Source organism: uncultured Roseobacter sp. (assembly GCF_947492555.1).
Taxonomy (GTDB): Bacteria; Pseudomonadota; Alphaproteobacteria; order Rhodobacterales; family Rhodobacteraceae; genus Roseobacter.
Genome location: NZ_CANLNE010000003.1, coordinates 840990 through 896281 on the forward strand (window position 1 = coordinate 840990; position 55292 = coordinate 896281).

General features: G+C 58.8%; 58 protein-coding genes, 1 tRNA gene and 1 pseudogene (2 of these 60 cut by a window edge). 23 read left to right on the forward strand and 37 right to left on the reverse strand.

The genetic code is table 11. The features are described from left to right. On the forward strand, positions 1-454 hold the 3' portion of the coding sequence (gene rpsB / locus Q1A07_RS17285) for a 30S ribosomal protein S2 (RefSeq protein ID WP_299783270.1). The gene continues 419 nt to the left of window position 1, outside the view; only the last 454 of its 873 coding nucleotides appear in the window; its start codon lies off the left edge, out of view; it ends in the stop codon at positions 452-454. A 126-nt stretch (positions 455-580) separates the two neighbouring features. Further along, on the forward strand, positions 581-1456 hold the full coding sequence (gene tsf / locus Q1A07_RS17290) for a translation elongation factor Ts (protein WP_299783271.1): 876 nt from the start codon (positions 581-583) through the stop codon (positions 1454-1456). A 77-nt stretch (positions 1457-1533) separates the two neighbouring features. Here tsf and aroQ read toward each other — a convergent pair whose 3' ends face one another. Next, positions 1534-1971, reverse strand: a complete 438-nt coding sequence (gene aroQ / locus Q1A07_RS17295; RefSeq protein ID WP_299783272.1) for a type II 3-dehydroquinate dehydratase — start codon at positions 1969-1971, stop codon at positions 1534-1536. Positions 1972-2318: 347 nt separating this feature from the next. Continuing rightward, positions 2319-2478 (reverse strand): annotated as a pseudogene (locus Q1A07_RS17300) (IS5/IS1182 family transposase); the annotation flags it as partial. Positions 2479-2961: 483 nt separating this feature from the next. Here Q1A07_RS17300 and pcaC point away from each other — a divergent pair. From pcaC to Q1A07_RS17320, 4 genes are read left to right on the forward strand one after another with little or no spacing between them, the layout of a single operon-like run. Next, positions 2962-3342, forward strand: a complete 381-nt coding sequence (pcaC, locus tag Q1A07_RS17305; protein WP_299783273.1) for a 4-carboxymuconolactone decarboxylase — start codon at positions 2962-2964, stop codon at positions 3340-3342. Beyond that, positions 3339-4070 (forward strand): protocatechuate 3,4-dioxygenase subunit beta, encoded by a 732-nt coding sequence (gene pcaH / locus Q1A07_RS17310; protein WP_299783274.1) that lies wholly within the window; start codon positions 3339-3341, stop codon positions 4068-4070. Before pcaC ends, pcaH begins: the two co-directional genes overlap by 4 nt. Further along, entirely contained in the window at positions 4070-4654 is a 585-nt protein-coding gene (gene pcaG, locus Q1A07_RS17315) for a protocatechuate 3,4-dioxygenase subunit alpha (RefSeq protein ID WP_299783275.1), read from the forward strand. Before pcaH ends, pcaG begins: the two co-directional genes overlap by 1 nt. Continuing rightward, a complete protein-coding gene (locus Q1A07_RS17320; protein WP_299783276.1) occupies positions 4647-5483 on the forward strand; it encodes a 3-keto-5-aminohexanoate cleavage protein in 837 nt (278 codons plus the stop codon). The genes pcaG and Q1A07_RS17320 overlap by 8 nt, the downstream gene beginning before the upstream one ends. 9 nt (positions 5484-5492) lie before the next feature. Here the strand turns inward: Q1A07_RS17320 and phoB are convergent, their stop codons facing one another. The 11 genes from phoB to Q1A07_RS17375 all read right to left on the reverse strand — a co-directional run bounded on the left by phoB (position 5493) and on the right by Q1A07_RS17375 (position 16233). Next, the gene (phoB, locus tag Q1A07_RS17325; protein WP_299783277.1) at positions 5493-6182 is read right to left on the reverse strand and encodes a phosphate regulon transcriptional regulator PhoB; all 690 of its coding nucleotides are present in this window, start codon (positions 6180-6182) and stop codon (positions 5493-5495) included. A 5-nt stretch (positions 6183-6187) separates the two neighbouring features. After that, positions 6188-6895, reverse strand: coding sequence for a phosphate signaling complex protein PhoU (phoU, locus tag Q1A07_RS17330; RefSeq protein WP_195820326.1), 708 nt, complete (start codon positions 6893-6895; stop codon positions 6188-6190). A gap of 4 nt (positions 6896-6899) precedes the next feature. Then, positions 6900-7697, reverse strand: a complete 798-nt coding sequence (gene pstB, locus Q1A07_RS17335) for a phosphate ABC transporter ATP-binding protein PstB (RefSeq protein ID WP_299783278.1) — start codon at positions 7695-7697, stop codon at positions 6900-6902. 14 nt (positions 7698-7711) lie between these two features. Continuing rightward, entirely contained in the window at positions 7712-9073 is a 1362-nt protein-coding gene (gene pstA / locus Q1A07_RS17340; protein WP_299783279.1) for a phosphate ABC transporter permease PstA, read from the reverse strand. Continuing rightward, complete coding sequence (gene pstC / locus Q1A07_RS17345) at positions 9070-10557, reverse strand: phosphate ABC transporter permease subunit PstC (protein WP_299783280.1); 1488 nt, start codon at positions 10555-10557, stop codon at positions 9070-9072. Before pstC ends, pstA begins: the two co-directional genes overlap by 4 nt. 88 nt (positions 10558-10645) lie before the next feature. Beyond that, on the reverse strand, positions 10646-11686 hold the full coding sequence (locus Q1A07_RS17350) for a substrate-binding domain-containing protein (RefSeq protein WP_195820330.1): 1041 nt from the start codon (positions 11684-11686) through the stop codon (positions 10646-10648). Positions 11687-11904: 218 nt separating this feature from the next. Further along, on the reverse strand, positions 11905-12966 hold the full coding sequence (locus Q1A07_RS17355; RefSeq protein ID WP_299783281.1) for an ATP-binding protein: 1062 nt from the start codon (positions 12964-12966) through the stop codon (positions 11905-11907). A gap of 15 nt (positions 12967-12981) precedes the next feature. Further along, a complete protein-coding gene (locus Q1A07_RS17360) occupies positions 12982-14169 on the reverse strand; it encodes an aminotransferase class I/II-fold pyridoxal phosphate-dependent enzyme (RefSeq protein WP_299783282.1) in 1188 nt (395 codons plus the stop codon). Between the two features lies 1 nt (position 14170). Beyond that, the gene (locus Q1A07_RS17365) at positions 14171-14698 is read right to left on the reverse strand and encodes a gamma carbonic anhydrase family protein (RefSeq protein WP_299783283.1); all 528 of its coding nucleotides are present in this window, start codon (positions 14696-14698) and stop codon (positions 14171-14173) included. After that, positions 14695-15339: a guanylate kinase gene (gmk, locus tag Q1A07_RS17370; RefSeq protein WP_299783284.1), complete on the reverse strand. Its 645-nt coding sequence runs from the start codon at positions 15337-15339 to the stop codon at positions 14695-14697. Before gmk ends, Q1A07_RS17365 begins: the two co-directional genes overlap by 4 nt. A gap of 3 nt (positions 15340-15342) precedes the next feature. After that, positions 15343-16233, reverse strand: a complete 891-nt coding sequence (locus Q1A07_RS17375; protein ID WP_299783285.1) for a YicC/YloC family endoribonuclease — start codon at positions 16231-16233, stop codon at positions 15343-15345. Between the two features lie 300 nt (positions 16234-16533). Here Q1A07_RS17375 and Q1A07_RS17380 point away from each other — a divergent pair, with 300 nt between their 5' ends. Beyond that, entirely contained in the window at positions 16534-17208 is a 675-nt protein-coding gene (locus Q1A07_RS17380; protein WP_299783286.1) for a PAS domain-containing protein, read from the forward strand. Between the two features lie 142 nt (positions 17209-17350). On the opposite strand, the gene Q1A07_RS17385 is transcribed toward Q1A07_RS17380, so the two are convergent. Further along, positions 17351-18721: a class II 3-deoxy-7-phosphoheptulonate synthase gene (locus Q1A07_RS17385; protein WP_299783287.1), complete on the reverse strand. Its 1371-nt coding sequence runs from the start codon at positions 18719-18721 to the stop codon at positions 17351-17353. Positions 18722-18911: 190 nt separating this feature from the next. On the opposite strand from Q1A07_RS17385, the gene Q1A07_RS17390 reads away from it, so the two are divergent. After that, the gene (locus tag Q1A07_RS17390) at positions 18912-19916 is read left to right on the forward strand and encodes a GlxA family transcriptional regulator (RefSeq protein WP_195820338.1); all 1005 of its coding nucleotides are present in this window, start codon (positions 18912-18914) and stop codon (positions 19914-19916) included. On the opposite strand, the gene Q1A07_RS17395 is transcribed toward Q1A07_RS17390, so the two are convergent. Further along, positions 19917-21026 (reverse strand): PQQ-dependent sugar dehydrogenase, encoded by a 1110-nt coding sequence (locus tag Q1A07_RS17395; RefSeq protein ID WP_299783288.1) that lies wholly within the window; start codon positions 21024-21026, stop codon positions 19917-19919. Between the two features lie 164 nt (positions 21027-21190). Here Q1A07_RS17395 and Q1A07_RS17400 point away from each other — a divergent pair, with 164 nt between their 5' ends. The 6 genes from Q1A07_RS17400 (at position 21191) to Q1A07_RS17425 (ending at position 26926) form a co-directional block, all read left to right on the forward strand. Further along, a complete protein-coding gene (locus Q1A07_RS17400; RefSeq protein WP_299783289.1) occupies positions 21191-22381 on the forward strand; it encodes an ABC transporter substrate-binding protein in 1191 nt (396 codons plus the stop codon). A 94-nt stretch (positions 22382-22475) separates the two neighbouring features. Next, positions 22476-23258, forward strand: a complete 783-nt coding sequence (locus Q1A07_RS17405; protein ID WP_299783290.1) for an ABC transporter ATP-binding protein — start codon at positions 22476-22478, stop codon at positions 23256-23258. 96 nt (positions 23259-23354) lie between these two features. After that, positions 23355-24179 carry an ABC transporter ATP-binding protein gene (locus tag Q1A07_RS17410; RefSeq protein WP_299783291.1) on the forward strand — a complete coding sequence of 275 codons (825 nt, stop codon included), beginning with the start codon at positions 23355-23357 and terminating at the stop codon, positions 24177-24179. Between the two features lie 145 nt (positions 24180-24324). Further along, positions 24325-24615 (forward strand): hypothetical protein, encoded by a 291-nt coding sequence (locus Q1A07_RS17415; protein ID WP_299783292.1) that lies wholly within the window; start codon positions 24325-24327, stop codon positions 24613-24615. Continuing rightward, the gene (locus Q1A07_RS17420; RefSeq protein WP_299783561.1) at positions 24615-25625 is read left to right on the forward strand and encodes a branched-chain amino acid ABC transporter permease; all 1011 of its coding nucleotides are present in this window, start codon (positions 24615-24617) and stop codon (positions 25623-25625) included. Before Q1A07_RS17415 ends, Q1A07_RS17420 begins: the two co-directional genes overlap by 1 nt. After that, a complete protein-coding gene (locus Q1A07_RS17425; RefSeq protein ID WP_299783293.1) occupies positions 25622-26926 on the forward strand; it encodes a branched-chain amino acid ABC transporter permease in 1305 nt (434 codons plus the stop codon). Before Q1A07_RS17420 ends, Q1A07_RS17425 begins: the two co-directional genes overlap by 4 nt. Positions 26927-27108: 182 nt before the next feature. On the opposite strand, the gene Q1A07_RS17430 is transcribed toward Q1A07_RS17425, so the two are convergent. Then, entirely contained in the window at positions 27109-27942 is an 834-nt protein-coding gene (locus tag Q1A07_RS17430) for an endonuclease/exonuclease/phosphatase family protein (protein WP_299783294.1), read from the reverse strand. A 232-nt stretch (positions 27943-28174) separates the two neighbouring features. Here Q1A07_RS17430 and Q1A07_RS17435 point away from each other — a divergent pair, with 232 nt between their 5' ends. From Q1A07_RS17435 to Q1A07_RS17450, 4 genes are all read left to right on the forward strand, one after another. Continuing rightward, a complete protein-coding gene (locus Q1A07_RS17435) occupies positions 28175-29083 on the forward strand; it encodes a LysR substrate-binding domain-containing protein (RefSeq protein ID WP_366944110.1) in 909 nt (302 codons plus the stop codon). A 133-nt stretch (positions 29084-29216) separates the two neighbouring features. Beyond that, complete coding sequence (locus Q1A07_RS17440) at positions 29217-29978, forward strand: SDR family oxidoreductase (RefSeq protein ID WP_299783296.1); 762 nt, start codon at positions 29217-29219, stop codon at positions 29976-29978. A gap of 35 nt (positions 29979-30013) precedes the next feature. Next, positions 30014-31093, forward strand: a complete 1080-nt coding sequence (locus Q1A07_RS17445; protein ID WP_299783297.1) for a nitronate monooxygenase — start codon at positions 30014-30016, stop codon at positions 31091-31093. A 37-nt stretch (positions 31094-31130) separates the two neighbouring features. Then, entirely contained in the window at positions 31131-31589 is a 459-nt protein-coding gene (locus tag Q1A07_RS17450) for an NUDIX domain-containing protein (protein ID WP_299783298.1), read from the forward strand. Between the two features lie 36 nt (positions 31590-31625). Here the strand turns inward: Q1A07_RS17450 and Q1A07_RS17455 are convergent, their stop codons facing one another. The 5 genes from Q1A07_RS17455 to Q1A07_RS17475 form a co-directional block, all read right to left on the reverse strand. Then, positions 31626-32207, reverse strand: coding sequence for a GNAT family N-acetyltransferase (locus Q1A07_RS17455; RefSeq protein ID WP_299783299.1), 582 nt, complete (start codon positions 32205-32207; stop codon positions 31626-31628). A 56-nt stretch (positions 32208-32263) separates the two neighbouring features. Continuing rightward, positions 32264-32758: a GNAT family N-acetyltransferase gene (locus Q1A07_RS17460; RefSeq protein ID WP_299783300.1), complete on the reverse strand. Its 495-nt coding sequence runs from the start codon at positions 32756-32758 to the stop codon at positions 32264-32266. Next, on the reverse strand, positions 32742-33383 hold the full coding sequence (locus Q1A07_RS17465) for an EamA family transporter (RefSeq protein ID WP_299783301.1): 642 nt from the start codon (positions 33381-33383) through the stop codon (positions 32742-32744). Before Q1A07_RS17465 ends, Q1A07_RS17460 begins: the two co-directional genes overlap by 17 nt. Before the next feature lie 181 nt (positions 33384-33564). Continuing rightward, entirely contained in the window at positions 33565-34143 is a 579-nt protein-coding gene (locus tag Q1A07_RS17470; protein ID WP_299783302.1) for a TIGR00730 family Rossman fold protein, read from the reverse strand. After that, positions 34143-34529, reverse strand: a complete 387-nt coding sequence (locus Q1A07_RS17475) for a RidA family protein (RefSeq protein WP_299783303.1) — start codon at positions 34527-34529, stop codon at positions 34143-34145. The genes Q1A07_RS17470 and Q1A07_RS17475 overlap by 1 nt, the downstream gene beginning before the upstream one ends. Positions 34530-34593: 64 nt before the next feature. Between Q1A07_RS17475 and Q1A07_RS17480 the strand changes: the two genes are divergently transcribed. Further along, positions 34594-35613, forward strand: a complete 1020-nt coding sequence (locus Q1A07_RS17480) for a helix-turn-helix domain-containing protein (protein WP_299783304.1) — start codon at positions 34594-34596, stop codon at positions 35611-35613. A gap of 296 nt (positions 35614-35909) precedes the next feature. On the opposite strand, the gene Q1A07_RS17485 is transcribed toward Q1A07_RS17480, so the two are convergent. Next, positions 35910-37457 (reverse strand): helicase HerA-like domain-containing protein, encoded by a 1548-nt coding sequence (locus Q1A07_RS17485; RefSeq protein WP_299783305.1) that lies wholly within the window; start codon positions 37455-37457, stop codon positions 35910-35912. Positions 37458-37876: 419 nt separating this feature from the next. On the opposite strand from Q1A07_RS17485, the gene Q1A07_RS17490 reads away from it, so the two are divergent. After that, complete coding sequence (locus Q1A07_RS17490) at positions 37877-38506, forward strand: invasion associated locus B family protein (protein WP_299783306.1); 630 nt, start codon at positions 37877-37879, stop codon at positions 38504-38506. 50 nt (positions 38507-38556) lie between these two features. Here Q1A07_RS17490 and Q1A07_RS17495 read toward each other — a convergent pair whose 3' ends face one another. Genes Q1A07_RS17495 through Q1A07_RS17510 form a run of 4 tightly spaced genes read right to left on the reverse strand, consistent with a single transcriptional unit; the run spans position 38557 to position 42811 of the window. Then, positions 38557-39765, reverse strand: coding sequence for a beta-ketoacyl synthase (locus Q1A07_RS17495; protein ID WP_299783307.1), 1209 nt, complete (start codon positions 39763-39765; stop codon positions 38557-38559). Between the two features lie 7 nt (positions 39766-39772). Beyond that, positions 39773-40030, reverse strand: a complete 258-nt coding sequence (locus Q1A07_RS17500; RefSeq protein ID WP_299783308.1) for an acyl carrier protein — start codon at positions 40028-40030, stop codon at positions 39773-39775. Between the two features lie 34 nt (positions 40031-40064). Then, on the reverse strand, positions 40065-41165 hold the full coding sequence (locus Q1A07_RS17505) for a UDP-3-O-(3-hydroxymyristoyl)glucosamine N-acyltransferase (RefSeq protein ID WP_299783309.1): 1101 nt from the start codon (positions 41163-41165) through the stop codon (positions 40065-40067). Between the two features lie 32 nt (positions 41166-41197). Beyond that, entirely contained in the window at positions 41198-42811 is a 1614-nt protein-coding gene (locus Q1A07_RS17510; protein WP_299783562.1) for a L,D-transpeptidase family protein, read from the reverse strand. Between the two features lie 302 nt (positions 42812-43113). Here Q1A07_RS17510 and Q1A07_RS17515 point away from each other — a divergent pair, with 302 nt between their 5' ends. Further along, positions 43114-43683, forward strand: coding sequence for a DUF882 domain-containing protein (locus Q1A07_RS17515; protein WP_299783310.1), 570 nt, complete (start codon positions 43114-43116; stop codon positions 43681-43683). A 466-nt stretch (positions 43684-44149) separates the two neighbouring features. Here Q1A07_RS17515 and Q1A07_RS17520 read toward each other — a convergent pair whose 3' ends face one another. The 5 genes from Q1A07_RS17520 to Q1A07_RS17540 form a co-directional block, all read right to left on the reverse strand. Then, positions 44150-44797: a response regulator gene (locus Q1A07_RS17520; protein ID WP_299783311.1), complete on the reverse strand. Its 648-nt coding sequence runs from the start codon at positions 44795-44797 to the stop codon at positions 44150-44152. Continuing rightward, the gene (locus Q1A07_RS17525; RefSeq protein ID WP_299783312.1) at positions 44781-47126 is read right to left on the reverse strand and encodes a cache domain-containing protein; all 2346 of its coding nucleotides are present in this window, start codon (positions 47124-47126) and stop codon (positions 44781-44783) included. The genes Q1A07_RS17520 and Q1A07_RS17525 overlap by 17 nt, the downstream gene beginning before the upstream one ends. A gap of 195 nt (positions 47127-47321) precedes the next feature. Further along, positions 47322-47843, reverse strand: a complete 522-nt coding sequence (locus Q1A07_RS17530) for a GAF domain-containing protein (RefSeq protein WP_299783313.1) — start codon at positions 47841-47843, stop codon at positions 47322-47324. Between the two features lie 318 nt (positions 47844-48161). Continuing rightward, positions 48162-48770 (reverse strand): hypothetical protein, encoded by a 609-nt coding sequence (locus Q1A07_RS17535; RefSeq protein ID WP_299783314.1) that lies wholly within the window; start codon positions 48768-48770, stop codon positions 48162-48164. A 104-nt stretch (positions 48771-48874) separates the two neighbouring features. Next, positions 48875-49732 (reverse strand): LysR substrate-binding domain-containing protein, encoded by an 858-nt coding sequence (locus tag Q1A07_RS17540; RefSeq protein WP_299783315.1) that lies wholly within the window; start codon positions 49730-49732, stop codon positions 48875-48877. Between the two features lie 83 nt (positions 49733-49815). Between Q1A07_RS17540 and Q1A07_RS17545 the strand changes: the two genes are divergently transcribed. Together Q1A07_RS17545 and Q1A07_RS17550 are read left to right on the forward strand one after the other, a co-directional pair. Further along, positions 49816-50838 carry a permease gene (locus tag Q1A07_RS17545; protein ID WP_299783316.1) on the forward strand — a complete coding sequence of 341 codons (1023 nt, stop codon included), beginning with the start codon at positions 49816-49818 and terminating at the stop codon, positions 50836-50838. 211 nt (positions 50839-51049) lie between these two features. Continuing rightward, on the forward strand, positions 51050-51367 hold the full coding sequence (locus Q1A07_RS17550) for a polymer-forming cytoskeletal protein (protein ID WP_299783317.1): 318 nt from the start codon (positions 51050-51052) through the stop codon (positions 51365-51367). Between the two features lie 396 nt (positions 51368-51763). Here the strand turns inward: Q1A07_RS17550 and Q1A07_RS17555 are convergent. The 6 genes from Q1A07_RS17555 to sufD all read right to left on the reverse strand — a co-directional run. After that, positions 51764-51840: transfer RNA gene (locus tag Q1A07_RS17555), tRNA-Arg, on the reverse strand. A gap of 57 nt (positions 51841-51897) precedes the next feature. Next, positions 51898-52374, reverse strand: coding sequence for a hypothetical protein (locus Q1A07_RS17560; protein WP_299783318.1), 477 nt, complete (start codon positions 52372-52374; stop codon positions 51898-51900). Between the two features lie 30 nt (positions 52375-52404). Then, the gene (locus Q1A07_RS17565) at positions 52405-53625 is read right to left on the reverse strand and encodes a cysteine desulfurase (RefSeq protein ID WP_299783319.1); all 1221 of its coding nucleotides are present in this window, start codon (positions 53623-53625) and stop codon (positions 52405-52407) included. Continuing rightward, the gene (locus Q1A07_RS17570) at positions 53618-54211 is read right to left on the reverse strand and encodes a YIP1 family protein (RefSeq protein WP_299783320.1); all 594 of its coding nucleotides are present in this window, start codon (positions 54209-54211) and stop codon (positions 53618-53620) included. Before Q1A07_RS17570 ends, Q1A07_RS17565 begins: the two co-directional genes overlap by 8 nt. Then, positions 54208-54693, reverse strand: a complete 486-nt coding sequence (locus tag Q1A07_RS17575) for a YIP1 family protein (protein ID WP_299783321.1) — start codon at positions 54691-54693, stop codon at positions 54208-54210. Before Q1A07_RS17575 ends, Q1A07_RS17570 begins: the two co-directional genes overlap by 4 nt. Further along, positions 54693-55292 carry the 3' portion of a Fe-S cluster assembly protein SufD gene (sufD, locus tag Q1A07_RS17580; protein ID WP_299783322.1) on the reverse strand. 681 nt of this gene lie beyond the right edge of the window, so only the last 600 of its 1281 coding nucleotides appear in the window; its start codon lies off the right edge, out of view — the gene reads right to left on this strand; it ends in the stop codon at positions 54693-54695. The genes Q1A07_RS17575 and sufD overlap by 1 nt, the downstream gene beginning before the upstream one ends.

Sequence of the window (55292 nt, forward strand, 5' to 3'; positions counted from 1 at the left end):
TGACCAGGGCAAGCTGCAGGCTTCCCTCGGCGGTATCCGCGAAATGGGCGGCCGTCCTGACCTGATCTTTGTCATCGACGTCAAGAAAGAGGCACTGGCCGTCGCCGAAGCCAACAAGCTGGGCATTCCGGTTGTGGCCGTGGTTGACACCAACTGCCCACCCGATGGCATTGATTACATCATCCCGGGCAACGATGACGCGGCCCGCGCGATTTCGCTATACTGCGATCTGGCGGCCCGTGCAGCCCTTGACGGCATGAGCGCGCAACTGGGCGCGGCAGGTGTCGATCTCGGCGCAATGGAAGAAGCACCGGTCGAAGAGGCCGTCGCCGAATCCACTGGTGTCGAGGTCGGTGACGCGTCTTCGGAAACCGTGTCTGACGATGCGATGGCGGCTGACGCACCTCTGGATATCGAATCCAAAGAAGAGACCGTGGAAAAAGCCGCGAGCTGATCCGCGTCATACGCATGACATATGGGGCAGGGATGACCTGCCCCGAGACACCTCGATGAACAGCGGGCCATGGGCCCGTTAAATGGCGGGCCTCGTGGTCCGACAATTCCCAAAGGAGAACCTCAGATGGCGATCACTGCATCTATGGTCAAAGAGCTGCGCGACACCACCGGCGCAGGCATGATGGACGCAAAAAAAGCGCTGACCGAAACCGACGGCGACATGGAAGCGGCGCAGGACTGGCTGCGCACCAAGGGTCTGGCCAAGGCAGCCAAGAAATCCGGCCGTACGGCGGCGGAAGGTCTGGTTGCTGTCAAGGTTGACGGCGGGCACGGTGTTGCGGTTGAGGTGAACTCCGAAACCGACTTCGTCGGCAAAAACGCCGAGTTCCAGGAAATGGTTGCGGGCATTGCCTCCGTTGCCCTGTCCGTATCCGACGTGGATGCGCTGAACAACGCGGATATGGGCGGCAAATCCGTGGCAACCGTGGTCACCGACAAGATCGCCACCATCGGCGAGAACATGTCCGTGCGCCGGATGTCCGCCATTGATGGCGACATCGTGGTTTCTTACGTGCACAACGCGGCAGCGCCTGGCATGGGCAAAATCGGTGTGCTGGTGGCGATGACCGGCGGTGATGAGGCGTTTGGCAAGCAGGTCGCGATGCACATCGCGGCGGTGAACCCTGCGTCCCTGTCCGAAGCAGATCTGGACCCGGCGGTTGTCGAGAAGGAAAAGCAAGTTCAGATGGACATCGCGCGCGAAAGCGGCAAGCCGGAAGCGGTGATCGAGAAGATGATCATCGGGCGCATGAAAAAATACATGTCCGAGGTTACGCTGCTGAACCAGTCCTTCGTGGTGAACCCCGATCTGACCGTGGGCGACGCAGCCAAGGAAGCCGGTGCAACCATCACCGGGTTCGTGCGCCTTGAAGTTGGCGAAGGCATCGAAGTGGTGAAAGAGGATTTCGCCGCTGAGGTTGCCAAGGCTGCCAAAGGCTGAAGATCGAAACAGCAACAATGAAAAGAGGCGGCACTCGGGTGTCGCCTTTTTTATTTACAATCACTTACGTGTAGAAGTTAATCTTCGATATGTTTTTTCATGGCGTCGAGTGCCAAGAGGTAACCATGTGCCCCAAACCCGCAGATCAGGCCGACCGCAACCTTCGCAATGAAGGATGTGTGCCGGAAATCTTCCCGCGCGTGCACATTGCTGAGATGAAGTTCGATAGCCGGGATCTCCACCGATGCCAGTGCGTCCATCAGCGCGATCGAAGTGTGCGTGTAAGCGCCAGCGTTCAGGACGATGCCATCATGCACACCGCGGGCGGCGTGAATGGCATCGACAAGTGCACCTTCGTGGTTGGACTGCATGAAGCTGACCGCGCAACCGGCATCCTTGGCCCAGCGGGAACAACTGGCCTCGATATCGGCTAATGTGGTTGCGCCGTAGACATCGGGTTGACGTGTGCCCAACAGATTGAGGTTTGGTCCGTTCAGGACGAGGATAGAGGTCATAAGCTGCTCACAAACAATGGTTTGCATGCATAGACCTTTGCGGTGCGCGCTGTCCAGCGAAGACAGGGAGCTTTTGCCAACGGGATTTGTCGGGCAACAAGGGGCGTAACTGCTGACCTGTAGGGTGCCTATTCTCTCATCCTGCACCGATGTCGGAGTTCCTAATTGGTGAGCTTCCGTTTCCAACGAAATCAGAGAGTTACCGTTTTCCATCGCAGAGTCTCTGAAAGTCTCTGATTTGGACTTGCGGCGACGTGGGCGCCGGGCGTTGGATAAACATGCGGCGAAGGTCCGGGAAGAGCCGATTCTGTTGAAAAACAATGTGTTGAGAGCGCAGAGAGTGGTGTTCTGAGATGGGTGAAGAGCACTCAACCTTCTTCCTGGGCTTCATTGAGATGTCGTCTTGGCAATGTCGCGGGCGACCTGTCGGGCGTCTTCGTGCTCCTCACGGACGATCTTGCGTGCGTCAGCGTTTGGGCCGCACTTAGCTGTGGGTGCAGAATGGCAACCTCTCGCAGGATGTCTCCTTTGGGTCGATAGAGCATAGCCTGGCGCATAGTTCGAGGAGTGGGGTAGGTGCCAATAACTACTTAGGCTGGCGGCGACAGGATGCCACGGTGGTTGTTGGTTTTGACAAGCCGACTTGCAGCGCTGAGCACACCAGCCCCAATGCTCACGAAACTCCGGCTGGCCATTCTGCGTTGCCTCTGAGACGCTAGACTTGCCAACAGGCGCTGTAGAGTACGGAAATTCCTAGGTGGTTGATACTAAAGGGGAAGGAGTTCCATTAACTCCGTTCCATTATTTAAGGCTTCCGACAATTGGGAATGACGCTTACCATAGTTTTTATAATCAGTATTATGTAACTAAAATGATGACATCGGTTTGGACGGCTTTGCCTAAGATCTGCGTTGCAAATATCGGCTTTCCTCAAGGTGCGCGCATCCCCTATGGTGCATCTACCGGTTAAACTGGCCCTTGAGGACAACAATGTCAGATCGCTACGCTACAGGCATGCAGAAACGCCGTGAGGTCTTGGGTGACGCATATGTGGATCAGGCGCAGGCCGCAAAATCGGATATTGATGCCGACTTTCAGAACCTGATTACCGAAGGCGCCTGGGGCACTGTTTGGGCGTCAGATGCCATCAGCCTGCGGGAACGCTCGATGCTGACCTTGGCGCTCCTGGCAGCCCTTGGAAATTTTGATGAAATCCCGATGCACATTCGTGCCACCGTAAACACCGGTGCCAGCAAGAGTGACGTGATCGAAACATTCCAGCATGTTGCGATCTACGCCGGGGTGCCACGTGCCAATCACGCGCTGAAACTGGCCAAGCAGACCTTTGCCGAGATGGAAGACAAACCATGACGGATACCAAAGGCGGTTACATGGCGCGGGACTGGACGCGTCAGCCGCCCGCGCTCACGCCCAGCTATAAAACCAGCCTTACGCGATCGCCGCAGCTGGCCAAGATTTCCATGCCCAGCACGCTGAGCGAAGAGACAGGCCCTATTTTTGATCACAGCATCCTGGGGCCGCTTGACGACGACCTGATCCTGAATTTCGCCACACCGGGTGAGATGGCGCTGGGGCCGCGGATCATCGTGCACGGACGTCTGCAGGACGAAAACGGGCGCGGCGTACCGCATGCTCTGATCGAGGTCTGGCAGGCCAATGCGGGCGGGCGGTATCGCCACAAGAAAGAAGGTTACCTCGCCCCGCTTGATCCGAATTTCGGCGGTTGTGGTCGCGTGCTGACGGACGAGAAGGGATTTTACAGGTTTCGAACTGTGAAGCCGGGCCCCTACCCCTGGCCCAATGGCGTGAACGACTGGCGGCCTGCACATATCCATTTTTCCGTTTTTGGCCAAAGCTTTGCACAGCGTTTGATCACGCAGATGTACTTCGAGGGTGACCCGTTGATCTGGCGTTGTCCTATCGTTGCCGCGATCCCGGATCGGGACGCCATAGAGCGGCTGATCGCGCCCTTGGACATGCAGCACACAATCCCCATGGATGCGCGTGCGTATCGCTTTGACATCGTGCTTCGAGGTCGTCGGGCGAGCTACTTCGAAAACCGACCGGAGGGGACGTGATGTCGAAACTGTTTGAGAGCGCGTCACAAACTGCGGGACCGTATGTTCACATTGGCTGTGTGCCAAATTTCTGCGGAATTCCAGACGTTTATCCAAATGATTTGGGGGAACGGATGGTGACAGACGCCACGCCGGGCGAGCGGATCAGCATCACGGGCGCGGTGTATGATGGCACCGGCGCGCCGCTTAAGGACGTGCTAGTCGAGATATGGCAGGCGAATTCGGACGGCCACTATGGGAGTGACGCGTCGGGTTTTAACGGCTGGGGGCGCCAGGCCGGTCACGGTGAGACCGGAGTCTGGCAGTTCGACACAATCAAACCAGGGCCTGTGACCCATGCAAGCGGACATCTGATGGCGCCGCACATCACCTTCTGGATTGTGGCGCGGGGCATCAACATCGGCCTGCACACGCGGATGTATTTCCCCGAAGATGCCGCCGCACATGCCGGTGATCCTGTGCTGGCCCGGATCGAACATAAACCCCGCATTGCGACCTTGCTCGCCAGTCGACAGGCTGCCGGGATGTATCACTTTAATATTTACCTCCAAGGCCCTCAAGAAACGGTATTTTTCGATGTCTGACCCCTGTATTCTCTGTGTCGCGATCACCGGCAGCGTGCCGACAAAAGCTGCAAACCCGGCGGTGCCGATTTCTGTTTCAGAGCAAATTGAAAGCACGCAGGAGGCCTTTGAGGCGGGGGCGTCGATCTGCCATGCCCATGTGCGCAATGCTGACGAAACCCCCTCCTCCGACCCGGAGAAGTTCGCACGGCTCAAGGAAGGTGTTGAGAAGCATTGCCCCGGCATGATCATCCAGTTCTCGACCGGTGGGCGGTCCGGCGCCGGGCAGGAACGCGGCGGCATGTTACCCTTGCGGCCCGACATGGCGTCCCTCTCCGTCGGGTCCAATAACTTCCCAACCCGTGTCTATGAGAACCCGCCCGACCTGGTGGACTGGCTGTCGTCGGAAATGCGCACCCATGAGGTGACGCCCGAGATCGAAGCCTTTGATTTATCTCACGTTCTGCACGCGATCCGGATGCATGAGGCCGGCAAACTGCACGGGCGGCTGTATGTGCAATTCGTCATGGGGGTCAAAAACGCGATGCCTGCGGACAAGCAAGTCTTTGATTTCTATGTGGAAACCGTGAAATCGCGCGCGCCGGATGCCGCGTGGTGTGCAGCAGGTATCGGTCCGGCGCAGATCGAGGTGAACGAGTGGGCCATTGCCGCGGGCGGCCACACGCGTGCGGGTCTTGAAGACAACGTGCGGCTGGACCGCGAACGGCTCGCGCCGTCAAACGCGGCGTTGATCAAACGCGCCGCTGATCTTTGCGAAAAATACGAACGGCCCGTCGCCACCTGGCAGCAGGCGCGCGACATCCTGCGCCTGCGCCCGTTTGCCGCTTAAGTAAGGCCCCTACCCCAGCGCGTAGCCCGCACCACGCACCGTGCGCAGCGGATCCGACCCGCCGAACTGTGTCAATGCCTTGCGCAAACGTCCGATATGCACATCGACCGTGCGGGTGTCGACGTAGATGTCGCGGCCCCAGACCCGGTCCAGCAGCTGTTCGCGGGAAAACACCCGTCCGGGCTTTTCCATGAAGGTGGAGAGCAGGCGGAATTCCGTCGGCCCCAGCTTCAGCTCGCTGGTGCCACGGTTGACCCGGTGGCTGGTGGAATCGAGCACGATGTCTTCGTATTCCAGCCGTTCCCCGGCCGCTGCGGGCCGCACACGGCGCAACTGGCTGCGCACCCGCGCCATGAGCTCAATCACCGAATAGGGTTTGATCACATAGTCATCGGCACCTGTTTCCAGCCCGCGCACGCGGTCCACCTCTTCGGAACGCGCGGAGAGCATGATGATCGGAATCGCCCGTGTCTCGGACTTGATCTTGAGACGCCGGCACACTTCGATCCCGCTCAGGTTCGGCATCATCCAGTCGAGCACGATCACATCCGGCGCCGTCTCATCGACCAGCATCAGCGCTTCTTCACCGTTTTCGGCACGGCTGACGGCAAATCCTTCCGCCTCCAGATTATAGGCCAGCACTTCGCGTTGTGCGGGCTCATCTTCGACCACCAGAACGCGGGGTTGATCGGCGGACATGGGGCTTATCCTTCTGCTACCACTGATGTTTTATCGGCTTTGGGGCGCGCATCTTCAGGGTGCTCGCCGGTCACCAGATAGACGACCTGCTCGGCGATTGAGGTCACGTGATCGCCCATGCGTTCCACGTTCTTGGCGATGAAATGCAGGTGCATGCAGGCGGTGATGTTGCGCGGGTCTTCCATCATGAAAGTCAGGAATTCGCGGAAAAGCGCATTGTACATCTGGTCGACGTCGTGGTCGCGGTTGATGACCTCGCTGGCCAGTTCCGGGTCCCGCTGGATGTAGGCGTCCAGTGCGTCTTTCAGCATCCGCTCCACCTCGCGCGACATCCGCCGCAGCGCGCCCGTGCTGTCATCCACCGGGGCCATCTGTGACAGAACACCGGTGCGCTTGGCCATGTTTTTTGCGTAATCGCCAATGCGTTCCAGATTGGCGCTGATCTTGATGACGCTGAGGATCAGGCGCAAATCCCGGGCCGTCGGCGCGCGCAGGGCAATGACACGCGCGGCCTCTTCGTTGATCATCTCTTCGAGCTCATCGATGGTACGGTCGTTCTTGCGCACCTGCTCGGCCAATTCCTCGTCACGGGTATCCAGCGATTGCGCGCCGTCGCGGATCGCGGCCTCGACCAGCCCGCCCATTTTCATGATCTGTGCCTGGATAGCCTCCAGGTCACGGTCGAAAGCAGAGGCAATGTGTTGATCTTGCATGTGATTATCCAATCCGACCTGTGATGTAGCTTTCCGTCCGGGGATCTTCGGGGTTGGTAAAGATGTTCCCGGTCTCACCATACTCCACAAGGTTACCCAGGTGAAAGAAGGCGGTTTTCTGGCTGACGCGCGCCGCTTGCTGCATGGAGTGGGTCACGATCACCACCGAATAATTCTGGCGCAGCTCGTCAATCAGTTCCTCAACCTGGGCCGTGGCAATCGGGTCGAGCGCCGAGCACGGCTCGTCCATCAGCAGCACTTCGGGCTCGGTTGCGACAGCCCGCGCGATGCACAGGCGCTGTTGTTGACCACCGGAAAGACCGGTGCCCGGCGCGTTCAGGCGATCCTTGACCTCGTTCCAGATCGCCGCCCGGCGCAGGGCGTTTTCGACGATCTCGTCCAGCTCGGCCTTGTTCTTGGCCAGTCCGTGAATGCGCGGTCCGTAGGCCACATTGTCATAGATCGACTTGGGGAAGGGGTTCGGTTTCTGAAACACCATGCCAACCTTGGCACGCAGCTGCACCGGATCGACGCGCTTGTCGTAGATGTCTTCACCGTCGATGTGGATGTCCCCCTCGACACGGCAGATATCGATGGTGTCGTTCATCCGGTTGAGGCACCGCAGAAAGGTGGATTTGCCACAGCCAGAGGGGCCAATGAAGGCGGTGACCGTCTTGTCCTGGATGTCGACATCCACGTCTTTGATCGCGTGGTTATCGCCATAGTAGACCTGAACGCCACGTGCAGCGATCTTGATGGTATTGGTGTCCACGTCTCTCTCCAGTATTCTCATATCGTTCATTTTCGTGTCTCCCCTTACCAGCGCCGCTCAAAGCGACGACGTAAGATCACGGCGATGGTGTTCATCGTGACCAGGAACAAGAGCAGGATGATGATGCCACCCCAGGCGCGTTCATAAAAGGCGGGGTCGGCGCGTTTCGCCCATTCGTAGATCTGCGCAGGCATGGCCGAGTTCGGATCCAGCAGACCGCTGGCAATGCTGTCGGGCGGGTTCGAGGCGATAAAGCCGACCATGCCGATGAGCAGGAGGGGTGCGGTTTCCCCCAGCGCCTGTGCCAGCCCGATGATCGTGCCTGTCAGGATGCCCGGTGCGGCCAGCGGCAGTACGTGATGGAAGACCGATTGCATTTTCGAGGCCCCTACCCCAAGCGCCGCATCCCGGATCGATGGTGGCACCGCCTTGAGCGACGCCCGCGTCGAGATGATGATGGTCGGCAGGGTCATCAGCGTCAGCACAAGGCCGCCCACCAGCGGGGCCGACGTAGGCAGGTGCATGTAGTTGATGAAGACCGCAAGACCCAGGATACCAAACACGATCGACGGCACCGCTGCCAGGTTCGAGATGTTCACCTCGATGACATCGGTCAGCCAGTTCTTGGGCGCAAATTCTTCGAGATAGATGCTGGCCGCCACGCCGATGGGCAGGGCAAGAACAAGCACCACAAGCATCATGAAGAACGAGCCCATCATCGACACGCCCATACCAGCCGCTTCGGGCCGGGCGTCGGAACTGTCCGCGCCGGTGATGAACGCAAGGTTGAAGCGTTTCTCCACATCGCCGGAGGCGATCAGTTGATCCACGAAGTCGAGTTGCTCCGCGCTGATGTTCTTGTCGTTGGCAATGCTGTCGCGGCTGACGCGGCTCTTGAGATAGCCGTCCACCCGGCTTGAGGCGAGGAATTCAAAGGCGACCGTCGATCCGATCACCGTTGGATCTGCCAGCACAAAGTCCCGTAGCTGCGCCGCGGCACCGGCGGACAGGATACCGGCCATCTCCTTGCCCGACAGCTCGGTCTCGATGTTCTTTTCGGCGATCTTCGCTTCAAAGGCATCGCGCAAGAGCGGCGCGTAACCAAAGGTCGACACCTTCTTGATGTCGTCGAGATTGCGCGTGCCGTTTTTATCCAGCTTCTCGGCGGGCAGTGCGACTTCAAGCGTCACGAAGGTCTGCTGAAACGCCCCGGTGCCGCGCGAGACGATGTTGTAGACCAGCACCAGCAGCATCAGCATCCCGATGGTGATCGCAGTAATCCCATAGGCTTTGAACCGCGTCTCGGCGGCGTTGCGTTTGCGCGTACGCGAGTCCTGCTGCATCAGAGAGCCCTTGCCGGACACCGGTGTCGCGGACGGCAGGGAGGAGGTGGTCGCGTCGGTCATTCGTATTGCTCCCGATACTTGCGCACGATGTAGAGGGCGAGGACGTTGAGCCCGAGGGTCAGGACAAAGAGGGTAAGGCCGAGCGCAAAGGCCACGAGGGTCTCGGGGCTGGCGAAATCAGTGTCTCCGGTCAGCTGGCTCACGATCCGCGTGGTGATGGTGGTCATCGCCTCCAGCGGGTTCAGGGAAAACTTCGCAATGGCCCCTGCCCCCAGCACCACGATCATCGTCTCGCCAATCGCACGGCTGGCGGCAAGCAGCACGGCGCCGACAATCCCTGGCAGAGCTGCGGGCAGCACGACCTGCCGGATGGTTTCGGAATGGGTGGCGCCCAGCCCAAAGGATCCGTCCCGCATTGACTGCGGCACCGCATTGATGATGTCATCGCTAAGCGAAGAGACAAAAGGGATCAGCATGATGCCCATGACCAGCCCGGCGGTCAGCACCGCCGTCGCACCGCTCATCCAGTCCACCCCCAGCAGGCCATTGTCACCCCGTCCGAAGATGCTGACCAATGCCGGGCCCACCGTGAGCAGCGCAAAAAGACCGTAGACGATTGTCGGGATACCGGCGAGGATTTCGAGCAAGGGTTTCGCCGTCGAGCGAGTCTTGGGGCCCGCGTACTCGCTGAGGTAAATCGCGGCAAACAACCCGATGGGGACGGCGACCAGGAGGGCAATCACCGAGATATAGAGCGTGCCCCAGAGCAGCGGCAGAATGGACAGATCGCTGTCGCCCCGGAAATTCGGTGCCCAACTGCCGCCAAAGAAAAAGTCGGTCCAGGGATGCAGGCGGAAGAAATTGATGCTCTCGAAGAGCATCGACAGAACAATGCCGACCGTGGTCAGGATCGCCAGCGAGGCCGCGAGGATCAAGAGCGTCAGCGCGCCGCGTTCCACCGTGTTGCGTGCCCTGAAATCCGCGTTTGTCACAAAAATCGCAAGCGCGGCCCCCAGAAGCGCCAGCGTCACAACCGTGGTCGACATCCAAAACGTGCCCGTTTCGGATTTAGAGCGATATTGCTGGGCCGCCTGCAACACTTCAGGTTCGACGTCCGAGCCGAGGGCGACACCCACGCCCCCCAGAATGCTGCGAACGTCATCGGCATCGGCACGCATGGAGCCGGCCTCGTCGTCGGTCAGCGCGCCCCGCGCCACGGCGATGTCCAGCCCTTCGGCAACGCGGCGCACGTCGCTCATCACCAGCCCGCGTGACGAGCCTTCGCTGACAATCCGCTCCGGGATCAGTTTGAATACGGAATTTTCGATGATCATCGGCTGCGCCAGCAGCCAGATCATCAGAACGCCAAAGGCAGGCACGGCTGCAAACATCGCGGCGTTGTAGCCGTAGTAGTTTGGCAGCGAGTGCAAAAGCCGGATGTCGCCCCCTGCGGTGGATTTCGCCCGGCTGCGCGCCATGAAAAACGCAGCGACTGTCAGAAGAATGATGGCGAGGACAACATATCCCGTCAAACCAAGTGCCATGCGGTCCACCCCAGAAATTGCATGATGCGTCTTTCGTCAGTTTCGGGGGCGAAGAGATCCGCCCCCGAAAAAACCTTGTTCAGGCAGATCAGGAGTTGCCGCCCAGAACCGCTTCGTCGGCCACTGCGGACTGGGTGTCTTCCAGCTTGGGATCCGCCACCAGACCGTATTCGGACAGCGGGCCGTCGGGGCCTGCGATCTCGTCCGCCACGAAGAATTCAGCAAATTCTTTCAGGCCCGGGATCACGCCGATGTGGGCTTTCTTCACGTAGAAGAAGAGCGGGCGGGACACAGGGTATTCACCTGTTGCGATGCTTTCCGTGGACGGTGTGATACCGGACATGGTCGCAACCTGCAGCTTGTTGGTGTTGTTCTCGTAGAACGCCAGACCAAAGACGCCGATGCCGTCCTTGTTGCTTTCGATACGCGCCAGGGTCTCGGTGTAGTCGCCGTCGATGTCGACCGATTTGCCGTCTGTGCGCAGACCGATGCAGGCTTTCTCGGCGGCTTTCTTGTCGTCGCCATTGGCTGCTTTGAAGGCCTCGAAATCGCCGGTTGCCTCACAGCCTGCGAGGATCACCTTGTCTTCGAAGACTTCACGGGTGCCGTGCTTGGTGCCCGGAACAAAAGCCTGGATCGGCTGGGCGGGGAATTCCGGGTTGACCTGATCCCAGGTTGTATAGGGGTTCGCGACGATTTCGCCGTCGACCACAACCTCGGCGGACAGGGCTTTGTACCAATCCGTCGGCGTGAACTCGAAGGAGTTGCCGGCGATGTCGGAGGCAAAGACGATGCCGTCATACCCGATGCGCACTTCGATGATGTCCGTCACACCGTTCTCGGCGCAGACGGAAACTTCGCTGTCCTTGATGGCGCGCGATGCGTTTGCGATGTCGATGGTGTTCTCGCCCACCCCTTCGCAGAACCGCTTGAGACCCGCGGAGGAGCCACCGGATTCGACAACGGGTGTCGGGAAATCAAAATTTTCACCAAATGCTTCGGCCACGATCGACGCGTAGGGCAGCACGGTCGACGATCCGGCAACTTGCACCTGATCACGCGCGGCAGCGGTGGTTGCGGACACGGCCGCAATGGCCAGCGCGGAAGTGGTGAGTTTTACGAACGACATGATATCTCCTGTCATTTTCAATTTCGAATCTGATCACCCCCATGGCGATCTTGGGGCCGGTGGTACGGGCCTGTGACAATGCTTTTGTGACAGTTACGTAACAGTTTTATGACGTATGGCGCCTGGCATCCCTTTGTTTTTCAAGTAACTGATTCAAAATGATTTTATCACGATCCGACTGAACGAGCGGATTTAATTCACGGTGGAGAATGGGCGACTCAGATGTCAGATTCGCCTGCCGACACCGTTGCTTGCGTCGGCAAAACCACGGTGAACCGCGCGCCCTTGCCCAATTCACTTTCCATTCTCAAACGCCCGCGATGCCGGTTGATGATGTGTTTCACAATGGCCAGCCCCAGACCGGTGCCACCCAGGGCCCGGCTGCGGTGGCTGTCGGCGCGGAAAAACCGCTCGGTCAGGCGCGGCAGGTGAATAGCGTCGATGCCCGGACCATAGTCGATCACATGCGCGCGCACGCCGGGCGCACGCAAGGCCGGGTCCCGATCCACCAGGTCGATCTGGACGGTGACACGCTTGCCCGATGCCCCATATTTGATTGCGTTTTCAACAAGATTGGTGAACACCTGCATCAGCTGGTCGGGGTCGCCGATCAACTCAACCGGCGCGTCGCCAAAGTCCGCCTCCAGCGTGACGTCCGCCTCCTCCGCCAGGTGTTTCAGGGTGCGCAGGACGGACGACAGGATATCGGTCAGGTTGACCCGATCCCGGGGCCGGACACGCTCATCCCCCTCCACACGGCTCAGCGAAAGCAGATCGGCCACAAGCCGGTTCATCCGGCCCGCCTCACCTTCCATGATGTCGAGAAATCTGTCGCGCGCGGCTGCATCCTCGCGGGCCGGGCCGCGCAGGGTTTCGATGAACCCCATCAGGGCCGTCAGCGGGGTGCGCAATTCATGACTGACATTGGCGACAAAATCCCGACGCATCTGGCCTGCCTGCTCCAGATGCGTCACATCCATGAAACACAACAGCAGGGCTTTCTGCTCTGCCAAGGCCCGCGCGGTGACCTGAAAGGTCGTATCCTGCACCCCGTCATTCGCCAGGTATTGCGCCACGCGCGGGCGGCTGTCCCGCAGAACCGCCTCGACCGTGTCGATCAGACCGGGCTGACGCAGCATGGTCACGAAGTTGCGCCCTTCGATCCCCTGCCCGATCAGGTTGCGTGCCTCTGCGTTGGCGCTCACAATCCGCTCGCTGCCGTCGATGATGAGGGCTGGCAAGGGCAGCGCGGCCAGAATGTCGGTCAGGGCCTGGCTCATCGCACCCGTGTCCCGTCAGTTGCCCGTCGCGGTGGCAACGGCGTCGGTGAAAATCCGGCACAGCGCGTCAGGGTCTTCCAACCCGACGGATACGCGGAAAAACCCCTCGGACATGCCAAGCTCCGCACGTTTTTCTGCTGTCAGCGCCCGGTGCGAGGAGGAGGCGGGATGTGACAGCGTGGTGCCGATATCCCCCAGCGTTGGCGCAAAATTCAGGCCATCTGCGGCGCGCGTGAAGGCGTTGGCGGCCTCCCGGTCACCATCCAGCTCGAAACTGACCATGTTGCAGAACTGTCCGTCCAGCAGCTCCGTGGCGCGGGCATGGTCGGGATGATCGTCGCGGCCCGGATAGATCACGCGTTTCACCCCGTTGAGGGTGCTGAGATGATCGGCCAGCCGAGCGGCCGTGGCCTGGGTCCGGTCAAAGCGCAGATCGAAGGACAGCATGCCGCGTTCCGCAAGCCAGCAGTCAAAGGGGCTGGGGTTCATGCCCGCGGTCACCGTAAAGATCCGCAACTGGTCGTTCAGCGCCGCATCGCGCGCCGCCACATAGCCCAGCATCACATCGGAATGCCCCGCCAACAACTTGGTAATCGAGTGGATCACGACATCCGCCCCCCAGTCAAAGGGCCGGATCGCGCGTGGTGTGGTGAAGGTATTGTCCAGCACCAGCAGGACACCCTGTTCCTTGCAGAGCGCCGCGAGCCCTTTCAGGTCCGCCACGCGCAGCGTCGGATTGGACACAACTTCGATCAGCACCATGCGGGTTTCGGGGCGTAGAGCCGCGCGTATCGCCTCGATGTCACCAGGATCGACCATGGAGGTGGCAATGCCCAGACGGGGCAGATCGTCACTCATCATCCGCAGCGACCGGCCGTAAAGCTGGTTGCCGCCGATCACGTGATCCCCCGCTTTTGTCAGCCCCAGCAGCACCGCAGACACCGCCGCCATGCCCGAGGCCGTCACGACACCCGAATGCGGCGCGGCCTCAAGACGGTCCATGCGTTTGGCGACCACATCGGCGTTGGGATGACCTTCACGCGCGTAGGTGTAGCCCTGCAGCCCACCCTCGTATTGCCGGTCCAGCATATCCGGCGTGTCCGATGCATAGACAACCGAAGGGCTCAGCGGGGTCACCACCGGGCGGCTGGCACTGTCAGGCAGTGCGTCGGGGCGCACCAGCGATCCTTTTTCGTTTTTCATATCAGCTTTCTATCGAGCGCAGTTCATCTCGAAACTTGCGCATGTTTTCCTGGTAATGCAGCGCGCTCAGCGTCAGGCTATGGATCGCCTGGGCATCCAGCTCACGGACGACCTTGCCAGGCACTCCCATCACCAGAGAACCATCCGGGATGACCTTGTTCTCCGTGATCAATGCCCCCGCGCCGATCAGGCAGTTCTTGCCGATTTTAGCCCCGTTCAGCACCGTCGCGCCCATGCCGATCAGGGAATTGTCGCCAATGGTGCAGCCGTGCAGCATCACTTTATGCCCGATGGTGCAATTCTCGCCGATGGTCAGCGGATAGCCTGCGTCGATGTGAAAGACGCAGTTCTCCTGCACGTTCGACCCTTTGCCCACGCGGATTTCCTCGTGATCGGCGCGGATCGTGGTGCCGAACCAGACCGACGCGCCCTCTTCCAGCACCACCTGCCCCACCAGATTGGCATCCGGCGCCACCCAAGTATCCGCATGCACCTGCGGGCTGTGATCTCCCAAAGCGTAGAGTGTCATGACAGTTCCTCGAATTCCGATTGCAGACGGCGCACGTGTTCGGTCAGCCCCGGTTGCTGGCTGCGCCGCAGGCGCGTGGCCGAGATGATGGTTTTCAGCTTCTCTTCGGTCTCGTCCAGATCGTCATTCACGATCACGAAATCATAGGCGCCCCAATGGCTGATCTCGTCCCAGCTCTTTTCCATACGCCGCGCGATGGTCTCTGCATCGTCCTGACCGCGTTTCTCCAGCCGGTTGCGCAATTCGCGAATGGACGGCGGCAGCAGGAAGATCGACAGCGTATGCGCGCCGAGAGCTGAATTGGTGATCTGCTGCGCCCCCTGCCAGTCGATGTCAAAGAGCACATCCCGGCCCTGATCAATTGCCGCCTGCACCGGCGCCCGGGGGGAGCCGTAGAAATTGCCAAAGACATGGGCGTGTTCCAGCATGCCACCGTCGCTCACCTGCGCCTTGAACACGGCCTCATCCACGAAATGGTATTCGCGTCCGTCTTCTTCGCCGGGGCGCGCCGCACGGGTTGTCGCAGAAATCGAGAACTCGACATCCGCGTCCCACGTCCGCAATCGCCGCGCCAGCGTCGATTTCCCCGCCCCCGACGGCGAGCTGAGAATAATCAAAAGGCCCCGGCGTGTCGCGGTCATCGTCTACTCCACATTCTGGACTTGTTCGCGCATCTGGTCGATCACTGCCTTCAGCGCCAGACCGCAGCGGGTCAGATCGGTGTTCTGCGCCTTGGCGCAGAGCGTATTGGCCTCACGGTTGAATTCCTGCATCAGGAAATCGAGCTTGCGCCCCACCGGCCCGCCCTGCCCGATCAGGTCGCGCGCCGCCTCGACATGGGCGGCAAGCCGGTCGATCTCTTCGGTCACGTCGGATTTCACGGCAATCAGCGCGAGTTCTTGTGCCACGCGGTCCGCATCAGCCCCATCGGTATTGTCCATGACCTTGGCCAGATTGCGCCTCAGGGTCTCCGCCAGTGCGCCGCTGCGGGCCTCCGCCAAGCGCGCCGCTTCTGCCGTCAGGGTCGCAACTTCCTCCAGCTGGCCCCGCAATACCTTCTGCAAGGCGGCACCCTCGCTATCCCGCATGGTGTTGAAATCGGCAATCAGCGCCTCTGCCTCCGCCAGCAGGACCTTCGAGAGCGGTGCAGCGTCATCTTCGCTTGCGCTCTGTTCCAACACGCCGCGCAGCGCGACAATATCAGAGGAGGTCGCCGGAGCCAGAGAGACGCCCGCCGCCATCGCGCGGGCCTCGATCACCGCCATTGCATCCAGAACGGACGTCAGTTGCGCCTCATTGATCTGGAGAGCCCCTGCCTGTTCATCCCGTGCCAGCCGCAGCGACAGGGTGACATTGCCGCGGGTCACATGGGCCCCCAGCAGCTTGCGCAGCCCCGCTTCGAGCCCGTCGATCCAGTCCGGCACACGCAGCCGCAGGTCGAGCCCTTTGCCGTTCACTGCCCGCAGTTCCCAAGCCCAGGAATGGGGCGGCAGACTGCCCGTGGCCGAGGAAAAACCAGTCATGGAGCGGATCATCAGTTTTTGCCCTTTCGGCCGTCGTTCCCGCCAGCCTTATGGCGATTCAAGCGGTCAGGGCAACCCCTGCGCGATGCTTCGCCGACGCCAGGCCTCTGCACGTATCGGTTAACCAAATCTAAACATATCCCACCATTTGTAGAAAATTGTTGATATTAAAGTTCCAGTAACCAGTTTGGCACCGTGCTAATAAACGCTATGGGTGCCTTCGTAACGATTTCAGACTGTGCGCAAGCACCGATATAGGCAAAGGGTTGGGCGATGGACAACGGCGGGCAAAAAACGCACAATGTATTTAGTATGACGCAACGTGTTTCACATACAGGATTTGCACCAATCGCGCAGCTGGAGGCCTATTGGGAAGCCCTGCGTGGCAACCGTCTGATGCCGAACCGCGCGGAGATTGACCCGCGCGGGATCGAGCAGGCGTTGGAATATTCCTTCATCGTCGAGAGAATTGCGCCCGGCATTGCACGGTTGCGTATTGCTGGCAGCCATCTGAGTGATCTGATGGGGATGGAAGTGCGTGGCATGCCGCTGACCTCCTTCATCACGCCCGCCTCGCGACGTCAGCTGAGCGATACTCTCGAAGAAGTCTTTGAAACGCCGGCGACCTGTTCCCTGGAGTTGCGTTCCGAGGCCGGTGCAGGCCTGCCGCCACTGGAGGCACGCATGGTGCTGATGCCGCTGAAAAGTGATCTGGGCGATGTGAGCCGCATTCTCGGCGCGCTGGTTTCAGTGGGCGAAATGGGCCGCAGTCCGCGCCGGTTCGACGTGACCCGCAGTGCGTTGCGCCCGATTGTGGCTGACGCCGCGCTGCCGCCCGCGATCCACAAGGACAAACCTGCGCCCGCAGCCACAAAGAAGCCCGCGACAACGCCTGAGCAGGCCTTTCGCGAGCCCAGCGTGCCGTTTCGCAGCGAGACGCCGCGCCAGCACGCGCCCTATCTGCGGCTGGTGAAGTCGGACGACTGACCGGATTTTAGTACCAAATTCCTTTGATCAGGAAGGCCACCCGCACAGAATGTGCGGGTGGTTTTGTTTTGGCCCCCGCCAATGAAAAAGCCCGCCCGCGGATACCTCCGGGGCGGGCTTCAATCCAGTCAAGGTGCCGACGTTAGCCAGCGGCCTGATCTCGGTGCGCGTCGCGACGGTTCGAAAGCTCATCGGCCACCAGGAACGCCAGTTCCAGCGATTGGCTCGCGTTCAGGCGCGGATCACAGGCGGTATGGTAGCGATCTGACAGGTCTTCATCGCTGACGGCGCGGACACCTCCGGTGCACTCGGTCACGTCTTGCCCGGTCATCTCGAAATGCACCCCCCCCGGCACGGTGCCCTCAGCCGCATGCACGGCAAAGAATTCGCGCACTTCGCGCAACACGGAATCGAAAGGCCGGGTCTTGTAACCGGTCGAGGATTTGATCGTGTTGCCGTGCATCGCGTCGCAGACCCAGGTGACATTGGCGCCCTCTTCGCGCACGGTCTTGATCAGCCTTGGCAGGTGCTCACCGACGGACCCGGCCCCGAAACGTGCGATCAGGGTCAGGCGCCCTTCTTCGTTTTCGGGGTTCAGCTTGGCCATCAGCACCTTGAGGTCCTCCGACGTCATCGACGGACCTGCCTTCAGGCCGATCGGGTTCTGAACACCGCTGGCAAACTCCACATGCGCGCCGTCCGGCTGCCGCGTGCGGTCGCCGATCCAGATCATGTGACCCGAGCCCGCGAGCCACTTGCCGGTGGTGCTGTCGATGCGCGTCAGCGCCTCTTCATACTCCAGCAGCAAAGACTCGTGGCTGGTGTAGAATTCCACCGACTGCAACGTATGCGCCGTCTCCGGCGTGACCCCGGCGGCGGACATGAAATCCAGCGTGTCCGAAATCCGATTGGCGATATCGCGGTAGCGCTCGACCTTTTCATTCTCCGTAAAGCCCAGCGTCCAGGCGTGCACCTGGTGGATATCCGCGTAACCCCCGGTCGAGAAGGCGCGAATGAGGTTCAGCGTGGCGGCCGCTTGCGTATAGGCGCGCAGCATCTTTTCCGGGTCCGGAATACGGGCTTTCGAGGTGAAATCCAGCTCGTTGATGATGTCGCCGCGGTAGCTCGGCAATTCCACCCCATCCACTGTCTCGGTCGGCGCCGAGCGCGGCTTGGCGAACTGCCCGGCCATGCGACCCACCTTGATCACCGGCACCTTGGCACCGTAGGTCAGCACCGTGGCCATCTGCAGCATCACCTTGAAGGTGTCGCGGATCGCGTCCGAGCTGAACTGGTCAAAGCTCTCGGCGCAATCGCCGCCCTGCAGCAGGAACGCCTCGCCGCGACCTGCTGCCGCGAGGTGCATTCTGAGACGGCGGGCCTCACCGGCAAAAACAAGCAATGGGAACCGGGCAAGCTGGGCCTCGACAGCCTCCAGGGCGGCCTGATCCGGATAGTCCGGCATCTGGATCCGCGGTTTGGCGCGCCAGCTTGATTTTGTCCATTCGGTCATGTTTTCTACTCCGGGTTGAGCCCGCATTCCTGCGAGCGCTCACATCTCAGCGCTCTCTATACAAAAGCCTTTGAGCAGTGACCATATCACAAATTCGACCTCTTGACGTGACGTTTCGGTCGTGACCATGTGAGCCAACAGACAGCGGAGAACGCCCCCTGTCCCGGGAAGATAAGATCAAGAGACGGCAATGTCCCAGATGCAACCAGCCCTGCGGAAAGATCCGCCCGCCGACAAACCGAAGCGGTTCGTGTTTGTTTTGCTCGACGATTTCACATTGCTCTGTTTTTCCGCTGCCGTCGAAAGTCTTCGCATTGCAAACCGGATGGCAGGTCGACAGCTCTATGAATGGCGGATCATCGGCGAGGGCGGTGATATCGTCTATGCCTCCTCGGGTAGCGGCTTCAAGCTGGACGGGGATCTGGAAGATCTGAACCGCGACGACACGGTGATGGTCTGTGGCGGCATCGACGTGCAGGCAGCGACCACAAAACGCGTGCTGGGCTGGCTGCGCCGCGAGGCCCGCAAGGGGCTTTTGGTCGGCGGGCTCTGCACTGCTGCCTACACACTCGCCAAGGCGGGGCTGCTGGACGGCAAACGCGCCACGATCCACTGGGAAAATCAGGACAGTTTTTCCGAGGAGTTCCAGGAGGTCGACCTGACGAAATCGGTCTTCGTGGTCGATGGCAACCGTATCACGACCGCCGGGGGCACCTCTTCCATTGATCTGATGCTCAAGCTGATTGCCGATCATCAGGGCGAAGAACTTGCCAATATGGTGGCAGACCAGTTGATCTATGCGTCGATCCGCACCGATCAGGACACGCAGCGCCTGTCGGTGCCCACGCGCATCGGCGTGCGCCATCCGAAGCTCAGCAAAGTCATCCAGATGATGGAGGGCAATATCGAGGAACCGATCAGCCCCTCGATCCTCGCCAAGAACGTCGGCATGAGCACGCGGCAGCTGGAGCGGCTGTTCCGGCGCTATCTCAACCGCTCGCCCAAGCGCTACTACATGGAATTGCGGCTGCAGAAGGCGCGCAACCTACTGATGCAGACCGATATGAGCGTGATCAATGTGGCCCTCGCCTGCGGCTTTGCCTCACCCTCGCATTTTTCCAAATGCTACCGGTCGCACTATGATACCACGCCCTACCGCGAGCGCGGCAGCCACGCCGCGCGCCTGTCGATCTGATCAGGCGCCCGCGCGCGCCATGCGGTAGACAACCCCGTCGCCTACAGAGACGAACCAGATGCTGCCATCAGGCGCTTCGATCAGGTCACGTACGCGGCTGGTCTGATCAGACTTGATCTGACCGGCTTCACGTGCCGCGTTTCCCGACACCTCCAGCCGCGAGATGTAATCGAACTTCAGCGATCCCACAAAGATGTCGCCCCGCCACTCCGGGAACATCTCGCCCTGATAGACCAACAATCCCGAGGGTGCGATGGATGGGTCCCAGTAGTGCCGCGGCTGCTCCATCCCTGACCGCGTGGTACCTTCGCCGATCTTGGCCCCGGAATAGTGCCGCCCGTAGGAAATCACCGGCCAGCCAAAGTTCGCCCCTTTCTTCACCCGGTTCAACTCATCGCCCCCCCGCGCGCCATGCTCCGCCGTCCAAAGCCACCCGGAAGCGTCAAAACCTGCGCCCTGTGGATTGCGGTGCCCAAAGGACCAGATCTCCGGCAACACATCTGCCTGCCCCACGAATGGATTGTCGCGCGGCACCGACCCGTCCCGATTGATCCGGACAATTGCGCCATTGTGGTTGCCGCGATCCTGCGCGGACGGCCGGTCACCCCGGTCGCCGATGGTGACAAAGAGCGTGCCATCGGCCGCCTCCACCACGCGGCTGCCGAAATGCCGTCCCCCCGAACTACCCGGAGCCATTTCAAAGAGCACGCGCAGGTTTTCCAGCCGTGTCGAATCCTGCGACAGGCGAGCCACCGCCAAAGCCGTTCCGGCGCCGCCGCGTTGAGGTTTGGAATAGGTCAGAAACAGCTCGCGCGTCTGGGCAAAATCCCGGGCCAGCGTGATATCCAGCAGTCCGCCCTGCCCCCGCGCGGCGACATCCGGTACACCCGCCACCTCGCGGCGCACCCCATCGCGGAAATGCAGCAACTCGCCCTCCCGCTCCGTGACCAGCAGGCCGCCGTCCGGCAGAATAGCGATGCCCCAAGGCGTATCCAGTCCGTCTGCCATCGGCGACATCGTGATCTGCGTGTCGGCCTGCGCCATCATCGTCGTGAAGGTGGTGAATAAGACAGAAAGGGCGAGGGCTGTCACTGGAAATCGGCGGGTCATCTGTTGGGTCTCCCTGATTGCGCTTACATTCTGGAAGTAGGAGAAAAGCCCTGTTTCTCAAGGCGCGCTGAGCTGATTGTGAGGGGGGCGAAAAGCGCTTTTCTTTTGAGCACGGCGCGCATAACCTGTCGCCCGAACGTGATGTTCCAATATGGGAGAAAACAATGAAAAAGATGCTTTTGGCCTCAACGGCCGCAGCTCTTGTGGCGACTTCTGCACTGGCAGGTGGTCACGCAAAGGAAGTAAAACTGGGCATTCTCATCGGCTTCACCGGCCCGATTGAATCACTGACCGGCCCGATGGCCGCCGGTGCGGAACTGGCGATGAGCGAAGTCACCGAGAGTGGCAAACTGCTGGATGCGGCCAAGGTAACGCCGATGCGGGCGGACACCGGGTGCATCGACAACGGTCTGTCCACCTCCAACGGCGAACGCCTGATCGCGGATGGTGCGCATGGCATCATTGGCGGCGACTGCTCCGGTGTGACCGGCGCGATCCTGCAGAACGTAGCGATCCCGAACGGCATGGTGATGATTTCGCCCTCCGCCACCTCGCCGGGCCTGTCCACGGTTGAAGACAATGATCTCTTCTTCCGCACCGCCCCGTCGGATGCGCGCGAAGGCCAGGTCATGGCCGAGATTCTGCAGGAACGCGGCGTGAAATCCATCGCCCTGACCTACACCAACAACGACTACGGCAAAGGTCTTGCTGATGCGATTGAAAGCAATTTCAAGGAAATCGGCGGCGAAGTGACCATCGTTGCCGCCCATGAAGACGGCAAGGCGGATTACTCTGCCGAGATGGGCGCATTGGCCTCTGCCGGAGGTGACCTGCTGGTCGTTGCCGGTTATCTGGACCAGGGCGGTCTGGGCATCATCAACGCGGCTCTGGACACTGGCGCCTTTGACACCTTTGGTCTGCCCGGCGGCATGATCGGCGACAGCCTTCCGACAAATGTCGGCGATGCGCTGAACGGCTCTTACGGTCAGATTGCCGGTTCCGGCGGTGAAGGCATCGAAAAGCTGACCGCGATGGCGGGCGACGCCTTTGACGCCACCTCGCCCTACACGCCCGAAAGCTATGACGCAGCGGCGCTCTTTATGCTGGCCATGCAAGCGGCAGACAGCACCGATCCCGCGGAATACGGCAAGCACATCCTTGATGTTGCCAATGCGCCTGGCGAAAAGATCTACCCCGGTGAGTTGGGCAAGGCACTCGATATCATCCGCGGCGGCGGCGATGTGGACTATGTCGGGGCCTCGGCGGTTGAGCTGATCGGGCCCGGTGAATCCGCCGGTACCTACCGCATGATCGAAGTGCAGGATGGCAAGAACGCCACCATCGGCTTCAAGTAATCTGTCGGCCAAGGAAAATGAACAGCCCGGAGCGTTGCGCGCCGGGCTGTTCCAATTATACAAGGCGCCAACACAGCGCTGACGGGGAAAACACATGATCGTCGTGGACGATATTCACAAACACTTCGGCGGTTTTCATGCCGTGGACGGGGCGTCGCTGGAAATCGAAAAAGGCATGATCACCGGGTTGATCGGGCCAAATGGTGCAGGAAAAACAACCCTTTTCAACGTGATCGCCGGTGTTCTTCAACCAACATCAGGGCGCGTGACCATGCAGGGCGAGGATATTACCGGCCTGCCGCCGCACACGCTTTTTCATAAGGGCCTGCTGCGCACCTTCCAGATCGCGCATGAGTTCTCTTCCATGACCTGTCGCGAGAATCTGATGATGGTGCCCGGCGCACAATCAGGAGAGACGCTCTGGAACACATGGTTTGGACGCAAGCGCATCGCCGATGAGGAACGCGCATTGCGGGCAAAGGCCGACGAGGTGCTGGAATTCCTGACGGTAGAGCATCTGGCAGACCACAAGGCGGGCCAGATTTCCGGCGGACAGAAAAAGCTGCTGGAACTGGGCCGCACCATGATGGTGGATGCCAAGATCGTCTTTCTGGATGAGGTCGGCGCGGGTGTGAACCGTACGCTGCTGAACACCATTGGTGATGCGATTATTCGGCTCAACCAGGATCGGGGTTATACTTTCGTGGTCATCGAACATGACATGGATTTCATCGGGCGCCTGTGTGATCCGGTGATCTGTATGGCCGAGGGCAAGGTGCTGGCGCAGGGCACGCTGGACGAGATCAAGGCGAATGAGCAGGTGATCGAGGCCTATCTCGGTACCGGCCTGAAAAATAAGGACAAGGTGGGCGCATGAGATCTTTCGGGTGTCGGCGCACAATGCAGAGCTGCGCAAAAGTTTTTATGCCTCCGGCGGGGATATTTCCGGCCAGAAGAAACGGGAGCGGTTTGGATGAGCACTGACCCCTATTCTGATCGCGGCAACAAGGATCTGTCATTGGGCAACCCCAAGGGCATGGGGACCGCGACACCTGTTAGACCGGGTGGCAAGGCCTATGCTTCTGCCGGTGGGCCGTTTCTGATTGGTGAAGCGATGACAGGCGGTTACGGCAGTGGCCCTGATATTCTGCATGAGTGCACCATTGCGGTGGATCGGGGCGAAATTGCGGTGATCGTCGGACCCAATGGTGCGGGCAAATCCACCGGTATGAAGGCGGTGTTCGGCATGCTGAACCTGCGCGAGGGTCATGTGAAGCTGGACGGTGAGGACATCACTGCGCTTAGCCCACAGGACCGGGTGGCCAAGGGCATGGGGTTCGTGCCGCAGACCTCGAATATTTTCACCTCCATGACCGTCGAGGAGAACCTTGAGATGGGGGCCTTCATTCGCACCGATGATATCCGCCCGACGATGGAGCAAATCTATGATCTCTTCCCGATCCTGCGCGACAAGCGGCGGCAGCCTGCGGGGGAGCTGTCGGGCGGGCAGCGGCAACAGGTGGCGGTGGGGCGTGCGCTGATGACCCAGCCCAAGGTGCTGATGCTGGATGAGCCGACGGCGGGGGTGTCGCCCATCGTGATGGATGAGCTGTTTGACCGGATCATCGAAGTGGCGCGTACGGGCATCCCGATCCTGATGGTGGAGCAAAACGCGCGGCAAGCGCTGGAGATCGCCGACAAGGGCTATGTGCTGGTGCAGGGGCGGAATGCGTATACGGGGACGGGCAAGGAACTGCTGGCCGACCCCGAGGTGCGCAAGTCGTTTTTGGGGGGTTAATATGCGAGTTCTGTGCACCGCTTGGTTGATTGTCACTTGGTCCTCGGCCGCCGCGTTGGCGGAGGTAACACTCGATTGGAGCCGGGCGGAAGAGTGGAAGATTAACTGCCTAATGGAAACTTGGTGCAAGCAGGGGGAGCCCTGCGTGTATCGCGACATTGAAATCAAAATGACTTATTTGCCTCACGATGGAGTGGCGTTTCGCGACCTTGCCGGCAAAAAAAGAGAAGCCATTGTCCTGAACGACAAAGGTCGTCCTGGAAGTCGCGCCCGCAGTTTTATTTTTCAATTGGAACAGGGGGCGACCGGTCTCTTGACCCTCTTCCACTCCGGTGGTGCAGTTCATTCGATCCAATACGAAGGATCACCGGCGGGCGGGCAAATGAGCTTCGGAAATTGTTCTGTCAGTCCTGTAGGTGAGGAAGTGGATTTATGATGGACCTCCTCAACGCTATCGTAGCGCTTTCAAATTTCGTGATCATCCCGGCCATGGCTTACGGTTCACAGCTCGCACTCGGGGCGCTGGGGGTCACGCTGATCTACGGCATCCTGCGGTTTTCCAACTTCGCCCATGGCGACACCATGGCCTTTGGCGCGATGGTGACCGTGCTGGTCACCTGGCTGTTTCAAAGCTGGGGCGTCTCACTGGGACCGCTGCCCACCGCGCTGCTCGCCCTGCCCTTTGGCATTCTGGGCTGCATGGCGCTGGTGCTGACCACCGACCGGGTGGTCTACCGCTTTTACCGCGCCCAGAAGGCCAAGCCGGTGATCTTCGTGATTGTCAGCCTCGGCGTCACCTTCGTGCTCAACGGGCTGGTTCGCTTTATCATCGGGCCGGATGACCAGCGGTTTCTGGATGGCGAACGCTTCATCATCTCGGCCCGCACGTTCCGGGAAATGACGGGCCTGCGCGAGGGGCTGGCGTTCAAGACGACGCAGGGCATCACCATCCTGACGGCGGTGATTGTCGTCGCCCTGCTCTTTTGGTTTCTCAACCGCACCCGCACGGGCAAGTCGATGCGCGCCTATTCCGATAACGAAGATCTCGCCCTGCTGTCCGGTATCAACCCCGAGCGCGTGGTGATGATCACCTGGCTGATCGTGGCCGGACTGGCGACCATTGCAGGCGTTCTTTACGGGCTCGACAAGAGCTTCAAACCCTTCACCTACTTTCAGCTGCTGCTGCCGATCTTCGCAAGCGCCATCGTGGGCGGTTTGGGCAACCCGCTGGGAGCGATTGCCGGCGGGTTTGTCATCGCCTTTTCAGAGGTGACGGTAACCTATGCGTGGAAGAAGGTGGTGACCTATGTGGTGCCGGAAAGCATGGCACCGGACACCCTGGTGCAGCTGCTCTCCACCGACTACAAGCTGGCGGTGAGCTTTGTCATCCTGCTGATCGTACTGCTGGTCAAACCAACAGGCCTGTTCTCGGGGAAAGCGGTATGAGTGTCTCTGTGAAAAACCTGATCCTCTTTGCCGTCGTCTTTGCGATGATCCCGCTGATCGCGCAGTTTCAGGGCTGGAACGCGGCGCTTTTCGTGCTCAACATGGGGTTGATTTCCGCGATCATGGCACTGGGTGTGAACCTGCAGTGGGGCTTTGCCGGGCTCTTCAACGTCGGCATCATGGGGTTTGTGGCCCTGGGCGGTCTGGCCGCGGTGCTGGTGGGCATGCCGGTGACGCCGGGTGCGTGGCAGGCAGGCGGATTTGGTATCGTCGCCAGCCTGTTTCTCGGTGCGCTGACCATCGGGATTGCCATTATCGTCGCGGGGCGCATGGCCAAAGGCTGGACCCGCTCGCTGGCGGTGTTCGGCATTCTGGTGGTGGGATTCCTGGTCTACCGGGGGCTCTTTGATCCCTCGGTCGAGGCGGTGGAGTCGATCGAGCCCGCACTGACCGGCTATCTGGGCGGTCTCGGGCTGCCGGTGATCCTGGCCTGGCCAGTGGGCGGTCTGCTGGCGGCAGGGGCCGCGTGGATCATTGGCAAGACGGCGCTCGGGCTGCGGTCGGATTACCTGGCCATCGCGACGCTGGGCATTGCCGAGATCATCATCGCCATTCTCAAGAACGAGGACTGGCTGTCGCGCGGGGTCAAGAACGTGGTCGGGGTGCCCCGACCCGTGCCTTATGAGATCAACCTGCAGAACGATCCAGTCTTTGTGGAGCGGGCCGCAGGGTTTGGCGTCGATGCGGTGACGGCCTCGACCATCTACGTCAAACTGCTCTACTGCGGGCTGTTCGCCTTTGTGCTGGTGCTGCTGTTATGGCTGGCGCAGCAGGCGCTCAACAGCCCCTGGGGCCGGATGATGCGCGCTATTCGCGACAATGAGGTCGCCGCCGAAGCCATGGGCAAGGATGTGACCGCACGGCATTTGCAGGTGTTCATTCTGGGTTCGGCCATCTGCGGGATTGCGGGGGCGATGATGACGACGCTCGACGGGCAGCTGACGCCGGGCACCTACCAGCCGCTGCGGTTCACCTTCCTCGTCTGGGTGATGGTGATCGTCGGTGGCTCGGGCAACAACTTGGGCGCGGTGCTGGGCGGTTTGCTGATCTACCTGATGTGGGATCAGGGCGAGACGATTGGTCTGCAGGTGATGGAATGGATCACTGCCGGAATGCCCGATGGCAGCGGGGTCAAAGCACATCTGATCGAGAGTGCCGCGCATATGCGGCTGCTGACCATCGGGGTGCTCTTGCTGCTGGTGCTAAGGTTCAGTCCGCGGGGGCTGATCCCGGAGCGGTAGGCAAGCAGGTTGATTGCGGGACAACGCAGTCATTCGTTTTTCGCGCTTTGCTGACGCAGCATTAGTGCGCAGTTGCGGCACATTCTTTGTTGCGGCGCCGCGTGTGTCGTCAACCCGGCCATTCATAGGCGTTGTTCCTAGCTGGCTGTGGCAGGATCACCAACCATATTTAAATGGCCTGGCTAAACGTTGAGTATCAGCGGGCAATGATCCGATACCTCTGGATCATAGACCACATCAAAGCCTTTGACTGTCTCCGGTTCGCTGACCAGCATGTAATCTGCAAACCGTCCGGGCTTTTTATACTGCGAGTTCCGCGTGCTGGTGAACCCGCGCCCAGTTACGAGCTCACTTAACCCGGCATCCGCCAGTATTTGCAGCGTTTCGCTATCCGGTTCGACATTGAAGTCACCACATACAACCATCAAGTCGTCTGGGCCCGACACCTGTTGCGCCATGCCCAACAGCCGTTTTGCTTGTGCGCTACGCTCTGGCGTGTCCATCTTTCCGTTCAAATCGCGCAGGCCGTGCATGTGGGTAATGCTGACGTGCCGATCAGACTGATAATCAAAGATCCGGACACTATGGGCGCTGCGCGATCTGGGGTGGTCACCGTATCCAAAGGGCGAAAAATTCTTGTGAACGAAACCCTGAACCTGACCAATAATCGGAACCGATTTGTGTACAAAAGTTGCAAGACCCCACTGTGAAGGAATGGAGTGTTCGCCATCCCAAAGGACGCCCTGTGCTGCCGGACAAAAGACCGCCGTGTGGTCGGGCAAAGCTCTGGAGACATCTCGGAAGAAATTGGCCCGCTGGGGGAGGATATGGTCGCCATCCCTGTACGTCAGCCAGTCTTTGTCAGATACAGGGCTGTGCACGACCTCCTGCAGGCAAAGGACGTCTGGCGCGGTTGTTTCGATGTATGGCAACAGCTGTTGATGCAGTTTTCCACCCCATCCGTTTAAACACATTATTTCCACGCGTCTTCCCCCAGCATCCATCACAAAGTTCACGGTTGCAGCATTTCAGAGGGGTCGCAATGGCGATATCAATTAAAGCACCGAACTTTGGAAACAGGGACAGTCGGTCCTTTAGCCGGTTGCCTTACGGCTGTGATTTCGCCTGAAGAACCCTGGCCGCCCAGTATACGATACACGGCGGCAAAGGCCGTTTCAAAAAAGCGGTGCAGTTGCGAAACTGCTGTGTAAGGTATTGAACAGAAAAGCATCAACTCAAAGGAACCGGATGAAACACCGACACCTCAGGTATTTTATCGCGGTTGCTGAAGAACTGCATTTCACGCGGGCTGCTGAACGATTGAATATGGCGCAACCCCCCCTCAGTCTGCAAATCAAACAGCTGGAAGATGATCTGGATACGGTCCTGATCGAACGTGGCAGCAGGCCGATGCGGCTGACCTGGGCAGGTGAGGCACTTTTGGGTCATGCCAAACGCTTGTTGGAGTTGAACACGGCCGCCCGGGCGGATGTTATACGCATTGGCAAAGGCCAAACGGGTCAGTTGAATATAGGGTTTGTTGGATCGGCCCTGTACTCGGTTTTGCCCGGCATTCTCTCCGAGTTTCGAGAACAGTTCCCAAAGGTGGATTTGTCTTTGAATGAGATGCTTGCCGGACAGATTGCCATCGGACTTCAGCAGCAAACAATTGATGTCGGTATCGTGCGCCCGGCGTTGTCGGACCTCGATGGGATTGAGCAGAAACCCCTGTTGGAAGAACCGCTTGTTCTTGCTGTTCATAAAGCACATCCACTTGCTGGCAGGGCGCAGGTTCCTCTGTCGTCCGTGCGGCATGAGCGGCTCATTTTGTACCCACGTCACCCAAAACCTAGTCTCACCGACAGTATCCTTGAGGCGTTACGTGACACCGGGGTTGAGCCTGACATTGTACAGGACGTCCTGCATCTTCAAACAGCGTTGATCCTTGTTGCGCAGGGTATCGGGCTGACATTTGTCGCCCAGTCCGTCGCGCGGCAAACGCGCAGCGGAGTTGCATTTGTCGAGATCGGTGAAACATGCCCGAAGACAGTCCTGTCTGCGGCTTGGCGAAAGGATGTCTCGTCGCCTTCATTGGAGAATTTTCTGGATGTATGCGCCCGGCAAAGCCAGGTCTATCTGCACAACGACACCTCCTGACGTCAGCGTTATTTCCGATCGGTATGAAAGGGAACGCAAACAGTATTGGACCACGCTCATTTGACGTGTGATCCGTCTCCCAATCACGACGCTCCGAAACCCTCGGAAATCGCAGTTGGTGCGGGGACAACCTATGGAGACGGCAAACAAAACGAAAACCATGTTGGTCACAGGTGGATCACGCGGCATTGGCGCCGAAATCGCGCGCCTTGCCGTTCGATCCGGCTATCGTGTTGTGATCAACTACGCTAATAGTGCGGAAGCTGCGCACGCCTTGGTGGATGAATTGAATATCACCCGCATCGTCACTCATGCCATTCGATGCGACATCTCCGAAGAGGCGTCCGTGGTGGATATGTTTGCCGAAACCAACGCGGTCTTTGGCCCTGTCGACGTTCTGGTGAACAATGCCGGGGTTACCGGCGGCTTTGCCAAAGTATGCGATGTGACTGCCCAGACACTGTCTGATGTCATGAGCACCAACGTCATTGGCGCGTTCCTGTGCAGTCGAGAGGCCGTTTGCCAGATGTCCAAACGAACGGGCGGCGCTGGCGGAGCCATTGTCAATGTATCGTCTCGCGCGTCTCAGTATGGAGGTGCTGGCGAATGGGTCCACTACGCCGCGTCCAAGGGGGCAATGGACACGCTCACGCTTGGCCTGGCGCGAGAAGTTGCGTCTGAAGGTATTCGCGTCAATGCCGTGGCCCCCGGCTTCGTGGATACGGATTTGCATGCGAACGCTGGCGATGCAGACCGGGCCACCCGATTGGCAGCGCAAACCCCGATGGGACGCCCGGGAACTTCTCTGGAAATCGCAAATACCGTTCTTTGGCTCGCGGATGACGCTGCATCTTATGTCACCGGTGCTATCGTGGCAGCAGCCGGTGGGCGGTAGCGTGATGCACTTTTTATCTAAAGAGGAACCACCCAATGTGGCCCGGCAATAACCTTACGGAACTTTTGGGAATAGACGTTCCGATCATTCAAGCACCGATGATTTTGCAAGCCCCTTTGGTGCCACTTGCTGCTGCTGTCAGCAATGCTGGTGGCATGGGATCGTTAGGCTGTGCTGAGATGTCTGTTTCGGAACTGGAGCAGCGTATATCAGAGATGCGCACGGCGACCCAAAGCCCCTTTAACCTGAACTTCTTTTTACATCAGACCCCGCAATATGATCCGCAATTGGACGCTGTCGCCAGAGAACTGGTCAGGCCGATCTATGACGCGCACAACCTCAGTCTGCCGCCTGATGCATCATCGACAGATCTGGAAACCTTCGGCGATGAGACACTCGCCGTGCTGATGAGGGAACGACCGGGCATGGTAAGTTTCCATTTCGGCTGCCCGACCGCACATGTGCTTGATGCGTTGCATTCGGTGGGTATCATGACTGCCGCAACAGCAACGACTGTCCGCGAAGCCATAGCGCTGGAGAAGGCTGGCGTGATGATCGTCGTCGCCCAGGGTTGGGAAGCAGGCGGGCATCGCGGATCGTTCGAGACCAATTTTGAAGACACAGGTGTCGGCACATTGGCATTGGTGCCCCAGATTGTTGACGCGGTGAATGTCCCCGTGATCGCAGCAGGTGGAATTGGCGACGGACGCGCCATCGCCGCAACGCGCGCCCTGGGGGCCAGCGGCGTGTGGATGGGAACCGCATTTCTGTCCTGTCAGGAGGCACCCATTACAGCGCTTCACCGCACCGCAATACTGTCCGCTACCGACGAAGATACCCATCTCTCACGCGCATTCTCGGGACGTCCGTGCCGTGCAAGACAGACACCCTACTCACAGCATATGGCCGGCGGCCGGTCAGACCTGCCGGACTTTCCCCTGATGTATAATTATAGCGGGCCACTCAAGAAATTGGGAATAGACAGTGGCAATCTGGATTTGCAATTCCTGCTATATGGTCAGGCCGCGGGGTTGAACCGCGAATTGACGGCTGCGCAGCTGATTGCGGAACTGGCGGTGGAAACCGCCCGCGTTTTTGCGGACATCGCGAGTTAGCGGCGCGCGGCGCACCCGCCAAACTCAGGAGAAGGGTATGAAGCACTTCATTTCGGCAGGCGCACTTGTTGTCAAAGAGGGGCACCTCCTGCTTGTCCGGCATTACGAACCGGGCCGGTTTGACTACTGGGCACCCCCTGGGGGCGGGGCAGAAGGTGACGAGGAATTGGCCAAAACAGCGACACGTGAAACGTTCGAAGAGACGGGCATCATCTGCGAGGCAAAGGCCCTTGCCTATATTGACGAGCTGATTGATCCATTTGGCCGGATGGTGAAATTTTGGTTCTTCGCAGAATTTGTTTCAGGCGACATCAACGTTGGTAACAACCCTGCCGCCAATGAAAGAACCGTAGAAGCGGGTTGGTTCGCACGCGATCACTTGCCCGATGGGCACGTTTTTCCCCGGATACTGCGTGGCAGGTTTTGGGACGATCTGGCAAATGGCTTCCCGGCTCCCATAAAGCTGCCGCTGCAACACTCGGTGTTTCCCACATAGCCGGTACGAGCCTTCACCAGCGCCGGGGCCAGCATCCTATGTTTTGCTGTATGCCGCATCGTTGGCGTGCCAGCTTTCCTGCGTAAGGCAGTAACATCGCCACCGGGCCGCAGCCCCTGCGAGATCAATGTCCGCCTCATGCGTGAACACGGCGCCAAGGCGCATGGTCGCGGTTTGTGAACGTAGATTGTCAGGGGCGATGTGAAACCACGCTTCGCTGGCCTGCGCGAACACATGCCTGAGTGTCAGACGCTTCACGATCCGGTTGGTGTTGCCACCCCAATGCGCACGCACCAAAAACGTGAACCCAATCGACAAGCGAGAAGGCGCGTTGGTGTCAGTGTAATAGACTGTGCAGCCAATAATTCGCCCCGCTGCATCGCGAATAGTGAGTGCTGCGTTTGAGCCGAGCAACATATCAAAGTAGGGCGTAAAGACGCGCTCTTCATGCCTGTCGCTTACAGGATGCCCTTGCCAGATCAAAGGGTCACTGGCCGCTTGCGTCAACTCGTGTCGATCCCCTTCAACGAGCGGTTTCAATACCAGTCCACTCGCGCTGAGCAAAGGTTGTGGATTAAAACCAGCGGGGAATGAAAATGCCATTTCACTGCGCCTCATTTAATAGGAACGGCTTCGTTCGGTTATGTCTCGATCTGGTAGACCACTCTGCACAGTCAGCGAAGGGCTTTCGACAGACGGTGCTCTTTTCCAATACGTCCTGAATACACAGGCCCGCTATCCGTCATGCCATAGCTGCGATAGACGGCAAGGGCTGCGGAGTTTTCCGCATCGACAGCCAGAACCAATTGCGTCGCCTCAGGCCAGCTGCGTGCTGCCGCCTCGACCGCAAGACGGAATGCCGCGCGCCCATACCCTTTGCCCTGCCAGTTTGCGTCAATTTTGAAACCATGCAGCGACACAGCGTCGCCCGGCACCCAATCTGCTGTTGCAGGGGCTTGCTTGAGAACAACCATGCCAATCGGTTCGCCCTTTTCCAGAAAGCAGAACCCCTGCACTGAACCGTCAACACCCGAAAGGATGGTCTCCAGACTGTCGGGAAACGTGCCACCAAATTCGGCCTGCTCTTGGGTCACGCTGAGGGCGCGCAGCTTTGCAAGCTGGGCCTCATCCAACGCAGCGCAGTTGATGATTTCAGGTGATTGTGTCATGTCCCGCGGCCCCCTGTTTTTCAATTGCTGATCGTCGAAGAAGAACCAATCCAGAGATTATGATCAGGGCTGCACCTGCAACAGTTGTCAGTGTTGGAATCTCGGAGAAAACCATGAACCCGATAATCGCGCTCCCGACCAGTTCGAGGTAAACCAGAGGCGACAAGGTGGAGGCGTCGGCCAATCGAAAGGCCAAAATTGTCATCAGATGCCCAATAGCAGAAATCACCCCAAGGCCGGCAAACAACCGAAGGACATCCAGCTGCGGTATCTCAAAGGTGAAAGCTGCCTGCGGGCTCAGCAAGACCGTGCCAATGACACATTGAAAGGCCAATGTTTTTATGGGGTCGCTGTTTTGAGACGCCTGACGGGTCGCAATCAGATAAAGCGCAAAGAACAGGCCTGCTCCGAAGGCCATGATGAGGCCAATCTCAGTATTCCCCGACGGCTGCAAAACGACCAGCGAGCCGACAAATCCAAGCGCAAGACTAAGGCCCTTGCGTCCGCTCATCGCCTCTTTCAGAAACAGGACCGACAGCGCGACAGCCACAACGGGACCGACAAAATACGCGCTGACTGCAGGCGATATGGGGATACGGGCGATAGCAAGAAAGTAGAGCGTCATGGCAGCCTGTTCTATGCAAGTCATCACCTTTGCAAGCGTCGCCTCGCGATCTAGCCATACTGGGGCGATCTGCGCCACTGCGACGGTCAGGCTGTCCTCGGGACGGATGCCCCTCGTCTTGGGTAGATTTATCGTCTTCACCTTTTGCCCCGCGTGGTTGCCGCGCATCGGGCCGGCATCATCAACATGTCTCGTAGACCTTTTTCGCAGGGTGCCTGTAATTGGCAAATCCGATCAGTAGCGCGTCGATATCTGGTCCCTGAAACAGCATGCCCTTGTGCGCCTCAGACAAAAAGCCCGCGTCGACCATTTGGTCGATCATGGCCAAAAGCGGGTCAAAATAGCCGTTTATATTGAGCAAGCCGATGGGCTTTTGATGATATCCGATCTGCGCCCATGTCCATTGTTCAAAGAACTCTTCAAGGGTGCCACTCCCGCCGGGCAAGACGACAAACGCATCAGCGCGTTCCGCCATCTTTGCTTTGCGCTCGTGCATGTCAGCTGCAATGATCATTTCTGTCAGACCAGTATGTGCAATCTCGCGGTCCACAAGGGCTTGCGGCATCACTCCGACAACATGACCGCCAGCATTCAGGCACCCATCCGCGACAGCCCCCATCAGACCTACCCTTCCGCCTCCATAAATGAGCGTATGACCCGCGCGGGCGATGGTACCGCCCGCAGCAAAGGCTTCGGAGTGGTAGTTGTGATGACGGCCGGAGGCAGAACCACAAAATACGGCGATGCACTTGCCAGCCATTAAGCGGTCTCTTTCATGGCAACCGCCTGAATTTTGATCTTTGCCCCAAAGGGCAGCCTGGCAGCTTCATAGACTGTGCGTGCCGGAAACTGAGAAAACCGCGCGCGACAGACCTCGTTCACATCGGCTAAGTCGCGCTCAATGTCGGAAAAGGCGATATCGATGTAAACAATCGCATCGCCACTGAACCCGGCAGCATGTGCCACCTTGAACACAAGATCAAAGGCGCGCTCTGCTTCTTGCTTGGCACTGCCTGCACGGTAACCATCATCATAGACCGAAAGCTGACCTGAGATATGGCATGTGTTGCCGACGACGACGGCATTAGAGATCGGCGAAGGGGATGCTGGCACGCCTGAGACGTCCGTGATGTGGATGGGCGACATGATTTGAACCTCGTTTTAGTGGCTGCGGTTGACAGCACTCTACGCGGCATCAAGTATGTCGGAAATGACTGCGAACACTCATAATCAGACAAACCACCTCCGTCAGGTGCTCATCCTGGGGTTTGACGATGTGCTGCTGATGGATGTTGCAGGGCCCGCCCAGGTGTTCGGCTCTACGAACAAAATTCTGGGTCGGAAAGTTTACGAGATCACGACGATTACCGAGGACGGTTCTGACTTTGTCACGGATACAGGCCTTACGCTGCACTCAGACAGATCGTTTGACACCACGATCGTCGCGCAGGATGTCGTCATTCCGGGCGGTCCCGGCGTGGACCAAAAACTGGAGAGTGCCTCACTCCAAAACTTCCTCACCATCATTGAACCTCAGATAGAACGGCTGGTTTCAATTTGTTCGGGCAGTTTGCTGACAGCATCAGCCGGACTGTTGGAGGGGCGAAAGGCAACGACGCATTGGGAGAGAACTAAATTGGCTGCGCGCCAGTTTCCAAATGTCGATTGGCACATGGACAAGATATTCACACAAGACGGCAAATTTTACTGCTCAGCTGGCGTGACCACTGGCATTGATTTGGCGTTGTCGCTGGTGGAAGCAGATCATGGAAGGCGCACTGCATTGGCCGTGGCACGAGAGATGGTCGTGTTCATGCAACGGCAAGGCGGTCAATCACAATACTCAGCGCCGCTCAGAGCACAGTCCACGACGAGCAAACGATTGACGGACCTCTACAGCCGTATTGAAGCAGATCCGACAGCCTCCTGGAGCGTGAAGGACATGGCGAGGGTCGCCGGTACGACAGAAAGAACGCTCCACCGGGATTTCAAGCGGGAGTTCTCTCAAAGCCCGTCCGACTTTGTCGAAGGGCGCCGGTTGGCAATTGCACGAACGTACCTGGAACACAGCCGGAAACCGATCAAGGAAATTGCGACTTTATCAGGGTTCGTCACTGAACAGAAAATGCGACGGAGTTTCATGAAGCGTCTTGGGGTGTTACCGACGCAGTATCGAAATCGATTTGGGGAACATAGCCTTCCGATCACACAATTGAGCAGTCATTCATGATCCATCAGATGAGGTTCTGCCCGCCAACCGGAGAAGACAAGTCGACGACTTGCAAGGTTGTCGCAACAACACTGGCCTTTTTTGTTGCGTAACCGCACTCGGACCAATGCACACACAGCGTTTGTACTGATCAGCCCTATCCATGCTGCGAGCCGCATCATGGCCGTTTCTGTCGCTGCTTAGCGGCATTGAAGTTTTCGCTTACGCCGTATTATCGCGCTGCGTGCGCGCGCAGCACAAAATCACAATGACCTGGTAGGGCTCGTTGCGGACATCTCGAAATCCACATGCACGGCTCACCGCCCCTTGAACAGCCCGCCTAAGATCCCTCTTACGAGGCGGCGGCCGGTGGTGCCGGAGAGCTCTTTGATCACCGCGTTGGCGACGGCGCCGCCGAGGGTTTTGCTCTGGCGGCGGCTCGCGCGAGAGGTGGAGCGGGCGACGCGGGCGCCGGTGTAGCGGCGGGCGGCGCTGAATTCGCGGGCGAGCGGGGACGCGTCTTCCTCCGCCGCTTCCTCCGCTTTGGCAGCCTCTGCGGCAGCCTGGTCCGCGCGTTGCTTCAGGATCTCGAAGGCGGATTTGCGATCCACCGGGTCATCGTATTTTCCGGCCATGTCGGAACCCACCATGATCTCGGCGCGCTCGGCCTTGGTGATGGGCCCCAGCTGTGACGACGGCGGACGGATCAGCGTACGTTCGACCACGCCCGGCACGCCCTTTTTCTGCAGCATGGAGGTCACGGCCTCGCCCACGCCGACCTCGCGGATCGCCTCTTCAGTCTCGAAAGCCGGGTTCTCGCGGTAGGTCTCGGCGGCCATGCGCAGCTCTTTGCGGTCCTTCGCAGTGAAGGCGCGCAGGGCGTGCTGGATGCGGTTGCCAAGCTGGCCGAGGATGTCTTCGGGCACATCCGCCGGGTTCTGGGTGATGAAATAAACGCCGACGCCCTTCGAGCGGATCAGACGCGCCACCTGTTCGACCTTGTCGACCAGCGCCTTGGGGGCATCGTCAAAGAGCAGATGTGCTTCGTCAAAGAAGAAGACGAGTTTGGGTTTGTCGGGGTCACCTACCTCAGGCAGTTCCTCAAAGAGTTCGGACAGAAGCCAGAGCAGGAAGGTGGCGTAGAGACCCGGAGCGCCCATCAGTTTGTCTGCGGCGAGGATGTTGATTTCACCCTTGCCCGTTGCGTCAATACGCATGAGATCGGAGAGCGCCAGCGCCGGTTCCCCAAAGAGCCCTGCCCCGCCCTGATTTTCCAGCACCAGCAGACGGCGTTGAATGGCACCGATAGAAGCGGCGGAGACATTACCGTAGCGCAGTGACAATTCCTTGGCGTTCTCACCGATCCAGACCAGCAGCGATTGCAGGTCTTTCAGATCGAGGAGCGGCAGCCCGTCCTCATCCGCCAGCCGGAAGGCGATGTTCAGGATACCCTCCTGTGCGTCAGTGAGCTCCAGCAGACGGGCGAGCAGCAGCGGCCCCATCTCGGAGACAGTGGTGCGCACCGGATGTCCCTGATCACCAAAAAGGTCCCAGAAGGTCACCGGGAAAGCCTCGTAGATGTACTCGGCGAAGCCAATTTTCTCCGCGCGCTCCGTAAAGGGGCGGTGCAGCTTGTGGCTTTCGCTGCCGGCTTTGGCGAGACCCGAGAGGTCCCCTTTCACGTCCGACAGGAAGACCGGGACACCCGCGTTGGAAAACCCCTCTGCGAGGATCTGCAACGTGACGGTCTTGCCGGTGCCGGTAGCGCCTGCGATCAGCCCGTGGCGGTTCGCATACCCAAGGCTGAGAAACTGCTGCACGCCATAGTCCGGCCCGCCGCCGCCGATAAAGATGTCTGATGTCACGCCAAAGGCCCCCTTGAAAAAACACGTCCTCTGACCATACGTTTTTAACCTTTGAGGGCCATAGTCAATTTGCCCGGCTGGTGGTTATGTCCTTCCCGGCATGGGCATCCTCCCTGTCAGACTGGCCGTGCCGATTTTCGGTACGGCCCTTTTTACACGATGATTTTATCTTATCAGTCTCAATTTCTACGACTTTCCGGTTGACGGCGCGAAACCGGTTGCGTAGCCTCCCCGCAATAAGTCGGCCAGTCCGACGGGGAGAAGAAAATTTGGGAAGGGATGCGTTGCGCATCCCTTTTCTTATTGAGCGGCCATAGCAATAAAAAACTGGCGGGTTACACAGCGATTTCATGCGCATGGGACTGACACTTGGCTGACCGCATGATACACCGCAGAAAACCAATGAACACGGAGCAATCATGCCCAAGCTGACGTCATTTTATTCCATCGCAACAGCGTTGCCGCTGATCCTTGCCGCATCATGTGCGATGGCTCAATCCACGACAACGGAAGAAACCGCCGATGAACCTGCACAGGAAACACCGGGTCCTGCGGATGGTCTGAGCCTCGGCGAAGAGGCGTCCGAAGGTCCGAAAGTTGGCGAGACCTATGTCAAGGAAGAACACGGCGACTGGAGCATGCGGTGCATCAAGACGGAGGAAGGCGACGACCCCTGTCAGATGTATCAACTTTTGGCCGATGGCGAGGGGACGCCCATCTCGGAATTCACCCTGTTCCGCCTGCCGGGAGAAGGGCAGGCCCGCGCCGGTGCAACGGTGATTGTCCCGCTGGAGACATCACTGGCTGCGCAACTGACGGTCAAGATCGATAGCAATGCCGCCAAGCGCTATCCTTTCGCATTTTGCAACAGCATTGGCTGCTACGCGCGGATTGGACTGACCCAGGAGGATATCGACGGCTTCAAGAAGGGTAATCAGGCGACGCTGACCATCGTACCGGTTCTGGCGCCTGATCAGAAAGTCGACATTTCACTGTCCTTGACCGGCTTCACCGCCGCCTATGATGTCGTGTCGGTGATCGAGCAATAAGCGTACGTCAGATGTGCAACGCGGTCGCCCCCGGATCGGGGCGGCCTTTTTTACGTCGCGCGTAAAGCCAACACGGCGTTCATGCCGCCAAAGGCAAAGGCATTGGAAATGGCAACCTTGATCCTGGCCTCACGGGCCTCGTTCGGGACAACGTCCAGCGCGCACTCCGGATCGGGTTCTTCGTAGCCAATGGTGGGGGCAATGACCCCATCGCGCAGGGCCATGATGCAGGCCAACAGTTCCACCGCCCCGGTGCCGCCGATCAGATGTCCGTGCATCGATTTGGTCGAAGAGATCATCAGCTTGTCCGCATGCGGCCCAAAGACGTCTGCCACCGCCGCACATTCGGTCTTGTCGTTGGCTGCGGTACCGGTGCCATGAGCGTTGATATACCCCACTTCGTCGCGATTGATCCCGGCGTCGGCCAGCGCGCCGGACATGGCCCGTGATGCGCCGTTCTTGGATGGCATCACGATATCACTGGCATCCGAGGACATGGCAAATCCGGCAATCTCGCACAGAATGTCCGCGCCACGCGCCCGCGCATGCTCGAATTCCTCGAAGACAAAGACACCTGCCCCTTCCCCCTGCACCATGCCGTTGCGGTTGGCGGAGAACGGGCGACAGGCATCGCGGCTCATCACCCGCAGCCCTTCCCAGGCTTTCACGCCGCCAAAGCAGAGCATGCTTTCCGATCCGCCCGTCACCATGGCCGGTGCCATGCCGGAACGGACCATGGAAAACGCCTGGGCCATCGCGTGGTTCGACGAGGCACAGGCCGTGGACACCGTAAAGGAGGGCCCCTTGAGGTTGTGCTCCATGCTCACGTGGGAGGCGGCCGCATTGTTCATCAGCTTGGGGACTACGAAGGGGTGCACGCGGTTCTTGCCGTCTTCGTAGACGGAGCGGTAATTGTCGTCCCAGGTGCTGACGCCGCCGCCCGCCGTGCCCAGAACAACGCCCGATTTCGCCGCCAGTTCACCGCTGAAGGTCAGGCCCGACTGGTCGATGGCCTCTTTGGCCGCGGCCAGTGTGAATTGCGTGAAGCGGTCGTAGAGTGACATTTGCTGGCGGTTGTAGCGGCCCTCGGCCTCGAACCCCCGCACCTGCCCGCCGATCTGGATCGATAGGCGTTCCACATCCCGCAATTCGAGTGCCCCGATGCCGCACACACCGGCGCGCATCGCTGCCAGGGTCGAGGGCACATCATGCCCCAGCGCGTTGATGGTCCCTGCCCCGGTGATGACGACGCGTTTCATTTTGGCGTCAACTCTGCTCCGCTTGCAGGCGTTCGATACCTGCAACGATGGAGGCCACAGTGGAGATATCGAAGTCCGATGCCTTGGGATCGTTGGCGTTGAAGGGCACGGAGATGTCAAAGGCCTCTTCGATGGAGAAGATGCTCTCCACCAGCCCGAGACTGTCGATCCCGAGGTCTTCAAGTGTGCTGTCCATGGTGACGTTGGATGGATCCAGAACAGCCTGTTCCGCGATGATGGCGATGACTTTGTCTTGCGTGCTCACGCGCTCAATCCTCCGGCTTTACCCGCCCTTGGATTTAGTCACTCTGGCCCGATTTGAAAACCGCTTTCTGCAAGGCCGCAACGTCACGCAGGATGCGCGGCAGGCGGCGCGTGGCCTTGTAGCTTTCGACGTGGGTTTCCATTTTCACCGCCGGATAGCCGAGGATGGAGCGCCCTGCAGGCACATTGGAGAGAATCTTGCTGCCGCCCCCTGCGATCACACCATCCCCGATGAAAATATTGTCGCTGACGCCGACCTGCCCGCCGAGGATCACGTAGTTGCCGATATCCACCGACCCTGCGATGCCCACGCAGCCGCAGAGCAGGCAGTCTGTGCCGACCACACAGTTATGTCCGATGTGCACGAGGTTATCGATCTTGGTGCGGTCGCCCACGATGGTGTCGCGGATGGTGCCGCAGTCGATCACCGAATTCATGCCGATCTCGATGTCATCGCCCAGGGTCACAGCGCCGAGCGAGTGGATGCGGGTCCAGGACTGCGCTTCCGTTTCCTGCTGATCGCCCAAAGTGCTGCGCGTCGCTTCGACGGCGGAGCGGTCCGGGGTGACAAAGGAAAACCCATCACCGCCAACCCGCGCACCGGGCTGCGCGATGAACCGCGCACCGATCCGGACACGGGCGCCGATACCCACACCTTCGCGTAGAAAGGCGTCCTCGCCGATTTCGGCGTTCCAGCCGATGAAACACTGCGGGCCGATAACAGATCCTGCGCCAATCTTTGCACCCGCACCAATCACCGTGAAAGGCCCGACGCTGACGCCCGCGCCCAGTTCCGCTGTCGCGTCGATCACCGCAGAGGGGTGGATGCCCGCGCCAAATCCCTGACCGGGGTCCATCAGCTTGGTGATGCCGGACATCGCATAGCGCGGGCGGTTGGGAATAATCGCCGCCTTCAGCCCAAGCGCTTCCCAGTCCGCCCCCTGCCACAACAGGCCAACGCGGGCCTGGCCGGAACTAAGCGCATCCGCATAGGTCTGGCTGGTCGCAATGGCGATATCATCAGGCCCCGCTGTTTGCGGCTCCGAAGCGCGGGATACGCGCAAACTCGTATCGCCATGCGCCTCTGATCCCAGAGCGGCGGCAATCTCCTGAACGCTGTGGCTTGTCTCTGTCATGGTGCTGCCCCCGGTCTGATCCGGGCGCAGATTTACCCCTGAACGGCGCGCAGCGCCACCCCTGCTTTGGAGAGGGCGTTCCAGATGCGTCCGTCCCGTCCGTAGATGTCGCGGCGGAACTGGGTGCGGCCCTTCCCGTCCACAAAGGCGGTGCGGTAGATGATATGCACAGGCACCGGTTGTTTCAGATCGACCTGCTGCTCTTTGCCGGTGGCCAGACGCGCCTGAAAGAAGCCCTTTGGATCGCTGGTCTGCCTGGCCAGCAGCGCATAGGCAAAATCAAACGGATCGGCGAGACGGATACACCCGTGGCTGTAGGCACGGACTTCGCGACCAAAGAGGTTCTTGGCCGGCGTGTCGTGCAGGTAAATGTTGTGTTTGTTGGGGAACATGAACTTCACCAGACCCAGCGCATTGCCGCGGCTTGGCGGCTGGCGCATGGCAAAGGGGAAGGTACGCGCCGTGAACTGGGTGAAATCCACCGCTGACCGGTCGATCCGGCGCCCGTTCCGATCCGTGATCTCGATATGGTTTACGGCGTTCGGGTTTGCCTGCAGTTCCGGCAGGTACTCCTTGGTCACGATGGAGCGTGGCACGTACCAGCTGGGATTGATCACCATGAATTCCATCACGTCGGAGAATTCCGGGGACTGACGGTCGCGCTCACGGTGGCCGATGACGGAACGGGTCTCAAAGGTGACCTTGCCGTTGTCGATGATCTTGGCCGTAAAGTCGGTCAGGTTGACCTCGATATGGCGCTTGCCGCGTTCCTGGTTCAGCCAGCGTTCGCGTTCCATCGCGACGATGACGGATTGCAGGCGTTCCTGCACGGAGACGTTGACCTCTTTCATCGTGCCTGGACCGGCCACGCCGTCCTGCGCCAGACCATGGGCGCCTTGGAACTGCTGCACGGCGGCGGTCATCCTTGCGTCATAGCTCTGACCGGCGTTCCGTTTCATGAAACCCATGCGTACCAGGCGGTCCCGCAGGGCCACAACCGCCGTGCCCGACGCGCCGGGTTTCAGGGTTTTCGCAGGAACGGTTGGACCCCAGCCCCCCTTCGCCAGCAGACGTTCAAGGCGCAGTTTCTCTTTCATCAACCCTGTGTACTCGTGGGTCTTGGGCGCCAGTGCGCGAAAGAACCCCTTGGGTGAGGATTTGGCAAAGTTCACAAGATACGACGTGCGATCCCGGTAGGGAACCTTGCGCACGATGGCTTTGTCAACGCGACTGGGGATCAGGACGCCGGTCTGCAGATCACGCGCGAACTGCAGAAAGACACGGCTGATTTCGACTTCGAGAAGGCCGAGATCACGCGGTGTACGCGCGGCTTTCATCTTGGCTTGCAGCCCCTCGACGTCATAGCGCGCAGCAGGCAGGCCATGATCCCCAGCCGCGGTCAAGGCTTGGATGAGGGCAGAGCGCCGATTGCGATCACGCCCCTTGCCGGTCCAGATACCTTCATAGGCATTGGCCTGATAGAAAGCGGAAATGTCCTTGTCGCGCGCGGCAGCTTCCGCCACAGCCTGTTTGAAAGCGGTGACCTGGGCCGCAACAGGTGTCGGCGTCACGTAACTGAAGAGCGCCAACAGCAAGCCTGTTAAGGCAAAAACCAAAGAACGATTGCGCAAGACCAAAGACGGCATAAGACCCTCACTCGAAAAATAATCGTACCGGTTGTGACCGCGCACCCTTGTCATGTCCAATAACATTTCGGCTTTCGGTCAAGGAAAGGTGAAAATGATGCACGCGCGCATCGCTCCAGCAAAATGTGATCCACCTTCTCATTATTGGCGATATTTTGCCTAAAATTGCGCAAAAACAGATGCTCCCCCTTTCAGCACTTGGTTAACAATCAGGGCTATGACATACCAATGTTGCATCTGGGGAAGAGATGACACCCCCGTGTAACATCACGGGTAAAGGCAGAATACGGGGCGAAGACCACATGACGATTGACGGTTCATCGAGCATGTCCCGCCGTGCGCTTCTGGGCGCATTCGCGGCGACAGCGATCACAGCAGCACCAACATTTGCCAACGCGGCGGGATTCCTGCGCGGCGGTGGTGACATCCGACGTATCAAGATGTATTCCGGCAGGACCGGCGAGCGCATCGATATGATTTACTGGATCGAGGGCAAGTACGTCCGCGAAGCAGTCAAGGAAATCAACCACTTCATGCGGGATTGGCGCACCGACGGCGTCAAGTCGATGGACCTGCGCACAATCGACATCATGTCGGCCGCGCACAATCTTCTGGATGCCTCGGAGCCTTACATGCTTCTGTCCGGCTATCGCAGTCCTCAAACCAACGCCATGCTGCGCTCGCGCAGCCGGGGTGTGGCCAAGAACTCGCTGCACATGAAAGGCCAGGCGGCTGATCTGCGTTTGTCGAGCCGATCGGTTGGTCAGGTGGCGCGCGCCGCGGCGGCCTGCAAGGGCGGCGGTGTTGGTAAATACTCGCGGTCCAATTTCGTGCATATGGACTGCGGAGTCGTGCGCACCTGGGGGCGCTGAAAACCGCTCATCCTGTATAAATCGAGATATTGAAAGCGGCCTCAGGGTCGCTTTTTGTGTGCAATTTTCCGCACTACATCCCATCGTGACGCCGGGATTGCGGCCTGCGCATCGCGCCCTCTTCCTGGCCGTTGAAGAGATACCATGGAACGCACGGCCATCGGGGGAGGAAGAGACAGGCCGTGGCTGAGAGACGCGATTTTGCGGAGGCACCCGGTGCGTTGCAACCCGCCAGTGTGCAGTGGATTGCAACGCTCTTCCGGCTTGCCCAAGCGTTACACACTTGAATCCTGATTCCGGATGCGAAAATGGAACTTCAAATGAGCAGCTAGTTAAAAACAAACTTAAGTACTCGTTACTCGGCTACACGTAACTGTGCACACGATATCCAACACCCACACTGTTCGCCATTGATGCGCCAAAAGCGTTCCCGGGTAAATTCGTGTCATTGCCTAGGTAGATTTACCTATGCCCGTTTTCCCGGGCTTTCGAAGAGCTTTGTGGTGTTCGAGAGATCAATCAGTTCTGCAACCGAGTTGACCCGCATCTTTTCCAGAATGCGGGCGCGGTGGTGATCAACGGTGCGCGGGCTGATGTCCAATTGCCGCGCAACGTCCTTGCTCGATGCGCTCGACGGGTTGGAAACGAACAGCCCTGCAATCTCTCGTTCACGCTCCGTCAGCTTTTCGAACCTTGCGCGGGCGTTGCGCGCCTTATCTTGCCCCTGCCGTCGTTGTGCGTCGAGTTCAAGGGCCGTGTCGATCTGCTTGATGAGTGCTTCCTGCCGGAAGGGTTTCTCCAGGAAGTCGATGGCGCCAAGCTTCATCGCCTGTACTGTCTCGGGCACCCCGCCGTGCCCCGTGATGAAAATCACCGGCAGCGAGTAACCACGTACAACCAGCAGCTTTTGCAACTCCAAACCGGACATCTCCGGCATACCATAGTCCAGAATGAGGCAGCCCGACTGATCCGCCTCATACCCGTCCAAAAACGCCTGGGCAGAGTCAAAAACGCAGGTGTTGTACCCCCGTGTGCGCAGTGCTCGGGACAAGGACGTGCGGATATCCTCGTCGTCATCGACAATGAATACGCAAGGATCAGGCGCTGAATTCATTGAGTTTCTCATTCACCTTCTTGGGGACCAAAGGGGGCAGCGTGAAGCAGAACTGCGAATGGCCGTTGTCATCCTTTTGATACCATAGCTTTCCCCCATGCGAGTCGATGATGGAGCGGCAAATCGACAGTCCCAACCCCATACCGTCTTCCTTGGTGGTTTCAAACTGTTCAAAGAGGTTTGCGTGTGGATCAAAGCCGGGGCCGGTGTCGGTGATCGATATGGTGAGGCCCTCATCACTCTCCTGCCCTTTCAGCCAAACGATGCGCTCTGGCACGTCACTGTCCCCGATGGCCTCGATGGCATTGCGCAGCAAGTTCAGCAAGACCTGTGCAATCTGAACGCGTGAGCCATAGACAGGTTCCACATCACGGATATCGATTCGGATGCCGATGCCGTTTTCCTTCGCCTCCGAACGCACCAAATGCAGCGTTTGCTCCAGCAGTTCCTCGAAATCGAATTCCGCTTTCTCCACCCCGTCCTTTTTAACAAACCCGCGAAGAGCCTTGATAATGTCTCCTGCTCGGTGCGCATGCCGGTCTGTTTCCTCCAGAATACTTTTCAATTCTTCCGTGTCGCTGGCGTTATCCTTGAGCGCGTAAAGCGCGGTATCCATGTTCTGGGTGATGGCCAAAAGCGGCTGGTTTAACTCATGCGCGAGGCTGGTGGCCATTTGTCCCATCACGTTGACCCGCGAGGAATGCGACAGATCGCGGTTCAAGCGCTGGATTTTGCGTTCCGCATCCTTGCGCTCGGTGATGTCGTCAACGGTCACCACGGCGTGGCGCGACTGACCCGCATCATCGCGGATGACAATCACGTTTTCGCTGACCCAGATCGCGGTGCCATCTTTGCGCAGGAGCCGCTTTTCATGCAGGTATTCAGAACGTTTCTGTCCGCCATCCTCAAAGAAGAAGCCTGCAACCGGATCATCCGGATGCGAGATGTCGTGTGCGGTCAGGGACAGGATTTCTTCCGCATCATATCCGAGCATTGCGGCGAACTTGCTGTTGACGCGCATGATCCGCCCGGTTTTGGCTTCTATCTGGGCCATGCCCCGCGAGGCGAGGTCAAATGTGCGGCCGAACTCGGTTTCGGACTTCTTGCGCTCCGCGATGGCCTGGACCAGGGTTTCATTGGCGCGTTGAAGTTCACGGTAGGTATTGGGAAGCGGCTCGGACGCAGAAATCTCGCCCTGTGACACCAAAGAGGAACGCACCGCAAAGGCGCGCACGGGCTTATGGATGTAGTTGGCCAGAATCAATCCGAAGACGCCGGATATCAAGGCGATCAAAGCCGCGATCCAAACATTTTGCGTCCGGTTGGCCTTGATCTCGCCGGTGAAATCGGTTTCGGGCGCATAGACCGCGATAGTCCAAGGCAGTTCCTCGCTGATCACCGGCATCACGGTCGATACATATGTGGCATCACCGTACTCGAAACGCGATGACACCTCGCGCTCGACAGAGACCTCATCGCCCCTGATCAACGGGCCGAATGCGGCCTGTGCCACCGGATCACCGAATTCGTTGATGCTGACAAAGCGGAACGTGCCATCGGCGTTGGCGGTGCTGATAAGGTCCTGATTGGGGTGGGCGATCACGTCGCCATTTCGGTTCAGGATCAGGGCTTTGCCACTCTCTCCGATATTCAGCCGGGACAGGAAATCCGAAATCGCTTCGATCCCGATGTCAACGCCGACGACGCCCTGGATTTCTCCATCAGCACTAAAAACGGGCGAAGCTGCGGTGATGCCGGGGGTTTGTGAGGTGAAAAAAATGTAGGGGTCGGTCCAGATGCTGGCCCGCTCGCTGCTGGCGTTCTGATACCACAACCGGCTGCGCGGATCATAAGGGTCCAATGGATCCTGACTTCGGAGAACTTCCGCATATCCGTTGTCGCGCCAGATCAGTTCGACGAAACGGGTTTCCTCATCCTGCCGGATGATCTTGGTTCGAAACGGCCCGGGCCCGCTACTGCGCATCACATAGACAAAACTGCCGGTCTCATCGCCATAAAAGACGCCGGCAAACTGCGGCGATATCTGCAATTGCTGGAACAGCAGTTTTTCAAGCTGTTGGAAGTTGTCACTGGAGATGACCTGGCTTTCGGCAAGGCGCGTGGCCAATTCGGCGGCCCCCTTGGCCGGTTTCAGAAAGCCTCGTGAATGTTCGATGGTGTTGGTCCCCACGTCACGCAGCAGATGGCGAGCATGGTCCAACAAAACTTTCTCTGAGGTGAGAAAAGAGGAAAACACCACGATTGTCACAGCGACGAACTGCAAACCGGCGAGACACAGCGCCAACATGAGACCCAGCGAGAGCTTCATGCAGTTATCCGCCTGCGAATGCGGTTTAAAAAGCAGGGAGCCACGTCGGTCTTTTGGCATGCAGGGTTTGCGGCTTCTGCTGCGCGCGCGTTAGTGCGGCATGCATCTGCCCTGCCCCCGATCTTTGTGGTTTTAGTCATCTCGGTCTGAGATCCGCAATCATTCGATACCCTCTGTCCTGTATGTTACATAATTTCAGGAGTGCGAAAGATGACGGGCTTCGAATTGAGCGACAATTCGCCTTATGATGCGGATATCGCGGGCGCTCCACCATCTTTCGATTGTATCGACGGTACATATTACCCCGATAAGCTGTTTCTCCGGTGCCCGCAACGGCGCAGCGGCAAACGATCGTATCCTGTGACCTGACAGAAGGTCGCCGTGACGGATCAGCGGATGGGTGTAGATATCATCTATTCTGAGAACGTCGTACAGTGTCGTGGCATGCGTGGCCAAGAGCAAGGATTGCGCCTGCAGAATGTCGTCATGCGTATCGGATGTACCTTGCAGATCACGCGAGTATGCGGACTGAAGATCTTGAAAAGAGAACAGAAAAGACGCTGTGGATTGCAGCTGTGCCGTCATGAGATGCGGCAGTATCCGCGCTTGTGCACTTCGGACGTCAATACTGATCCCCGCCGCGTTCGTGCGCTCCACTAAAAGAGTGTCATCCTCCTCGCCGGAAATGGGTCGGTTCGATGGGAAAAGGGTCTTCAAGGCTTCTGTCCTGAACTGAGGCGAACGCGCCATTATGCCCGACATCGCCTATCAGTAGAATATGCAGAATTGCCTAGGCAAAACTACCTAGATATGCAGTCCTCGATTGATGATTTCACGCACCGTTTAGCGGATTAGAGGCCGCTATTTGGTCTGTATCACAGGCAAAATGACGAACATACAGGCTTCTTTGGAACCAAAACCTGCACGGAAAACTGATCAGGCCAAGGGTGATCACGGTGTCTGTCAGAGCGCGCGTGAAAGGACAGCCGACATTCTGAACACCGTAGCACTTGGAGATTTCCCGTCATTGCAGAGTTACATGTTCAGCGCGCTGGGAGATTGATCTGTGAAGACGCGAATATAGTCACCCGGTGAGGAGCCCGCCCAAAACACCCAAAGCTTATGCGGGTCTTGCTCATCCACCCACACCCTGTCGCCTTGCTCCAATCCACGCAGTTCAGGACTGATGTAGGTTACAGAAGTATTGGCCAGAAAATCAGTCCTGGCCATCGTCCCTTGAAACGCTGCAATGCCCAAAATAGGCGCATCGAAGTAGACAAAACCATATTGGGTGCCAGACAAGCTATCAAAAAAAACGTAGTGGCTTGCGATAATCGACCCCTGCGGGATGACCCCATTGAGCCCGCCGATGTCGACGCGGATTGGCTCTACAAGGGTGATATTTTGATCCTCGTCAAAGCCATAAAGATTGTCGTCATCGAAAGTATCGAACCCCACGGCGAAAGGTTCATCCGTGGTCAGCTTGACGAACATCCCGCTACCGTTTTGTCGGATAATTTCACCATCCAGGATGTACGCCTGAGCCGGCGTCAAGAGAAGCGCAAGTGCCAATGCCGATTTCCACATGTTTTGCTCTTTTACGCCAATAGTTTGCTCGCGAGGGTAGTCGGCCTGTGACGACATCACCAGCTGGCTCGACGCGCCTCGCGGAAACTTGACATTGCAGAGGCTGAGGTCCGCCCTGGGTTCAGGCCGGTGGGTGCCTTAGTTTTCCGAAGGGTCTCATTTCAGGACCTGGTCAGGAATGCATCACGGATGACAGTCTTCATTGCCGACATTGGGGCGTCATCTGACGACCGGTTCGTCGCCATGACCAACTTGGACGTTGGTGTCGGGTGACATCCAAGGCGGTCGCTGACCACCGAAAGGCCCGCATGAAGAGACGAACGCGCCAGAAGGCCGACAGCAATCCCGGCCTCTACCGCCGCGAGCACACCTGAGACGCTTTGGCTGGAATAGACGATACGATAGGGTTTCCCGCTGCTCTCAAGTGATCCGATTGCCGCGTCGCGCCACCAGCAGGCTTGATCAAAAACCGCGAGCGGAAGGGGATCGCACGCTGTGAAATCCACCTTTGTGGAAGACAGCCAACAGGTTGGGTCCTCGAATAGCAATTCTTCATGCGGACCCAAAGTTTGGACTTCGTAAATGGCAAGATCCAGTGCTCCCTTTTCCAGCGCGCCGGGGAACCCCGTGCTGAGGGCACAGGTCACATCAAGTTCCACATGCGGATGCTGACGTGTGAATGCTGCAATGATATGCGCGAGCTTTGTCCTGCCATGATCGTCCGGAATGCCAATCCGGAGCTTGCCTGTGACAGCTTCCTTCGAGAGGTCGCGCAAGGCCACATCGAGACGGTTTGTTACCTCCTGTGCAATTGGTAACAGGCGGCGGCCCACGGCGCTCAATACCACGCCCCGGCCATGTCTTTCGAACACAGGGTGCCCGACGATCACTTCAAGGCGTTTAATTTGCAGGCTTGTTGCAGATTGGGATCGGTGTATCTGCTCTGCTCCTTCCGTCACGCTTCCGGCTCGGGCGACGGCGACGAAGGTCCGCAAAAGATCACTATCCAGATTTTCCATTTGAATTTTCGATACCTGAAATATGAATTATGCGTTTCATATATGGCTTGAGCTTCCGTAACTTCAAGCAAAAGGAGTTTGCGGTGACTGATCAAACCATTGTTCAAAAACGCTCAAGCAGGAAACTGATAATTTGGGGCATCTGCGTGCTCACATTGGTGGGCATCGGGGCCATCTGGCCGACTTACCTGTTGGAGACCGCCACATTTGTCCTGTGGGGATTGGTTGTCGTCGCCCCCATCGTCATTCCGGGCATCGTTCTCGCAGCCTGGATTATTGCGAGCGGGGCAGATTCCCGCATCGCAAGTGCCTTTGAGGGCAGAACGTTACGTACGGTTCTGACCGCTTCGCTGATTGGTGCAATAACACCGGTGTGCGGTGTCACAGTCCTGCCGTTGATGGCCGGGTTGCTGGCCGTTGGTGTGCCCCTGGCCCCGATCATGGCGTTCTGGTTGTCCTCCCCAATCACAGACCCGGCCATGCTTGCGACGACGGCTGCAACACTCGGGTTGAGTTTTGCGGTTGGCAAAACCATCGCCGCTTTTTGTTTAGGCGTGTTTGGCGGGGCGATTACAACACTTTTCGCCCGCACATCCTGGGCGCTGCACGCGCTTCGTGACAATGGCATGGCCAGGCAATTGAGCGCCGCACGGTGTGGCCAAGCGCAGACATTTGATCCTTGGATCTGGCGTACCGATACCCGGCGCCGGTCCTTTGCCAAGCAGTTCTGGGCCACGACACGTTTGATTCTGATTTGCCTGATCCCGGCCTTCGCCGCAGAATATGCACTGAACGCCGCACTCACTCCCGGCTCGCTCGCTGCCTATGTCGGTGAAGATCAGTGGTGGGCCATTCCGGCGGCGGTCTTCGTTGGTGCGCCTGCCTACATCGACGGCTACGCCGCGCTGCCGCTGACGCGGGGTCTGATAGAAACCGGTATGTCGGAGGGAGCTGCCATGGCCTTTCTCATCTCGGGTGGCGTGGTGAGCATCTGGGGTGCCCTTGCCATTGCGCCTATCCTGAAACTGAAGCCATTCCTGCTGTATCTCGTATTGGCCGTTCTGGGCTCGCTTGCAGCCGGGTATGCGTTCGAATGGGCTGTTTAGATCCCCGCGTCCACGATGGCGGCCACGCGGCTCCGGCAGGTTTGTCTCGCAAAAGTCTCCGCTCGCCCGATCTGTTGCTTGCTCGCACAAGCTGGCGGGTCACACCTGATGGCGACCTTTTGCTCAGAAGGCTGCTCATTGCTGTGCATGCTGTGCTAAACATCGCTTCCAATCTACTGTCGCAAAGATTGTCCCCTTAGAGGAATTCAAAGTGGCTAACTCAATAGTTGAAGGCGAACTGACGATAGATGGCAACATCAAGTCAAGTGACGGAAATCTGGAGATCAAGGGAAGTGTTGTAGGGGACGTCACCGCTGCAGAAGTGGTCATCGGGTCAGGTGGGACCGTCGACGGTGCGGTGTCTGCAAAGACTGTTGTTGTTGAAGGAAGACACAAAGGCAGCTTGAAGTGTGACAATGTCACGTTCGCATCGACATCCAATGTTCAAGCGGATGTAAAGGCCGAAACCATGACGACAGAGAGCGGCGCGAAGGTTGTCGGAAAAATCGACATTACCGGAACGGGGTAAACTGCCTCAGCAGGGCATTAACTTGCTGCCCCGTCCCGTTCGTGTCGAAATTGCCGCCTGTTCTGTCAGGCACAGTTTTGGTTGTGCACCGCATGCCTTGGATGGGAAGCCGTTGGACCGAAAAACCGGTAGGCTGTGACCTGGATGCAGCGCGGATCAGGAGCAAGGATGTGTCCGTTCGGTGTTCTAGCCTTCACTTGGCACGTCGCTGACACATGAGGTGGCCTTTGTCGGGTCTGGGTATGAAGCGGAGACTATCTATCCGTAGGGGGTAACGTGCACGTGTCGTGCTCAACTGCCGTTGGAAGGCACGGCGGATCAAGTGGAGCAGACGACACCACACAATCTCGAGTGATACGGGAAGTCCCTTGAAATCAAACTCTTAAGAGAAGATGGTGGCGGACCCTAGAGGATTCGAACCTCTGGCCTCTGCCTTCGGAGGGCAGCGCTCTATCCAGCTGAGCTAAGGGTCCACTGATGCGCGGTATAGCGGGACAAATGCCGCCTCGCAACGGCAAAACATCACCGTCTCAGGGACCAGTACGTTTGTGATAGACGGTGGAGCGTACGAGACATGTGGTGGTTGCCATTCCCATCGAGGTCGCCATGCTTTGCGGCAAATCCACGGTCAGATCCGCAAGTTGATTGATCTGATCGGGCGCGATGATCACCATGATCGATTTCGACACCACGGTCATCGTGCCAATTGCGGTCTGCTGGACGTCACTGAAAATGCCTTCCCAGATGTTGGGCGCAATCTTCTGCCATGTGAAATTAGGATCAATGTCCTTGAAGACAGCTGGCCCGAAGGGATCGGGAAAGGTGATCTGCTGACCGGTGTACCCCTGCCGCGCCTGCTTCATCTGACCGACCATCTCGGCTGGACAGCCGGTCTGGCTGTCGAAGGTGACCTCGCCTGACCACGTTCCGGACTCGGGTTGGATATCAGTCGCGAAACCGATGCCGGGAAGGACCAGAAGACAGAGAGTGATAAGGATTCGTCGCATCATCCCTGCATTGTAGCCAGCGCCGCACCGTCAGGCAAAAAGATCATGCGCAAGTTCCAGCGCCTCGACCAACACGTCCACCTCGGCTTGCGTATTGTAGAGCCCAAAGGAGGCGCGGCAGCTGGCCGGTATGCCCATATGCGCCATCAGCGGACCGACACAATGCTGACCCGCGCGCACGGCGACGCCCTTCTTGTCGAGGATGGTGGAAATGTCATGCGCGTGCCCTGCCCCCTCCATCGTGAAGCTGAAGATCGCACCTTTGTCGGGGGTCGTACCCTGCACTTGCAACCAGTTGAGACCGCCGAGTTTTTCAACCGTGTAGTCTCGCAGGCTGTCCTCGTAGGCCGCGATATTCTGCATTCCCAGCGCCATCATGTATTCCAGGGCAACGCCAAAACCGATGGTCTGCACGATACCGGGGGTACCCGCCTCGAACTTCATCGGTGGATCGTTGTAGATCACGCCATCCTTGCTGACCTCGCGGATCATGTCCCCGCCGCCGATGAAGGGGCGCATTTCCGCCATCCGTTCGGATTTCACATAGATTGCGCCTGAACCAGAGGGCCCATACAGCTTGTGTCCGGTGATCGCATAGAAATCGCAATCGATGTCGCTGACGTCCACCGGTTGATGCACTGCCGCCTGACTGCCATCGATAAGCACGGGGACCCCCCGGGCATGGGCTTCTTGACAGATTGTCTTCACGTCCACCCGTGTGCCCAGTACATTCGACAGATGTGTCACGGCGACCAGTTTGGTTTTGGGGCCAATGGCATCGATCACGGCCTGCGGATCAAGATAGCCGGTGCTGTCCACATCCACCCATTTCAGCACGACCCCCTGGCGTTCGCGCAAAAAGTGCCAGGGCACGATATTGGCGTGGTGTTCCATCACGCTGAGCACGATCTCGTCACCCGCCTCCAGCCGTGGCATCGCCCAACCGTAGGCCACCATGTTGATGCCTTCGGTTGTGCCTGAATTCAGCACGATCTCATCCTCTGATCCGGCGTTCAGGAATCGGGCAATCACACCGCGCACGCTCTCATATTTGTCTGTCGCAAGGTTTGACAGGAAATGCAGGCCGCGGTGCACATTGGCGTATTCGTTGGAATAGGCGTTGCTAATGGCGTCGATGACCACCTGCGGTTTCTGCGCAGAGGCGCCATTGTCCAGATAAACCAGCGGCTTGCCATTCACCTCCCGACTGAGGATCGGAAAGTCGGCGCGAATTTTGGTGACATCATACATTGGCAGGTACTCCGAGCGCGCTGACGCCGATCAAGGATAGCAATAGGGAAAACCCGAGGGACATGGCCACCGCGCCAGCAAGCAGCACGAACAGTGCTTTCATAAGGGAGTTCAGCTGCAATCCCACACTGATGAAATTGAGGAAAATCCAGATCGTTGCGATGCCGACGATCAGAACGAAAAAACCGGCGAGGACGGGTATCAAGAGGACGCTGAGCAGCACAAGCACCTGTGCCGCCAAGCGCAGAATCTGCAGCCAGACAAGGAGTGCCAGCAGATCGCTCATATCGTCGGACCCGCCCATGGCACGACCCGTCCAGAACAGCGCGTGGACGGTAACGACAAATCCACCGGCGACGATCATGAAGAGGGTGAAGGGGTTGTTTACCATGCCGGCCAGTGGTTCGGGCACCGGAAGCAGCATGTTCGACAGGGTCGACATAAAGGTGCTGAGGATCGCGACCAGGGCGGCGGCCATCCATAGCTCTTTTCGCGGCAGCTGCCAGCTCATGATGATGGCGGCGGCCTCTTTCGGCGTGCGCACGGTCAGCAGGGCCAGTTGTGGCCAGTTTACGGTCGAGATCACGCGGCGCGTCCTTCTGCAGCAATCAGTCCACTGATCCAGAACCACAGGAAAATGACAAGCCATGCAAGGCCAACAACCTGTAACTCCAGGCCCGGCCCGATGAACCCTGCCACCAGCCCGTTCAGCAGCATCAGCGGTGAGGCGGCCAGCAAGGCCCAAAAAAGGGCAAGCCGGGCGCCATAGTAACTGCCTTGCCCCCGAAACAACCTGGCCACAAGATGCGATAGTGCCGCAAGGCAGTACAGCAGCAGTGGGGCGATGAAGACCCATGCCATGAGGGACGCGCCCATCAGCATGTCCAGCTCTTCCCCCGTCAGATGCGCCTCGCGGGCCAGACGCGGGAGTTGCGCGATAAACACGACCACGCAGCCGGCCATCAGATAGGCCAGGGCCCGGTCTTCACGCTGCCCAAGGGACAGCAACCCGCGCAGTGCTTTGCCCGGGTTGCGATAGGTTGCCGTGATATTGCGCGTGACCGCCATTAGCTTCGATGCCGTTCCAGCCAGGCGGCAAGGCGGTCGTTGATCTCGTCGCGCAGGTCTTCGTTCTCGATCTCTTCCACCGCTTCTGCAAGGAAGGCCAGCGTCAGTAGGTCCGTTGCTGGTCCTTCCGGCACCCCACGCGACCGCAGATAAAACAGCGCATCCTCATCGATCGCGCCGGAGGTGCTGCCGTGCGAGCAGGCCACGTCATCGGCGTAAATCTCCAGCTCCGGCTTGGCGAGGAACTGGCTGTCTTCATCCAGCAGCAGCGATTGGCTGATCTGGTACCCGTCCGTCTTCTGGGCGTCTTTCTTGACCAGAATTTTACCCTGGAAAACGCCCGTGGCACCGTTGCGCAGCACCTTTTTGAACACCTGACGGCTCTCACAATTCACCGCGTCATGGGTGATGAAAACCGTATCGTCGTGATGAAAATCGCCGTCGCCCACGCAGGCCCCTGCAACATGGGCCACCGCGTCGTCACCGGTCAGCTCGATGACGCATTCGTTGCGGGTCAGCACGCCGTTGGCGGTCAGGGTGAAGGATTTGAACACCGATTCCGTGCCCAGCCGGGCAAAGATATGGGTGGCCGCGCGACG

What these genes read in the sequence shown, in the direction of transcription:
- Q1A07_RS17440 (WP_299783296.1), top strand. Translation starts at nt 29,217, where the DNA reads ATGGAGACGGCAAACAAAACGAAAACCATGTTGGTCACAGGTGGATCA.
- Q1A07_RS17395 (WP_299783288.1), bottom strand. Translation starts at nt 21,026, where the DNA reads ATGACCCGCCGATTTCCAGTGACAGCCCTCGCCCTTTCTGTCTTATTC.
- Q1A07_RS17475 (WP_299783303.1), bottom strand. Translation starts at nt 34,529, where the DNA reads ATGTCGCCCATCCACATCACGGACGTCTCAGGCGTGCCAGCATCCCCT.
- Q1A07_RS17390 (WP_195820338.1), top strand. Translation starts at nt 18,912, where the DNA reads ATGTCCCAGATGCAACCAGCCCTGCGGAAAGATCCGCCCGCCGACAAA.
- Q1A07_RS17410 (WP_299783291.1), top strand. Translation starts at nt 23,355, where the DNA reads ATGAGCACTGACCCCTATTCTGATCGCGGCAACAAGGATCTGTCATTG.
- Q1A07_RS17465 (WP_299783301.1), bottom strand. Translation starts at nt 33,383, where the DNA reads ATGACGCTCTACTTTCTTGCTATCGCCCGTATCCCCATATCGCCTGCA.
- Q1A07_RS17480 (WP_299783304.1), top strand. Translation starts at nt 34,594, where the DNA reads ATGACTGCGAACACTCATAATCAGACAAACCACCTCCGTCAGGTGCTC.
- pstB (WP_299783278.1), bottom strand. Translation starts at nt 7,697, where the DNA reads ATGAACGATATGAGAATACTGGAGAGAGACGTGGACACCAATACCATC.
- Q1A07_RS17515 (WP_299783310.1), top strand. Translation starts at nt 43,114, where the DNA reads ATGACGATTGACGGTTCATCGAGCATGTCCCGCCGTGCGCTTCTGGGC.
- Q1A07_RS17470 (WP_299783302.1), bottom strand. Translation starts at nt 34,143, where the DNA reads ATGGCTGGCAAGTGCATCGCCGTATTTTGTGGTTCTGCCTCCGGCCGT.
- aroQ (WP_299783272.1), bottom strand. Translation starts at nt 1,971, where the DNA reads ATGACCTCTATCCTCGTCCTGAACGGACCAAACCTCAATCTGTTGGGC.
- gmk (WP_299783284.1), bottom strand. Translation starts at nt 15,339, where the DNA reads ATGACCGCGACACGCCGGGGCCTTTTGATTATTCTCAGCTCGCCGTCG.
- Q1A07_RS17460 (WP_299783300.1), bottom strand. Translation starts at nt 32,758, where the DNA reads ATGACACAATCACCTGAAATCATCAACTGCGCTGCGTTGGATGAGGCC.
- pcaG (WP_299783275.1), top strand. Translation starts at nt 4,070, where the DNA reads ATGTCGAAACTGTTTGAGAGCGCGTCACAAACTGCGGGACCGTATGTT.
- Q1A07_RS17450 (WP_299783298.1), top strand. Translation starts at nt 31,131, where the DNA reads ATGAAGCACTTCATTTCGGCAGGCGCACTTGTTGTCAAAGAGGGGCAC.
- Q1A07_RS17575 (WP_299783321.1), bottom strand. Translation starts at nt 54,693, where the DNA reads ATGGCGGTCACGCGCAATATCACGGCAACCTATCGCAACCCGGGCAAA.
- Q1A07_RS17365 (WP_299783283.1), bottom strand. Translation starts at nt 14,698, where the DNA reads ATGACACTCTACGCTTTGGGAGATCACAGCCCGCAGGTGCATGCGGAT.
- Q1A07_RS17320 (WP_299783276.1), top strand. Translation starts at nt 4,647, where the DNA reads ATGTCTGACCCCTGTATTCTCTGTGTCGCGATCACCGGCAGCGTGCCG.
- pstA (WP_299783279.1), bottom strand. Translation starts at nt 9,073, where the DNA reads ATGACCGACGCGACCACCTCCTCCCTGCCGTCCGCGACACCGGTGTCC.
- Q1A07_RS17400 (WP_299783289.1), top strand. Translation starts at nt 21,191, where the DNA reads ATGAAAAAGATGCTTTTGGCCTCAACGGCCGCAGCTCTTGTGGCGACT.
- Q1A07_RS17350 (WP_195820330.1), bottom strand. Translation starts at nt 11,686, where the DNA reads ATGTCGTTCGTAAAACTCACCACTTCCGCGCTGGCCATTGCGGCCGTG.
- Q1A07_RS17360 (WP_299783282.1), bottom strand. Translation starts at nt 14,169, where the DNA reads ATGAAAAACGAAAAAGGATCGCTGGTGCGCCCCGACGCACTGCCTGAC.
- Q1A07_RS17425 (WP_299783293.1), top strand. Translation starts at nt 25,622, where the DNA reads ATGAGTGTCTCTGTGAAAAACCTGATCCTCTTTGCCGTCGTCTTTGCG.
- pcaH (WP_299783274.1), top strand. Translation starts at nt 3,339, where the DNA reads ATGACGGATACCAAAGGCGGTTACATGGCGCGGGACTGGACGCGTCAG.
- Q1A07_RS17355 (WP_299783281.1), bottom strand. Translation starts at nt 12,966, where the DNA reads ATGAGCCAGGCCCTGACCGACATTCTGGCCGCGCTGCCCTTGCCAGCC.
- Q1A07_RS17565 (WP_299783319.1), bottom strand. Translation starts at nt 53,625, where the DNA reads ATGTATGATGTCACCAAAATTCGCGCCGACTTTCCGATCCTCAGTCGG.
- Q1A07_RS17405 (WP_299783290.1), top strand. Translation starts at nt 22,476, where the DNA reads ATGATCGTCGTGGACGATATTCACAAACACTTCGGCGGTTTTCATGCC.
- Q1A07_RS17495 (WP_299783307.1), bottom strand. Translation starts at nt 39,765, where the DNA reads ATGAAACGCGTCGTCATCACCGGGGCAGGGACCATCAACGCGCTGGGG.
- Q1A07_RS17525 (WP_299783312.1), bottom strand. Translation starts at nt 47,126, where the DNA reads ATGAAGCTCTCGCTGGGTCTCATGTTGGCGCTGTGTCTCGCCGGTTTG.
- Q1A07_RS17520 (WP_299783311.1), bottom strand. Translation starts at nt 44,797, where the DNA reads ATGAATTCAGCGCCTGATCCTTGCGTATTCATTGTCGATGACGACGAG.
- Q1A07_RS17540 (WP_299783315.1), bottom strand. Translation starts at nt 49,732, where the DNA reads ATGGAAAATCTGGATAGTGATCTTTTGCGGACCTTCGTCGCCGTCGCC.
- Q1A07_RS17505 (WP_299783309.1), bottom strand. Translation starts at nt 41,165, where the DNA reads ATGACAGAGACAAGCCACAGCGTTCAGGAGATTGCCGCCGCTCTGGGA.
- Q1A07_RS17385 (WP_299783287.1), bottom strand. Translation starts at nt 18,721, where the DNA reads ATGACCGAATGGACAAAATCAAGCTGGCGCGCCAAACCGCGGATCCAG.
- pstC (WP_299783280.1), bottom strand. Translation starts at nt 10,557, where the DNA reads ATGGCACTTGGTTTGACGGGATATGTTGTCCTCGCCATCATTCTTCTG.
- Q1A07_RS17510 (WP_299783562.1), bottom strand. Translation starts at nt 42,811, where the DNA reads ATGCCGTCTTTGGTCTTGCGCAATCGTTCTTTGGTTTTTGCCTTAACA.
- Q1A07_RS17490 (WP_299783306.1), top strand. Translation starts at nt 37,877, where the DNA reads ATGCCCAAGCTGACGTCATTTTATTCCATCGCAACAGCGTTGCCGCTG.
- Q1A07_RS17535 (WP_299783314.1), bottom strand. Translation starts at nt 48,770, where the DNA reads ATGTCGTCACAGGCCGACTACCCTCGCGAGCAAACTATTGGCGTAAAA.
- Q1A07_RS17420 (WP_299783561.1), top strand. Translation starts at nt 24,615, where the DNA reads ATGGACCTCCTCAACGCTATCGTAGCGCTTTCAAATTTCGTGATCATC.
- tsf (WP_299783271.1), top strand. Translation starts at nt 581, where the DNA reads ATGGCGATCACTGCATCTATGGTCAAAGAGCTGCGCGACACCACCGGC.
- Q1A07_RS17435 (WP_366944110.1), top strand. Translation starts at nt 28,175, where the DNA reads ATGAAACACCGACACCTCAGGTATTTTATCGCGGTTGCTGAAGAACTG.
- Q1A07_RS17455 (WP_299783299.1), bottom strand. Translation starts at nt 32,207, where the DNA reads ATGAGGCGCAGTGAAATGGCATTTTCATTCCCCGCTGGTTTTAATCCA.
- phoU (WP_195820326.1), bottom strand. Translation starts at nt 6,895, where the DNA reads ATGCAAGATCAACACATTGCCTCTGCTTTCGACCGTGACCTGGAGGCT.
- Q1A07_RS17560 (WP_299783318.1), bottom strand. Translation starts at nt 52,374, where the DNA reads ATGCGACGAATCCTTATCACTCTCTGTCTTCTGGTCCTTCCCGGCATC.
- Q1A07_RS17445 (WP_299783297.1), top strand. Translation starts at nt 30,014, where the DNA reads ATGTGGCCCGGCAATAACCTTACGGAACTTTTGGGAATAGACGTTCCG.
- Q1A07_RS17375 (WP_299783285.1), bottom strand. Translation starts at nt 16,233, where the DNA reads ATGATCCGCTCCATGACTGGTTTTTCCTCGGCCACGGGCAGTCTGCCG.
- Q1A07_RS17380 (WP_299783286.1), top strand. Translation starts at nt 16,534, where the DNA reads ATGACGCAACGTGTTTCACATACAGGATTTGCACCAATCGCGCAGCTG.
- pcaC (WP_299783273.1), top strand. Translation starts at nt 2,962, where the DNA reads ATGTCAGATCGCTACGCTACAGGCATGCAGAAACGCCGTGAGGTCTTG.
- phoB (WP_299783277.1), bottom strand. Translation starts at nt 6,182, where the DNA reads ATGTCCGCCGATCAACCCCGCGTTCTGGTGGTCGAAGATGAGCCCGCA.